Source organism: Treponema berlinense, from assembly GCF_900167025.1.
GTDB classification, from domain to species: Bacteria; Spirochaetota; Spirochaetia; order Treponematales; family Treponemataceae; genus Treponema_D; species Treponema_D berlinense.
The window spans coordinates 114908-172578 of the sequence record NZ_FUXC01000002.1; the positions used below are offsets into that span (position 1 = coordinate 114908).

48 protein-coding genes (2 of these 48 running past the window's edge) are annotated in these 57671 nt (G+C 39.8%); 36 read left to right on the top strand and 12 right to left on the bottom strand.

Translation table 11 applies throughout. The features are described 5' to 3' along the window. The 8 genes from ftsZ to hslU all read left to right on the top strand — a co-directional run. Positions 1-788, top strand: partial view of a cell division protein FtsZ gene (gene ftsZ / locus B5D47_RS02405; protein ID WP_078930443.1) — the 3' portion only. It extends 589 nt beyond the left edge of the window; 788 of the gene's 1377 nt are visible here — the last part of the coding sequence; its start codon lies beyond the left edge, outside the window; its stop codon occupies positions 786-788. 3 nt (positions 789-791) lie between these two features. Further along, positions 792-1697, top strand: coding sequence for a tyrosine recombinase (locus B5D47_RS02410; RefSeq protein ID WP_078930233.1), 906 nt, complete (start codon positions 792-794; stop codon positions 1695-1697). Between the two features lie 4 nt (positions 1698-1701). Continuing rightward, entirely contained in the window at positions 1702-2466 is a 765-nt protein-coding gene (locus B5D47_RS02415) for a tetratricopeptide repeat protein (RefSeq protein ID WP_143592585.1), read from the top strand. Beyond that, positions 2456-3484: a DNA-processing protein DprA gene (gene dprA, locus B5D47_RS02420; RefSeq protein ID WP_159443471.1), complete on the top strand. Its 1029-nt coding sequence runs from the start codon at positions 2456-2458 to the stop codon at positions 3482-3484. The genes B5D47_RS02415 and dprA overlap by 11 nt, the downstream gene beginning before the upstream one ends. Positions 3485-3498: 14 nt before the next feature. Then, a complete protein-coding gene (topA, locus tag B5D47_RS02425) occupies positions 3499-5634 on the top strand; it encodes a type I DNA topoisomerase (RefSeq protein WP_078930235.1) in 2136 nt (711 codons plus the stop codon). An 11-nt stretch (positions 5635-5645) separates the two neighbouring features. Continuing rightward, entirely contained in the window at positions 5646-6563 is a 918-nt protein-coding gene (locus B5D47_RS02430; protein ID WP_078930236.1) for a tyrosine-type recombinase/integrase, read from the top strand. 79 nt (positions 6564-6642) lie between these two features. Next, a complete protein-coding gene (hslV, locus tag B5D47_RS02435; protein ID WP_078930237.1) occupies positions 6643-7185 on the top strand; it encodes an ATP-dependent protease subunit HslV in 543 nt (180 codons plus the stop codon). A 54-nt stretch (positions 7186-7239) separates the two neighbouring features. Further along, positions 7240-8649 (top strand): ATP-dependent protease ATPase subunit HslU, encoded by a 1410-nt coding sequence (gene hslU, locus B5D47_RS02440; RefSeq protein WP_078930238.1) that lies wholly within the window; start codon positions 7240-7242, stop codon positions 8647-8649. 257 nt (positions 8650-8906) lie between these two features. Here the strand turns inward: hslU and ilvB are convergent, their stop codons facing one another. From ilvB to B5D47_RS02460, 4 genes are all read right to left on the bottom strand, one after another. Then, positions 8907-10673: a biosynthetic-type acetolactate synthase large subunit gene (ilvB, locus tag B5D47_RS02445; RefSeq protein ID WP_078930239.1), complete on the bottom strand. Its 1767-nt coding sequence runs from the start codon at positions 10671-10673 to the stop codon at positions 8907-8909. A gap of 318 nt (positions 10674-10991) precedes the next feature. Then, the gene (locus B5D47_RS02450; protein ID WP_078930240.1) at positions 10992-12938 is read right to left on the bottom strand and encodes a hypothetical protein; all 1947 of its coding nucleotides are present in this window, start codon (positions 12936-12938) and stop codon (positions 10992-10994) included. A 186-nt stretch (positions 12939-13124) separates the two neighbouring features. Further along, positions 13125-13688, bottom strand: coding sequence for a hypothetical protein (locus B5D47_RS02455; RefSeq protein ID WP_078930241.1), 564 nt, complete (start codon positions 13686-13688; stop codon positions 13125-13127). Further along, complete coding sequence (locus tag B5D47_RS02460) at positions 13685-15256, bottom strand: WD40 repeat domain-containing protein (RefSeq protein ID WP_143592586.1); 1572 nt, start codon at positions 15254-15256, stop codon at positions 13685-13687. Before B5D47_RS02460 ends, B5D47_RS02455 begins: the two co-directional genes overlap by 4 nt. Positions 15257-15474: 218 nt before the next feature. Between B5D47_RS02460 and purN the strand changes: the two genes are divergently transcribed. Beyond that, positions 15475-16113, top strand: coding sequence for a phosphoribosylglycinamide formyltransferase (purN, locus tag B5D47_RS02465; protein ID WP_078930243.1), 639 nt, complete (start codon positions 15475-15477; stop codon positions 16111-16113). A gap of 20 nt (positions 16114-16133) precedes the next feature. Here the strand turns inward: purN and B5D47_RS02470 are convergent, their stop codons facing one another. The 3 genes from B5D47_RS02470 to B5D47_RS02480 form a co-directional block, all read right to left on the bottom strand. Beyond that, the gene (locus B5D47_RS02470; protein WP_159443472.1) at positions 16134-17459 is read right to left on the bottom strand and encodes an OmpA family protein; all 1326 of its coding nucleotides are present in this window, start codon (positions 17457-17459) and stop codon (positions 16134-16136) included. A gap of 160 nt (positions 17460-17619) precedes the next feature. Next, the gene (locus tag B5D47_RS02475) at positions 17620-18756 is read right to left on the bottom strand and encodes a lytic transglycosylase domain-containing protein (RefSeq protein ID WP_078930245.1); all 1137 of its coding nucleotides are present in this window, start codon (positions 18754-18756) and stop codon (positions 17620-17622) included. Beyond that, positions 18740-19777 carry a tetratricopeptide repeat protein gene (locus tag B5D47_RS02480; RefSeq protein WP_143592587.1) on the bottom strand — a complete coding sequence of 346 codons (1038 nt, stop codon included), beginning with the start codon at positions 19775-19777 and terminating at the stop codon, positions 18740-18742. Before B5D47_RS02480 ends, B5D47_RS02475 begins: the two co-directional genes overlap by 17 nt. Before the next feature lie 93 nt (positions 19778-19870). Between B5D47_RS02480 and B5D47_RS02485 the strand changes: the two genes are divergently transcribed. The 20 genes from B5D47_RS02485 to B5D47_RS02580 all read left to right on the top strand — a co-directional run bounded on the left by B5D47_RS02485 (position 19871) and on the right by B5D47_RS02580 (position 43213). Continuing rightward, positions 19871-20467 (top strand): hypothetical protein, encoded by a 597-nt coding sequence (locus B5D47_RS02485; RefSeq protein WP_078930246.1) that lies wholly within the window; start codon positions 19871-19873, stop codon positions 20465-20467. Next, positions 20464-22206, top strand: a complete 1743-nt coding sequence (locus tag B5D47_RS02490) for a tetratricopeptide repeat protein (RefSeq protein WP_078930247.1) — start codon at positions 20464-20466, stop codon at positions 22204-22206. The genes B5D47_RS02485 and B5D47_RS02490 overlap by 4 nt, the downstream gene beginning before the upstream one ends. Positions 22207-22290: 84 nt before the next feature. After that, complete coding sequence (gene yajC / locus B5D47_RS02495) at positions 22291-22734, top strand: preprotein translocase subunit YajC (RefSeq protein ID WP_078930248.1); 444 nt, start codon at positions 22291-22293, stop codon at positions 22732-22734. Positions 22735-22755: 21 nt separating this feature from the next. Next, on the top strand, positions 22756-24504 hold the full coding sequence (gene secD, locus B5D47_RS02500; RefSeq protein WP_078930249.1) for a protein translocase subunit SecD: 1749 nt from the start codon (positions 22756-22758) through the stop codon (positions 24502-24504). Continuing rightward, positions 24504-25415, top strand: a complete 912-nt coding sequence (secF, locus tag B5D47_RS02505) for a protein translocase subunit SecF (RefSeq protein ID WP_078930250.1) — start codon at positions 24504-24506, stop codon at positions 25413-25415. The genes secD and secF overlap by 1 nt, the downstream gene beginning before the upstream one ends. 104 nt (positions 25416-25519) lie before the next feature. Continuing rightward, positions 25520-26413, top strand: coding sequence for a 4-hydroxy-3-methylbut-2-enyl diphosphate reductase (ispH, locus tag B5D47_RS02510; protein ID WP_078930446.1), 894 nt, complete (start codon positions 25520-25522; stop codon positions 26411-26413). A gap of 90 nt (positions 26414-26503) precedes the next feature. Next, complete coding sequence (locus B5D47_RS02515) at positions 26504-27997, top strand: COG3014 family protein (RefSeq protein ID WP_078930251.1); 1494 nt, start codon at positions 26504-26506, stop codon at positions 27995-27997. Positions 27998-28019: 22 nt separating this feature from the next. Next, positions 28020-28628: a penicillin-binding protein activator LpoB gene (locus B5D47_RS02520; RefSeq protein ID WP_078930252.1), complete on the top strand. Its 609-nt coding sequence runs from the start codon at positions 28020-28022 to the stop codon at positions 28626-28628. 43 nt (positions 28629-28671) lie between these two features. Beyond that, positions 28672-29697 (top strand): LPP20 family lipoprotein, encoded by a 1026-nt coding sequence (locus tag B5D47_RS02525; RefSeq protein WP_078930253.1) that lies wholly within the window; start codon positions 28672-28674, stop codon positions 29695-29697. Between the two features lie 82 nt (positions 29698-29779). Continuing rightward, the gene (locus tag B5D47_RS02530) at positions 29780-30535 is read left to right on the top strand and encodes a hypothetical protein (RefSeq protein ID WP_078930254.1); all 756 of its coding nucleotides are present in this window, start codon (positions 29780-29782) and stop codon (positions 30533-30535) included. Positions 30536-30669: 134 nt separating this feature from the next. After that, on the top strand, positions 30670-31737 hold the full coding sequence (locus B5D47_RS02535) for a C40 family peptidase (RefSeq protein ID WP_078930255.1): 1068 nt from the start codon (positions 30670-30672) through the stop codon (positions 31735-31737). Positions 31738-31966: 229 nt separating this feature from the next. Beyond that, positions 31967-33028 carry an NAD(P)H-dependent glycerol-3-phosphate dehydrogenase gene (locus B5D47_RS02540; protein WP_078930256.1) on the top strand — a complete coding sequence of 354 codons (1062 nt, stop codon included), beginning with the start codon at positions 31967-31969 and terminating at the stop codon, positions 33026-33028. 37 nt (positions 33029-33065) lie between these two features. Further along, entirely contained in the window at positions 33066-34439 is a 1374-nt protein-coding gene (ffh, locus tag B5D47_RS02545) for a signal recognition particle protein (protein ID WP_078930257.1), read from the top strand. Positions 34440-34477: 38 nt separating this feature from the next. Next, entirely contained in the window at positions 34478-35428 is a 951-nt protein-coding gene (locus B5D47_RS02550) for a YdcF family protein (RefSeq protein WP_143592588.1), read from the top strand. A 31-nt stretch (positions 35429-35459) separates the two neighbouring features. Beyond that, complete coding sequence (locus B5D47_RS02555; RefSeq protein ID WP_078930259.1) at positions 35460-36515, top strand: HD domain-containing protein; 1056 nt, start codon at positions 35460-35462, stop codon at positions 36513-36515. A 71-nt stretch (positions 36516-36586) separates the two neighbouring features. After that, a complete protein-coding gene (locus B5D47_RS02560; protein ID WP_078930260.1) occupies positions 36587-38725 on the top strand; it encodes a toprim domain-containing protein in 2139 nt (712 codons plus the stop codon). An 8-nt stretch (positions 38726-38733) separates the two neighbouring features. Next, entirely contained in the window at positions 38734-40674 is a 1941-nt protein-coding gene (locus B5D47_RS02565; RefSeq protein ID WP_078930261.1) for a DNA topoisomerase IV subunit A, read from the top strand. Beyond that, complete coding sequence (locus tag B5D47_RS02570) at positions 40675-41583, top strand: hypothetical protein (protein ID WP_078930262.1); 909 nt, start codon at positions 40675-40677, stop codon at positions 41581-41583. Further along, a complete protein-coding gene (locus B5D47_RS02575) occupies positions 41584-42177 on the top strand; it encodes an IMPACT family protein (protein WP_078930263.1) in 594 nt (197 codons plus the stop codon). 79 nt (positions 42178-42256) lie between these two features. After that, positions 42257-43213 carry an ABC transporter substrate-binding protein gene (locus B5D47_RS02580; protein ID WP_078930264.1) on the top strand — a complete coding sequence of 319 codons (957 nt, stop codon included), beginning with the start codon at positions 42257-42259 and terminating at the stop codon, positions 43211-43213. Positions 43214-43338: 125 nt separating this feature from the next. On the opposite strand, the gene B5D47_RS02585 is transcribed toward B5D47_RS02580, so the two are convergent. Genes B5D47_RS02585 through B5D47_RS02595 form a run of 3 tightly spaced genes read right to left on the bottom strand, consistent with a single transcriptional unit; the run spans position 43339 to position 46776 of the window. Beyond that, a complete protein-coding gene (locus B5D47_RS02585) occupies positions 43339-44706 on the bottom strand; it encodes a sensor histidine kinase (RefSeq protein ID WP_078930265.1) in 1368 nt (455 codons plus the stop codon). Between the two features lie 3 nt (positions 44707-44709). After that, positions 44710-45390, bottom strand: a complete 681-nt coding sequence (locus B5D47_RS02590) for a response regulator (RefSeq protein WP_078930266.1) — start codon at positions 45388-45390, stop codon at positions 44710-44712. A 33-nt stretch (positions 45391-45423) separates the two neighbouring features. Beyond that, positions 45424-46776 (bottom strand): sensor domain-containing diguanylate cyclase, encoded by a 1353-nt coding sequence (locus tag B5D47_RS02595; protein WP_078930267.1) that lies wholly within the window; start codon positions 46774-46776, stop codon positions 45424-45426. 104 nt (positions 46777-46880) lie between these two features. On the opposite strand from B5D47_RS02595, the gene B5D47_RS02600 reads away from it, so the two are divergent. Together B5D47_RS02600 and B5D47_RS02605 are read left to right on the top strand one after the other, a co-directional pair. Next, positions 46881-47813 (top strand): ABC transporter permease, encoded by a 933-nt coding sequence (locus B5D47_RS02600; RefSeq protein ID WP_234969878.1) that lies wholly within the window; start codon positions 46881-46883, stop codon positions 47811-47813. Between the two features lies 1 nt (position 47814). Continuing rightward, on the top strand, positions 47815-48612 hold the full coding sequence (locus tag B5D47_RS02605; protein WP_078930268.1) for an ABC transporter ATP-binding protein: 798 nt from the start codon (positions 47815-47817) through the stop codon (positions 48610-48612). 58 nt (positions 48613-48670) lie between these two features. Here B5D47_RS02605 and B5D47_RS02610 read toward each other — a convergent pair whose 3' ends face one another. Then, positions 48671-49639 carry an alpha/beta hydrolase gene (locus B5D47_RS02610; protein WP_078930269.1) on the bottom strand — a complete coding sequence of 323 codons (969 nt, stop codon included), beginning with the start codon at positions 49637-49639 and terminating at the stop codon, positions 48671-48673. 182 nt (positions 49640-49821) lie between these two features. Here B5D47_RS02610 and B5D47_RS02615 point away from each other — a divergent pair, with 182 nt between their 5' ends. The 3 genes from B5D47_RS02615 (at position 49822) to gltX (ending at position 53465) form a co-directional block, all read left to right on the top strand. After that, positions 49822-50382, top strand: coding sequence for a hypothetical protein (locus B5D47_RS02615; RefSeq protein WP_078930270.1), 561 nt, complete (start codon positions 49822-49824; stop codon positions 50380-50382). A gap of 10 nt (positions 50383-50392) precedes the next feature. Beyond that, positions 50393-51739, top strand: coding sequence for an MATE family efflux transporter (locus tag B5D47_RS02620; protein ID WP_078930271.1), 1347 nt, complete (start codon positions 50393-50395; stop codon positions 51737-51739). A 145-nt stretch (positions 51740-51884) separates the two neighbouring features. After that, positions 51885-53465: a glutamate--tRNA ligase gene (gene gltX / locus B5D47_RS02625; protein ID WP_078930272.1), complete on the top strand. Its 1581-nt coding sequence runs from the start codon at positions 51885-51887 to the stop codon at positions 53463-53465. 142 nt (positions 53466-53607) lie between these two features. Here gltX and adhE read toward each other — a convergent pair whose 3' ends face one another. Then, positions 53608-56223: a bifunctional acetaldehyde-CoA/alcohol dehydrogenase gene (adhE, locus tag B5D47_RS02630; protein ID WP_078930273.1), complete on the bottom strand. Its 2616-nt coding sequence runs from the start codon at positions 56221-56223 to the stop codon at positions 53608-53610. Positions 56224-56676: 453 nt separating this feature from the next. On the opposite strand from adhE, the gene B5D47_RS02635 reads away from it, so the two are divergent. Together B5D47_RS02635 and B5D47_RS02640 are read left to right on the top strand one after the other, a co-directional pair. Next, the gene (locus B5D47_RS02635; protein WP_078930448.1) at positions 56677-57498 is read left to right on the top strand and encodes a sigma-70 family RNA polymerase sigma factor; all 822 of its coding nucleotides are present in this window, start codon (positions 56677-56679) and stop codon (positions 57496-57498) included. Between the two features lie 63 nt (positions 57499-57561). Continuing rightward, positions 57562-57671, top strand: partial view of a divergent polysaccharide deacetylase family protein gene (locus B5D47_RS02640; protein ID WP_078930274.1) — the start only. 1132 nt of this gene lie beyond the right edge of the window; 110 of the gene's 1242 nt are visible here — the first part of the coding sequence; its start codon is at positions 57562-57564; its stop codon lies off the right edge, out of view.

Sequence of the window (57671 nt, forward strand, 5' to 3'; positions counted from 1 at the left end):
TGCAGGGATTTAAGATTATTGATGATATTTTGCGTCAAGGTGTACAGGGAATTTCTGATATAATTACAAAAACTGGCGTTGTAAACCGCGACTTTAACGATGTAAATACCGTAATGAAAGGTCAGGGAGATGCTATTTTGGGAATTGGCGTTGCAGAAGGCGAAAATCGTGCTGTCGATGCTGCTTCTATGGCTATTAACAACAAGCTTCTTTCTGATACTCACATTGACGGAGCAAAAAATGTTCTTGTAAAAATCAGTGGCGACGAAAGCGTTGGTATTGATGAATGTGATGAAATCGTAAAAGGAATTACGGCTAGCGCGTCTAAAGATGTAAAGGTTTTGTGGGGACTTTACACAGAACCGGAACTTGGCGATAAAATCAGCGTAACTGTCGTTGCAACAGGTTTTAATTCTCCAGAAGTTTTTGAAGAAAGCCAGGAAGAATCTGTAGCCGAAGATGATGTGCAGACGTCGGCAAAACAAAAAAACGACAAAAACACAATCGGTCTTGGCGATTTTATAAACGTTTTGAACGGCGGTTCTTTTGAAGATGTTTCGACATTTTCCGAAAAGAAAAAAGAAATTCCTGTTGTTGAACAGAGCACCGCTTCAAAAATTGCAGGCGGCGCAAAACCGGCAAATACTCTTGCAGAAAGAAGGGAAAATGTTTCCAGCCGCATGCAGTCTGGTCTTGTTCCTCCGCCGAATTTTGATATAAACGATATAAATCAGCCTACATATTTGAGAAAAAAATATTCAAAACTCATTGATCTTTCAAAAAAATAAAAAATGACGGTAAAAATGCTTGTTCAACAGTTTTATACTGATGTAAGGACTGTTGAACGGCTTAGCGAAAATACAGCAAAAACTTACGCGGAATGTGTTATTCTTTTTTTCAGGTGGCTGGCAAAAGAAAAAATAAAGCTTTCTTCTGTAACCACAAAAAATTTGGTTTATTATCTTGTCTGGAGAAAAACTGAAGGAACGGACGAACTTACAATTGCGAAAGATATTTCGGCGCTACGGCTCTTTGGTTCTTTTTTAAAAAGAAAAAACTATTGGAAAGAGAATTTTGCGCTTCCTTTGGATAGACCAAAACCGAGCCGCTCTCTGCCAAAAGTTTTGAGCGTTGAGCAGGTTGATGCTTTTTTGAATGCAATCGACCTTTCTAAACCGCTTGGAATCCGCGACAGAGCCTTGTTTGAGCTTATTTACAGTTGCGGACTTCGGATTAGCGAAGCAGCCGGACTAAAAATACAGAATCTTCATCTAAAAGAGAGAGTTTTGATTGTTCAGGGAAAAGGTGATAAAGAGCGGATGGTGCCGTTTGGAGAAACTGCAAAAATTCGCCTTGAAGCATATTTGAATGAAGTTCGGCCACAGCTGGTCGGTACTAGAGTAATTGATGAAGTTTTTGTAAATTATCAAGGTAAGCCTTTGAGCAGAAAAGGAATTTGGAAGAATTTTCAAATTTATGAAGCAAAAAGCGGGATAAATGCAAAAGTTCATACTTTGCGCCACAGTTTTGCAACCCATTTGCTCGCCGGCGGAATGGATTTGCGTTCTGTGCAGGAATTGCTCGGTCACTCGGATCTTGCAACGACTACAATTTACACGCATATTGAAAATTCTCAATTGAGAGAAGCTCATAAAAAGTTTTTTCCGGGACATAGAACGGAAGATCAGGAGAATTAAGAAAATGATAAAAATCGTCTTAAAAAAATCTTCACAAAAAAATTTAAGGAATTCAATTTCCGCCTTTTTTTTAGCCGCCTTTCTTCTTTGCGGCTGTTCCGGAAAATCAAGCAAGACAATAATTCGTCTTCAAAAAATGGAAGAAAATGTTGGTTCTCCTACGACCGAGGCTGAATTAAAAGACGCCATAAAAAAATATCAAGACCGCGTAACCGATATTCAGCTTGCAAATTCTCAAATAGGAATCTGGTACAAAATGCTTGCAACCCGTTATCTTGATGCAAAAATGTATGGAGAAGCCTTAAAAACTTTTCAAACTGCAATTCAGTATTATCCTGCAAACCAAAATCTTTTTTATTATGTCGGGGTTTGCGCCGGTTATATGGCAAAAGCTTCTCTGGATTTTAATGCGAGCGGCGGAACTTCTGCTGAAAAATTCAATTATTTAAAACTTGCGGAAAGCGCCTATTTAAGGGCGATTGAACTTGAGCCGCGTTATGTCCGTTCACTTTACGGTCTTGGCGTTCTCTATGTTTTTGAACTTGATCAGTGCGAAAAAGCGATTCCTTATCTTGAAACTGCTCTCAGCGTTGAAACAAAAAACACAGACATTATGTTTGTTCTTGCCAGGGCATATTATGTGGAAGGCCAGTACGATAATGCTGTTTCTCTTTATGATAAGATAATTTCTGTAACAAAGTCTGAGCAGAAAAAAAAGAGCGCAGAAGCAAATAAAAAAATTGCACTTGATGCTTACTATGCAAATTAGCGAAAACGAAATCATAAAGAGGCTGATTATTTCCGAGGCCTCTTTTTTAACGCTCAAAGAAAAGACTCTTTTGCAAAAAAAACTTGACAGTTTTAATGACATTGCGTTAATGTCAAATAAAGAACTTTCTTCTATTATAAACAGGAGTTTAATAAAAACTGCCTGGGATGGAAAAAAAGTTCTAAAAAAAGCGCAAACCGCAAATTTCCTTATGCAGAAATTTGGCATAAGATGGAGTTTTTTCGGAGATTCGGATTATCCGGCATTGCTGACCGAAATGAAAGATTCTCCTTATGTTATTTTTTATCGTGGAAATTTGGATTGTTTGAAGGCGAATTGTGTTTCGATGGTAGGAACTCGAAGAGCGACTTTTACTGGAAAAAATGCTGCTTTTGATTTTGCAAGAGAGGCGTCAGATAATGGCGAAACTGTAATTTCTGGTCTTGCCTATGGAATTGACATTGCAAGTCATCGCGGAGCATTGGCTGGAAAATCTGCAAAAACAGCGGCTGTTTTACCCGGTGGAATTGATTCAATTGTTCCTGCCGGACACTCAAAAACTGCAGTTCAAATTGTCGAAAACGGCGGATTGATTTTGAGCGAATATACGCCCGGAACTCCTGCCCAACCTTTCCGTTTTGTGCAACGCAACAGAATTATTGCCGCTTTGAGCCCGGCTACTGTGGTAGTTCAGGCGCCTGCTGGAAGCGGAGCTATGATTACGGCAGGACTTGCGCTTGATTACAATAGATACGTGTTTTTTCACGAAGCGTGTTTTAATCAGGAAGCAAAGGCTTTGGACGCAATAAACGCTCAAAAACTTTCGGCAATGGCTTTAAGAGAAAAAAACGGACAAAAAAAGGCTTATGCAAAAAGCCTGAATTCTCCGGAAAGATACGTTTCTGAAGGGGCGCCTGTTGTAAAAAACTACGCAGAATATTGTGCATTAAAAAACGAAGATTTCTGCGGAATAAACTTAAAAAAAGACAACGGACAGTTAAATCTGTTCATTGATTGAATTTGGAGTAAAAAATGGCAGCTAAGAAAAAAGAGAGTGCAGAAAAAACTCTGGTAATTGTAGAGTCTCCTGCAAAAGCAAAAACAATTGAAAAATATCTTGGGCCAGGCTATACGGTAAAAGCGAGCATGGGGCATCTTATCGATCTCCCGAAAAGCCGGATGGCAATCCAAATTGATAATAATTTTGAACCTGAATATATAACAGTTCGTGGACGTGCAAAACTTTTAAAGGAATTGCAAAAAGATGCAAAAAACAGCAGCCACGTTTTCCTGGCATCCGATCCTGACCGCGAAGGAGAGGCGATTGCCTGGCATTTGAACAATGCAATCAAAGAAAAAACATCTGCGGATATAAAGCGCGTTGTTTTTAACGAAATTACTCCAAATGCGATTCGCGAAGCGGTAAAAAATCCCCGCGGTATTTACGAAAGCCTTGTAAACGCGCAAAAAGCCCGCCGTGTTCTTGACCGCCTTGTAGGCTACAATTTGAGTCCGCTTTTGTGGGAAAAAGTAAAAAACGGTCTTTCTGCAGGTCGCGTTCAGTCGGTTGCATTGCGCCTTATTTGCGAACGCGAAAAAGAAGTGGAAGATTTTATTCCTGAAGAATATTGGACTTTGGAAGCGGATTTTATAAAAGGTAAAACCCAGTTTACGGCTCAGCTCGTAAAATATAAGGGAGCAAAACCTGAATTAAAAAACGAAGCTGAAGTCAATAAAATCATCGAAGAAATAAAAAATTCCGAATGTAAAGTAAAGGAAATAAAAAGCACTGACAAAACAGTCCGCCCAAAAGCGCCTTATACGACAAGTAAACTTCAGCAGGATGCTGCAAACAGACTTGGTTTTACTTCAAGAAAGACAATGCAGGTTGCACAGCAGCTTTACGAGGGAATTCAGATTGGAAGCAGCCGTGTCGGTCTTATTACTTATATGCGTACAGATTCTGTCAGAATTGCTCAGAGCGCCCTCGATGATGTCCGCAAATGGATTGGCAAAAATTTCCCTGACCAGCTTCCTGCCGAGCCGATTCATTATGCAGTTGGAAAAAGTGCTCAGGATGCGCATGAATGTATTCGCCCGACTTATATTGATTACACTCCTGACAGCGTAAAAGAATATCTTACCCGCGACCAGTTGAGGCTTTATTCAATTATTTGGGAAAGATTTTTTTCAAGCCAGATGAACAATGCAAAAACCCGGACGACAAGCGTTGATATTGAGGCTGGAGACGCTCTTTTCCGCGTAAGCGCTTCAAAACTTATTGAAAAAGGTTTTTACAGCGTAATGAAAGTTCTTTCTTCAAAAGAAGAAGTTACAGGAAATATTCCGGCTTTAAAAGAGGGCGAGATTCTGGATAGCGCTCACAAGTTCTATCCTGAACAGCACTTTACTTCTGGACCTGCACGCTATACCGACGCTTCAATCGTAAAAATGCTCGAAGAGAAGGGAATTGGACGTCCTTCAACTTATGCGCCGATTATTTCGGTTTTGCTTGATCGTTATTATGTAACAAGAAATAACAGACAGCTTATGCCGACGGTTCTTGGAAAAATGATTTCAAAAATTCTTGTAGAATCGTTTCCTGACGTTATAAACGAAAAATTTACGGCGGAAGTTGAAAACGAGCTCGATGCAGTTGAACAGGACAAGGTCGTATGGAACGATATGATTCGCGACTTTTATGGTCCTTTTAAAAAACGTGTTGAAGAAGTTGAACATAATACAGAAAGTATAAAGGGTTTTTTGGACGAAAAGACCGATTTGATCTGCGAAAAATGCGGCAAGCCGATGGTAAAAAAACTCGGTAGATTTGGCTTTTTCCTTGCATGTTCAGGATTCCCGGAATGTCACAATACAAAGTCTATTCCGCTTGCAAAATGTCCGATAAAAGGCTGCAACGGCGACATCGTTGAACGAAAATCAAAGGGAAGGGGAAAATCTTTCTACGGATGTACAAATTATCCAAAATGCTCATTTATCAGTCATTTTAAACCTATCGACGCAACTTGCCCTAAGTGCGGATGGTTTATGGTTGAAAAATTTGACAAAAAGAACGGAACTTACAAATCGTGCATAAATCCAGATTGTGATTATCTGCACTCCGCCGGAGAAGAAGAAATGCCGGCTCCTGTTCCTTCTGAAGATTGAGGTAAGTTTTTTTGACAATAAAAGAGGCTTGTGAAGAATTTTTGCTTTATCTTGGTTCTGTAAAGGGAATGTCGCAAAATACTGTAACGGCATATAAAAACGACCTTGGACAGCTTTGTTTAATGCAAAATATTGGTCTTGAACGGCAGATAGAAACTGTGACAACAGAAGACTTGAGGCTCTGTGTTGGAAATATGTCTTTAATGCATAGAAAAAACACTTCGATAAACAGGTTTATTTCGTCGTTTAGAAGCCTTTTTGCTTATTGCTGGAAATTCGGATATTTAAAAACGAATCCTGCGCTTGAAATAAAAACCGTAAAAACTTCAAAAAACTTGCCGAATTTTTTGACAGGCGCAGAAGTTGATAAAATTTGCTCCGAACCAGATAAAAATCCTCTTTTATGGAAAAGCCGCGACAAAGCCCTTTTTGAGGTGATGTATTCAAGCGGTTGCCGTCTTTCTGAAGTTGTCGGCCTGAAAATTTCAGATTTTTCGTACGGTTTTTCGAGTGCGGTTGTAAAAGGAAAGGGGAATAAAGACCGGATTGTTTATTTTGAGAAAGATGCCCAAAACGCAATAAAAACTTATCTTGCAGAAAGAAATTCGCGGTTTACGGATTTAAAGATTAAAAACCCGAAAGATTTTCTGTTTGTAAACCAAAATGGAAAACCTTTGGGACGTGGAGGCGTCGGCTTTATTCTTTCGAAATATTCTGGAGCGGAAGGAACCAACCGTCATGTAAATCCTCACGCGTTCAGACACACTTTTGCCACTGCCCTTATAACTCAGGGGGCGGACGTCCGGCTTGTTCAGGAAATGCTTGGCCATTCTTCGATAAGTACAACTCAACGATATACGCACGTTTCTACAGATAAAATGATTGCAATGTACAATAAGGCGCATCCTCACGGCGGAAACAAACAATAAAAGAATTGAACCATCGGCAGAAGCATTTTCTTTTTGTTTTTTTCTTGCCCGATTATTTTTTTTTGAATATATTTAAAATATGGAAAAGGCTAAAATTAGAAGTACGACAGTTATTGCTGTAAAAAAAGACGGTAAAGTTGCAATGGCCGGAGACGGACAGGTAACTCTTGGAGACACGGTTTGCAAAGGCAATGCGCGTAAAGTTCGAAAAATTTACAATGGAAAAATTTTGACAGGTTTTGCCGGAAGTGTGGCAGACGCTTTTACTTTGCTTGATAAATTTGAAGAAAAAATAAAAGAATTTAACGGTGATTTGACCCGTTCAGCTGTTGAACTTGCAAAAATGTGGCGTACAGAACGCTCTTTGCAGAAACTCGAAGCAATGCTGATTGTTGCGGATAAGTCAAAAATTCTTTTGATAAGCGGCGATGGAAACGTAATTGAACCGGAAAATGATGTTCTTGCAATCGGTTCTGGCGGAAATTACGCTTATTCTGCGGCTCTTGCCTATTTGGAATGCAGCAATTACAGTGCAAAAGAAATTGCTGAAAAATCATTGAGTATTGCAGGAAATATTTGTATTTATACAAACCACAACGTGACTGCAGAAGTTCTTGAATAGAAAAAACTTCAAACTTACATTTTAACGTTATTGCAAAATAAAAAAGGAAAAACTATGGCTATTGAAGGACTTACACCTAAACAGATAGTAGAAAAACTCGACCAGTACATAATTGGCCAGGAAAAAGCAAAAAGGGCGGTTGCTGTTGCTTTGCGTAACCGTTTGCGCCGTATTCATCTTTCTGAAGATATCCGGGACGAAGTTGCGCCAAAAAATATTCTTATGATTGGACCTACAGGTTCTGGAAAAACAGAAATTGCGCGCCGGCTTGCAAAACTCGTAAATGCGCCTTTTATAAAGGTTGAAGCGACAAAATACACAGAAGTTGGCTACGTTGGACGCGATGTTGAATCAATGATTCGTGATCTTATGGCAGTAGGTTTTAACAACGTAAAGGCAGAAATGGAAGAACAGATGAAAGAATCAAGTCTTCCGAAAGTTGAAGAAAAAATTCTTGATCTTTTGCTGCCTGGAACAGAAAAAAAACAGAAACAGTCGAAGAATTCCGAATCTATGCAGATGCCGGAAAATGCGTTTATTTTGCCAGAGCAGGTTTCTAGCGAAAAAACAGAATCTTCTCAGGATTCGACCCGCGAAAAATTCCGCCAGATGCTTCGTGAAGGCAAACTCGAAGACCGCGAGGTTGAAGTTACAATAAGAAGACAGCCACGCGGACCGAGCATGGAAATTATTGCCGGTGGAAGCCTTGATGATTTGCAGAGTGGAATGCAGGATTTGCAGAATATTTTGACAGGCCGGAATTTGAAGAAGAAAATGGTTACTGTCCGCGAAGCGCGCAAGATTTTACAGGCAGAAACATTGGATTCAATGATTGATCCTGACAAAGTTGCTGATATTGCAAAGCAGCGTGTGGAACAGAGCGGAATTGTGTTTATTGATGAAATCGACAAAATCGCGACAAAAAATCAGAATTCTTCTGGACAGGTAAGCCGCGAAGGCGTTCAGAGAGACATTCTTCCGATTGTTGAAGGCTCAAAAGTGAATACAAAATGGGGCGTTGTAGATACAACTCATATTTTGTTTATTGCCGCAGGAGCCTTTAGCATGAGCGCACCGAGCGATTTGATTCCTGAATTGCAGGGACGTTTTCCTCTCCGCGTTGAACTTGAAAGCCTTACGAAAAATGAATTTAAGCGTATTTTGCTTGAACCAAAAAATGCCCTTACAAAGCAGTATACGGCGCTTTTGGAAACTGAAGGCTTAAAAATTGAATTTAGCGATGATGCAATCGACAGAATGAGTTTCCTTGCAGAAGATGTAAACAGCCGGAGCGAAAATATCGGTGCACGCCGTTTGCATACGATTATGGAAAAAGTTCTGGAAGATGCAAGTTTTTCCGCAGACGAACATTCTGGCGAAACACTTACAATCGATGCAAAATTTGTTGATGAAAAACTCCGTGGCGTTGTTACGGATGTTGATTTGTCGCGCTATATTCTGTAGAAAATTTAATTGTGTGCTTACATGCGCACGGCCTGCCACTTGTGTGGCAGGGATATTGCGTGCAAGCACGCTGCGACTTTTGCTGGCGCAAAACTCGTTGATTATACTGTGCTGCTTACGCGCACGGCCTGCACTTCGTGGCAGGGATAGTAGGGGCGGCGGAGCCGTTGGCGGTTGCTTGCAACCGCCAATGTAGCGCGGTTAGCGCGGAACCCCGAATAGCCTGATTTTTGCGCTGGCAAAAAGCCACCCGAATTTTATCTTATCGAATCAATATTTGCTTTTCCGCCAGGAACAAAAGGCAGTACATTTTCTTCCGGATCAACTTTTACAGTGACAATGTACGGTTTGTTTTTTCTGTTTTGGTCAAAGGCTTTTTTGAACCATTCGCTGTCCGTGTTGGCATTTGTTCCTTCGATTCCAAATCCCTTTGCAATTTGAAGAAAATCTGGTTGTGCTGAAAAGGTGCTTGCTGAATAATTTTTGTCAAAAAGAAACTTTTGCTGCTGGTAAACCATGCCGAGCGTGTGATTTACAAAAATTATTACCGTAACGGCAAGATTGTTTTCTGCCAGAGTTGCAAGTTCCTGAACGTTCATCAAGATTGAACCGTCGCCGCTTATGCAGATAACTCTTTTTTGCGGATTTTGAAGCGACGCTCCGATTGCCGCCGGAAGTCCAAAACCCATTGTTCCGAGGCTTCCTGAGGTTAAAAATGTCCGCGGCTCGTTTACAGGATAGTATTGGGCGGCAAACATTTGGTGCTGTCCAACGTCTGTCGTAACGAGTATGTCTTTTTCGTTGAGTCCGGCTTTTTGTGCAAGAGATGGAAGCTCTGAAATGAATTTTCTCGGGTTTGCAGAATCTTCAAATCCCTCTCTTTTTTGATTTTTGTCCGGGGAACCGCAGTTGAGGGAAAAATTTTCTTTTGAAAGGTTTGCAATTTTTTCTGCCCAAAGCCCGCGTTCCTGTGCAAATTCTTTGCTGTCCTGATTTTTTAAAATATTTTTGAGCGAATCTGTAATGAGAGGAACTGCAGTTTCTGCTTTGCAGACAAGGCTGAGTGTTGTCGGGAGAATTTTGTTTATTTCCGCAGCATCAATGTCGATATGAAGAATTTTTGCAGAAGGACAGAATTTTTTTACGATTCCTGTTGCGCGGTCGTCAAAGCGCACTCCTGCCGCAAAAACCAGATCGCTTTCGTACATTGCAACATTTGCCGGGTAAGAGCCGTGCATGCCGACCATTCCGGCATTGTCCGAATCTGTTTTTGGAATTGCTCCCAAGGCCATGAGCGAAGTTACAACGGGCAAGCGGTAATTTTTTTTGAATTCCCTCAATGCTTTTGCTGCTGCCGGAGAATTGCAGCCACCGCCAATGTACAAAACCGGTTTTTTTGCTTGTGCAAGCTCTAATGCCATTTTTTCTACGATATTTTGAATTTCTTCTTTTTTTGTGTGGAAGCGCACATTTTCTTCTTTGACGCAAAAATCTTCGTAATCTGGAAAATTTTCTACTTCGCACTGTGCGAGCTGAACGTCTCGTGGAATGTCAATTAAAACAGGACCCGGACGGCCTTCCTGGGCAATTGCAAAGGCCTGGGGAATTGCCGTCAAAAGTTCTTCCGGCTTTTTTACTGCAATCGAATGTTTTGTGATTGGGAACGAAAGACCGAAAGTGTCGGCTTCCTGAAACGCATCTGTTCCGATAAGATATGTGTTTACCTGACCGGTTATGGCAACCAGAGGAATCGAGTCGCTTCTTGCGTCTGCAATTGCCGTCAAAAGGTTCATTGCTCCTGGACCGCTTGTTGCCAGACAGACTGCCGCTTTTCCGGATGTGCGTGCCATTCCTTGTGCTATAAAGCCTGCCGCCTGTTCCTGACGCACAAGAATATGACGGATTGAACTTTTATTGAGTTCATCGTACAAAGGCAGAATTGAACCCCCGGGGATTCCCGAAACAGTTTTAATGCCCTGTTTTTCGAGCATTTTTACAACGATTTGTGCACCAGTCAACTTCATATTATTCTCCAAAAAATAAAAAGGCTCTCAGGAAACTAGTTCCGGAGAGCCTGTAATTTACGCTTTAAATTTATCAAACAAAAATAAAAGCAACGACTTTCCGGCTAGATGGAAACCACCACGAGAAGGACGCTGACTTTTACAAGGTTTGAATTAAACATATTTTAAATTATGTAACCACAAAAACGTTTTGTCAAGAATATAATTTGTAAGAAAAATATGTTTTTAAGAAAAAAACTGTCAAAAATAAACTTTTGAGGACAATTTATAAAAAAAAGCCCGGCTAAAAACCTAGCCGGGCCGGAATAAACTAAAATCCTATCTTGTAATATTTGCTGCTATTGGATAAGAAACATAAATGTTTGTTGAATAGCTAGCGCTAACAGTAACCAGATAAGTTCCAATATTGAGTTTTGAAAGCGGAATTACAAAATCCGTTCCGGCAGTTCCAACATCATATACTGTTTTAGACCAATATGTCTGAGCGCCTTTTGTAAGGGCAATTGTTACAGAATCATATTTGAACTCGGCTGTGATTTTATTGCCGTCAGCAACTGGCTTGAAGTTCCATTTGGAAGAAGTTTTTTTAGAAGCGTCAATGCTCAGGGCATTTTGTCTGTCTGTAAACGCTTTTTCGTCAACAGTAAGCCAAGTGCCTTTGATAAAGTAATCTTCTTTCTTCAGGAATTCCACATCCTGTGTGCCGCTTGAGTATTTTGCGAAAAGCTCAAGGTTTGCAGAACCTGTGTACGCAGTTTCGGTAAACTTAGTGCCGTCGCCGGTTACCCACTCGCCCCAGGCGGCAGAGTTCGCGTCAGCTGTGGCATTCAGAAGTCCGTCGGCTCCCTTTCCATCCGGCTGCAATATCGCATTGCCGCCTGTTGTTTTTTCACAGAAATATTCCACGATATTTACAGCTGAGCCGGTTTTTGAAGTGTCTCCGTCTGAATAATAAACACCGCCGTTAAGATTATATGTGATTCTGTAGCGGCTGATTACCGCGCTTGTGAACGCAGTTCCCTTTGTTCCGTCTACAGTAACGTACGCCCAGACTGATTTTCCGGCATCATTTACAGCGCGAAGTCTTGCGGCATAGCGCACGCCAAGCTCAAGATAAGCGGCGGCGGCAGTGTTTCCTGTCAAAAGAGAACCTGAGCTATAAAAATCGGATGAAGAGAATTTCGCATCAAAAGGAAGGGCTTTAGTTCCAGTAGCCGCAGTATTCCATTCATCATCGCTTGATGGAAGAGTTGTAGCGGCCGCAAGAGGGAGAACTTCAAGCTCGTAAGAAAGCTCGTTGTTAGAGCCGCGGCTCCATTCAAAATCAACTGTATAATAACCGATTCTTTCATCTTCACTGCCCGCTTCATAGCTTGCCTTGAAAACTGTCGGAACAGAAGGCTTTTCGCCGATTACATTTGGAATTGCAATTGAGCTGTCAACGGTCTTTCCCGGAAGAACGATAAGAGTGTCGCTCCAGACAAAGCTTTTCTTTGTGGCATCGCTTGTGTAGATTACCTTGAAAAGATAAGTTCCTGGAGTCATCGAAGGAAGTGTATAGTTTGCAGTCGCAGGTTCTGAAGTATCAAGAGAGGCAAAGTCTTTGGCAGTCGCGTCTCCGCTTCCGTCGCCTTTTGTTGTAGCGTCAGCTCCGTCGGTAAGCTTGTAAATGCCGGCCGTTATTTTGTAGCCGTCTGGAGTTGTCCAGCCGTCATTATAAAGCTTCATTGCGATTTGTGCTTCTTTTGTAAGGCCGTCAGGAGAAAGCGTGAATTTTGCGGTGTCGCCGTAAGTCATATCAAGTGAAGCGTAGCCTATGAGAACCGCCTTTGTTTTCATTTCATCAGGTGTTGCCGGCACATCGCCCTTTGCTACTGCGGCAAGGGTAAATTCCCAGACTTCAGCCTCAGCGTCTATCTTGATTTTTCCGACAGTCTTTGAAGTATTGACTCCTGCAGCATCTGTATTTCCCTCAAATTCCACTTTCACAGGAGCAGTAAACTTATCGCCGGTTGTAGCCACACCGTAGATATAAAGGTCTACTCCGTCAGAATCAAAAGAATCCGGGATAATTGTACGGCTTGCGCGGTTTGCGCTTTTAGAAGCCTGAGTTACGACTTCGTCGTAGTTTGTTACTTCAATGTTCAGAGTGTTTTTGTCTTCTGAACTTGAACTTACGTTTGCATCGGTGAGATTTGAGCACGAGGCAAAAATCATTGCGGCAGTGATTGCAAAGAATGCAAAAATGCTTTTTCTGTTTTTCATAACATCCTCCTATAAAAGAACAGTTAATTTTTTTAGTTTTAATTGTGCGCAAGGCGCACAAACCGCCTGTCTTGCGGCAGGGGTAGTAGGGGCGGCGGAGCCGTTCGCTTGCGAATGAAACCCCGGATAACCCGGTTTTTGCCATGCAAAAAGCCGCCCGATAAACTTTGCTCCGTTTTCTGGGGGCTAGTTCATAAAGTAAATGATCACTATGCAGTCGTCTGTGTAGCTGTTTCCCTCCTTGTCTGTTACTGTAAGCGCAAGTTTATAAGTGCCGGTCTTTAAGCCCGAAGACGGCACATACAGCGAAAAAGCCCGCGTTGCCATTGATGAGCCGTTCGCAAGATTGCAGATTATGTTTTTTTCAATGGTTGTCTTTACGACTGTTCCCATCTGGCCTGTTGTCGTCACTTCCTCGACTTTTGTGATTTTCCATTGATACGAGGCGCATCTCGGCGGCGCATAAAGGCTTAGTGTTCCGTCGCAGCGCAGAAAATATTTTGGAGAAAGCATATTTTTTTCGTTAAAACCCGGTTCTCCCGGCGCGATTCCTGATTTTTTTTCTGAAGGTGAATCCGTGCTTGTAAAATTTGTGTTGTAATTGTCTACAACGTCGTCAATCGAAGTTTTGCAGCTGTTTAAAACGCCCAGCAAAAAAATTGTAACAAAGGTGAATAAAATTTTTTTGAGAAAATCAAATTGTTCAGAAAAGGCAGAATGTGTCTTTAAGACAGGATTTTTCCGGTTCATTTTTTTTCTCCGATTTTAAAATTTGCGCCAAGTTCTGTGCTTATCATAATTTTTTGGACAGAATTCCATTGAGCCGCGACATTTAGCAAAAAATATTTCCAGTTTATTCCGAGCTTTGTTCCAAAATTGAACGAAATGAACGGTTTTGAGGCTGCGGATTCCGCGCCAAAATTTCTGTTCCAAAGAAGGCAGACTCCTGTTCCTGCGAAAATCTCCGCGCTAAATCCAATCTCGTTGTTTACAAAAGGCATTATAAAAATTCCGAACGGCGCGCACAAATCAAGCCCTGCAAGAAGAGGTGTTTCCAGGCTGGTGCTGTTCTTTGTGTATTTGTAAGGATAGTTTGATTCTGGAAAACCGATGTACGGGCTTACGCAAATTCCTGTGTAAAAAGGCGGCAAAAGGTCGTATGTTAAAAATTCTGTCGAAAATCCCGCTGACAGATTGTATGGAGAAGGCGCGGAACGCAGGTTTAAAGAAATGCAAAGATATTTTCCGTGGCGGGTTTTAAAAGTGCCGTTTGTAATTCCCCAGCCGCGTGAAGAAGAGCCGGTTCCGCCCTTGGAGTTTAATTCGCCGTAATTTTCCGCGCTTCTAAACTTTTTTGGAGGTTTTTGTCCTGGAGATAAAAGCACGTCTTTTACAAAAAATTCAAAAATAGAGCCGCTTTCGTAGCCGATAAGAATCCGTGAATTGTCCGGATTAAATTCAAAATCTGTAAGTGGCGAAAAATCGTAGGAAGGAATGTAGCCGAGCCATTTTTCTTTTGACAGATCATAGAGTTCTATTTCGTCATTTTCTGTCACGATTGCAATTTTGTTTTCTTTGTTGAGAGGTTTTATTCCTTTTATTTTGTGGAGAGTGTCGATTGAAAGGAGCTTTTCTCCTTCGAGGTTGTAAATGCAAAAACTTGTTTCGTTTTCCGGTGCGATTATTGAACTGTTGTCTGCCAAAAATTGAACTGGAATTTCTGTCTGCGTGTAAATTTCGCTCAATTTTAGAATTTCCGACAGGGAATTGCAGTTCCAGATTATCGCCGTTCCGTCCTTTGCTGTGCTTGCAAGAAAATTTTCGTTTTTGCTAAAATTCAGGCTGTAGATTTCTGAATCGTGGCCTTTTAGTTCCTTAAAAATAGCGTCTTTTGTAAAACGCAGCTTAAAAAACAGCTTGATTGAATTGTCGTCGGACGCAACCGCCACATAGTCCGAATTTTTGCTGAATGTGACGGCTTTAATTTCGCTTTCGTTTTTGCAATCAAGCTTAAAATAAGGCTCTTTATTGAATTTGAGAAATCCGTCTTCGGCACTGTCTATATTCCAGACAGAAAAATAGCCGTCTTTTGTAATTGCCAGAAGAATTTGGTGTTTTCCCTCAGTCGAAAACATTATTTTGTCGATATTTTTAATGCCTAGGGTGTCAGAAAGTTCGTAGTTTGAGCAGCTGCGCAAAAAAACGGTATTTTCTTCGGTAAAGGCGAAAAATTCATCGTTCTTGCTCCAGGCAAGGTTTGTTACCGGGAAAGGAGTCTTTACGACTTGAGAAAAAACTGGAAATGTAAAAAACAACAAAAATAACAGAAATAAAACGTTAATTTTTGCTAAAGAATGTAACTCTCTCAAAAAAAAACTACTCCCGCCATCTGCCTCCGATGTTGTTTTTTTTAAATTTCGGGGGAGGGGGTGGACTATTCCTTAAATTCAGTTTCGGCAGGTTTTGCAAAAAACTTTAATATTTTTTTGTTCTTTTTTGTCTGTCAAACAAATTTTATTTATGGTATATTTTTTTTATGAAAGAAAAAATAAAAATTGCAGTTCTTGTAAGCGGAGGCGGAACAAACCTTCAGGCTTTGATTGATTACGAAAAAAACACAGAAAATTGTCCTTATCAGATTGAAATTGTAATTGCGGACACAAAAAAAGCTTATGCGCTCGAAAGGGCTCAGAACGCAGGAATAAAGACAAAAATCGTTTCTCCATTTGCTGTTTTGGGTGAGCAAAAGGCAAAAAACGTAAGCAAGGAAGAAAAACGCATTGCTGTTTCTGACGCCGCGCTAAATGCCGCAAAAGAGTCTGGTTGCGACGCCATCGTTCTTGCAGGCTGGCTCACAGTTTTGAGCGGAAAAATTATTCAGGAATATTCAGGAAAAATAGTGAACTTGCATCCGGCTCTTCTTCCAAAATTTGGCGGAGTAGGAATGTGGGGACACAACGTCCACGAAGCGGTTCTTGCCGCTGGCGAAAAAGAATCCGGCTGTACTGTGCATCTCGTAGACAGCGGTTGCGATACTGGAAAAATCCTTGTTCAGAAAAAAGTGCCTGTCATGCCAGGCGACACTCCGGAAACACTTTACGCGCGCATTGCCCCTCAGGAGCACAAGGCAATGGTCGAAGGCGTTTGTCAGCTGGCAAAAATGCTTTCAAAATAGAGCGCCTTGCCCGGCGAATTTTAATTTCGCTGGATATAAGTTGCTTTTGGCCTTGCAGTAATTATTACGCGGCGGTTTTGCGCCCTGCCTTCTGCGGTTTCGTTTGAAGCGACAGGCTGAGTGCCGCCGTATCCTCTGTAAGAGAAAATTGAACGGTCCAGACCGTTTTTTACGAGTTCGTCGATTATGGTCTGGGTTCGTTCAATGCTCAGTTTCATCTGACCCTGCGGCTTGTTTACGTCGGCAGTGTGTCCTTCAATCAAAATTGTGTAGGCGTTATCAGAATTCAATTTTTTAAGGCTTTCGGCAAGTTTCTTAACTTTCTGCACTTCGCCGTCCAGAAGTTTTGGACTGTCGGCGACAAATTTCAAATCATAAAGAATCTGAATTCCTCGCGCTGTGTCCTGAATTACATCCGTTTCTTCTTCGTTAAACAGGCGCTGTTTAATTTCGCGGAGGTCGGCATAGTATTGTTCAGTTTTTTGCGGAACCGCAATGTCTGTAACAAGATTTTTTTTGTCCAAAAGAATTACGATTTTTCCCTGCTTTAAAAGTTCAACATTTTCCGGAATACAAAGAATTTTTAAGGCGTCCCTTTTAGAAATAACAGGATCCGTGCGGAATCTTCCAAAAACTTTTCTTGCATTTATGTAAAGCGGATCAAGCCCAATTCTCTGGGCGTAGACAGATTCGTTTTCCGTCCAGTCGTAGTGAACAAGTCCTTCTTTTTTTCCAATTTCCGGATCTTGAGTGTTGCGCTCATAAATCAAGTTCATATCCTCGTCCCAAATTTTAGGGAAAAAACACGGCATAATTTCGTCTTTCGTAAATTCACCCTGAACGTCCAGTTCACCGCGGGCGTCGATTATAATTCCCGTATAAACCCGGCTTGGAATATTTTGCAATGGAGGCAGCGGTTTGTAGGCGGTTTTGTGCCGGATTAAAAGCGAGGAAATGTCGAGAGTGCTCAGGCTGCTGTCAATTTTTAAAACCGAGGCAGAATTTACAAAAATGCCCGGACTTTTTTTAGAACCGCCTACAATATTTCCAACTTGTTCGAGAGTAATTGTGTTGTCAAAAATAAGGTCTGCAAGCTGGGTTTCGTTGTCGACCAAAAGCGAAAGAAGCGGATCTTTTACCAAATCCGGCAGTTCTGTTTTTATCCTGTTTACCGCGCTCATTTTTCCGGAAGGCATTGCAATATTGCTTTTTTCCAAATCAAGATAAACCGAAGAACTAAAATTGTTTTTTGTCCAGTCAATTCTGCTTTTGCTTTCGAGGTCGCCGTTTTGTGCAAAAATCATGCAGGCGCTAAAAAAAAACGTGAATAAAAAAACTTTTTTCAATTTAATCTCCAAAAGACTGTCCTTTTTTTTGTACGGGGCCATTTTTGCTTCGCAAAAACCGGGCTATCCAGGGCTACGGCATTCGCCTCCGACCAAACGCAGGCGTTTGTTTTCGCTGCGCTCACCCTTACTATCCCTTGTCCTCATTTTCGGCATTTTTTTATCTTATATAAAGAATTTTACCTTCAGAAAGAATATCTCCGTCTTTTAATCCGTTTATTTTCTGGAGAGTTAAAACGCTCGTTCCGTATTTTTTAGAAATAGACCAGAGAGTTTCTCCTTTTTTTACAATATGCCTTGTCGGATAATTGTTTTCGTTATTTTCCGCAAAGATTTCATTCAAGGCGATTTTTGCGCTTTCTTTCATTCCTGCAGGAAGCCGAAGCTGATATTTCTGGTCTGGCGGAGTGCAGTTTTGGAGAAGGGCAGGATTCAGTTTTTTTAAAATCGAAGGTTCCATCTTTAATTCGGAAGAAAGCCTGTCCAGATTTATCTGTTTTTCTGTGGTTAAAAAGTCAAATTCTGCGTATCGTTTAGAAGCTGTAATTTCCGGCAAAGACATTCCGTATTTTTTTTCGTTTGTCGCAAGAATGCAGATTGCAAGGAGTTTTGGCACATATTGAACGCTTTGGTCGCGCAGAAGCCCTTTTTCCGAAATATACCAGAAATCTTTTTTTTCGCTTTTGCTCAAAATTTTCTTCATTGCGCCGGCTCCGCAGTTGTAAGCGGCAATTGCAAGCGGCCAGTCCTTAAACTGCCTGTAATTTTCTTCGAGTTTTTTTAAGGCGGCGTCTGTGCTCAGCCAAGGGTCGTAACGCTCGTCAATGTATTCATTTTTTTTTAAAAGTCCTGCAATCGAGTTGTCCATAAACTGCCAGAGCCCGCGTGCTCCGCTTTTGCTCACGGCAAGAGGTTTGTATTCGCTTTCTACAACCGGAAGATATTCCAGGGCAGCAGGCAGGTTCTTTTTTTTTAGTTCCTGACGCACGTAAAGACGGTAAAGTTCACCGTTGTCTAAAATCTCAGAAAGCTGTCGTTTTCCAAAAGGTCTTGTGTATTGCTCAATGTATTTTTTTATCTGTTTTTTTGCATAAGGCGAATCAGGAATTTGTATTCCGCCGGCCTGTTTTTCGTCAAATAAAAATTCCTCTGGCTCTTGTGTCTTTAAAATCTCTAAAAATTCTTCTGGAGTAATTTTTTCAAGAAAATCACCGGCCTTTACAGAATTTTGGGTTTTTAAAAAGACAAAAAAAGGCAGGATTGCAAAAATGAGTTTTATTCTACAGTTTTTCACCATAGTAAATTCCGGCCCATTCCCATCGTCCGTGAATTTCCGGGTCTACAGGAAAATTCACCTTTCTAAAATACAGGTACCAGACAGGCATGTAAGGGCTCCAGCCTGTTGTTCTCAAATAAGCTTCGTTTGGATTTGAAGATTCGTCGAGTTTTTCGTTGTAGCGGATTCTTTGTCCGACCATAAAACCTTTCATAGAGAAGTTTTCAAGAGCGTTTGCATCTGTTTCGCTTGATTTCCAGGACATTGCAAAGAAATTTACTTTTGAGCGGTATTTGTCGAGAGAACGCCAGTCGTAGCGTCTTATTGCAGTTTTTACAGCTTTTTCCAGAGCATCGAGGGATTCAAATGTCCAGTCCTTTGTCGAATTGGAAAAATCGACCATTTTTCTGGCATTTGAATAAGCATCCGGAATTCCCGGAATCTGGATTGTCGAGGCGTCAGGCTGTTTTAAAAAAAGCGAGTAGGATTTTAGCGCCTGGTTGTATTCGCCTTCTTTTTCGTATTCGAGTGCAAGGCGGACGTACATTTCTGTAATGCTCACAAGCGAAGGAAAACGGTTTACGAGCTGGTTAAAATACGAAATTTTATTTGTGGAATCTGTGCTGATTTGAATTAAATGCTGAAGGCAGATAAAGTGAACCGACTTTCCCTGAACGAGAAGATCCGGATAATTTTTAAGTATCCGGTTAAAGTAATATTCTGCGACAGGTTCTGCTCCGTTTTCAAGGTAGCTTGAAGCAACCATCAAAAGCCAGTACGCGTTGTAAATGTCTTTCGGATTTTTTTCTACCCAGTCCGTCAAAAACAGAATCATTTCACTTGAATTTTTTGAAGAATAAAGCGAATTTGCAATTCTGTTTATTACCGCATATCTGGTTTGCGCCGAAAGATTTTTTTCGTTTAGAAGAAGGTTTAGCTGGACAAGATTTTCATTATTTTTTTTAGCTGAACATGAAAAATTAGAAAAAAGCAAAGGTGCTGTAAGACACAAAAAAGCAAAAAATCTCAAATTTATCTTCATATTTAAAGATTAACAAAGTGCTTTCTTATTGGCAAGAGGGCGAAACTTGTTGTATTCTATTAGTTAGAGTTAATATCTGAATTTGAGGCAAAAATGAAAAAACTGGCAGCGACAACATTGAATATTATTCTGGCTCTCGGCGTTGTTTGTATTTTGGCAGGAATTCTTCTGTTTCCGCGTCTTGCGAGTCATTTTAACGCTCATGTCGAAACCTGGACTGTTATTCTTACGGTTGTCGGAGCGCTCGTTTTTTATTTTTCTCTCGTAAAATATAGTTCTGCCTTAGTTTTTTTTCTTGGCCTTTACGCTCTTCTTACTGGTTTTCTGTTTATGATTATTGGTTCTGGACTTGTTCCGTTTGGAATCGAAGGTCTTTGGCCAGTTTCAATTATTCTTGCAGGTTTTAGCGTTCTTTTTACAGGAATTACAAAAGACCGGCGCATTCGTGTTTCTTACCTTTTTCCGTCTGTTTTTTTAATCGGAATGGGTTTTTACTTTTTGCTTTTTTCTCTCAATTTGATTTCGATGGGTTTTAGAAAGTGGATTTCGATTTTCTGGCCGCTGTTTCCGGTTTTACTTGGAATCTGCCTCATAATTCTGTTTTTAATTCAACAGAATCCGGCCGCGCACTTTCCTTACGACAAAAGCGAAAGCCTTGAAAATGATTTTGAAGAGGATGCAAGGGAATGAAGCCGGTTTTTTACGTAACCTTTGCTTTTTCTTTTTCTCTTGTATTTTTTTCCTGCGGTTCAACTCCAAAAAGTGAATTGCAGGCGGAAAGTCATTTGGAAGGACAGTACAGCGCACAGCCCTCGGAAGCAGTTTCGATAGCGCTTCCTCCAAAAAAAGAGAAAAATTTTTTTTCAGGAATTCCAGAAGAAGCGGTCAATGCCGTTGAGAACGGCTCTCCAGAATCTATAAACCTTGCGTATTCGATTTTGCGGAAAAATGCAGAATTCTATACCGAAAACGAAAAAATTCTCTTAAATACAGCATATTCTTTTATGACGATTTTGTGGCAGCAGGAAAAAGTGAGCTTTCAGTCGTTTGAAGGCTTGCCGCCAAATCCTTATACAGGCGCAATTGAATCTGCAAAGCGCGGAATTTACGACGAAAGCACTGGAAGTTCCGATTTTTTAACCCTCGTCCTTCCTTCCTTGGTTCTTGTAACTTCAGAAACCAGAAAAGATTATTATGCTCTTGCACAGGAATCTCTTTCTTTGGCATTAAAAACAAATCCGGAAAGCGTCGTCGCCAATTTTTTGCAGGGCGTGCTTTTGCGTAGACAGAACGATTTTGAAAACGCCTTGCCTTTTTTTAAGAAAGCCTTTGATTCTTCTCCACAGACCGTAGAAACTTGCTATACTCTGGCAGACTGCAACTTTAAGTTAAAGAATTATTCAAAATCTTACGAACTTGCAAAATCAATTCTCGAAAAAAATCAGTTTTATTCTCCGGCCTTAAAACTTTGCGCAGAAAATGCATTTGCTCTTGGCGCCCTTGAAGAAAGCGAGCTTTATGTTGGAAGGGTTTTGCAGCAGGAGCCGGAAAATTCTTATTTTGTTTTGTTCAGGGCAAAAATTCTTGCGGAAAAAGGTGATTATATTCGCTCTGCTTCCTTGCTTGACGTCTATGCGCTTACAAATTCCGACAGCCGTGAATATCTTGTTTTGCGCACAAAAGTTCAAAAAGACTGGAATAAAAATATGACGGCGGCCTGCGCTACAATTGAAAAGGCTCTTTCCCTTTATCCTGACGACACAGAAATTCTTCTTACTGCGGCAAGCCTTGCCGGGGAGACTGGTTCAAAAATAAATGGAAAAACCGCCGGCGAACTTGCAGAAAAGGTTCTTTTGACGGACAGCACGAACGTCGAGGCTATGAAAATTCAGGTGAATGATTTTGTAAGCCGGAAAAAATGGAGCGAAGCTTACAAGGCAAGTTCTGCTCTTGTAAAGATTAAAGATATTCCTGCAGAATGTATTTTTACTCACATCGATGTTTGTCTTGCGTCTGGCAAAAACAGCGAAGCGTGGGATATTGTTTCTTCACTTTACGAAAAAAATCCAAAAAACGAAGCGGTTTTGCAAAATTATATAAAAGTTCTTGTTGCTACCGACAGACGTTCCGAGGCTTCCCAGCTTATTGAACAGAATCTTTCCGGGGCATCTTCAAAAATGAAAAGTTTCTTCTATTATGAGCGAAGTTTTTTGCAGAAAAACGAAAATGCGGTTATGGTGGATTTACGTTCGAGTCTTACAGCAAACCCTCGCAACAAGGATGCTCTTTTTCGCCTGTATCAAATTTATTTTAATAAAAAAGAATATCGCAAGGCTCAGTATTATTTAAAACAGGTAGTTGCGATTTCTCCGGCAGATGAGAGCCTTTTGCTGCTAAATGCTGAGCTAGAAACGCTTCTGTCCAAATAGACATCTTTATTCTTGCCTTGCCACAATATTATCAAAATGTTATTCTTTTAAGGCTAAAAATTCAATAAAAAAGGAAGGGAAAAAATGTCTTTTATACCTTTATTGCAGAATGGTGCTCAGGGACAGGGCAACATGCTTATGTCTGTAGTTCCGTTTATCTTAATCATTGCAATTTTCTATTTCTTCATTATTCGTCCGCAGAATAAAAAGCAGAAAGAAACTGAAAAAATGATTAACGCCCTTAAAAAAGGCGACAAAGTTGTTACAATCGGTGGAATCCACGGAACTGTAAGCTCTACAAAAGAAAAATCAGTTGTTGTAAAAGTTGATTCAAACACTCAGATTGAATTTTCTCGCTCTGCAATTTCTGCAGTTGTTACAGAAAAACCTGTTGCAAAAGCTTCTTCTAAAAAAGCAAAGAAAGCTGAAGAAGTAAAAGCAGAAGAGCCAACTGTTGAAGTAAAAGCAGAAGCTCCTGCAGAAGAAAAAACAGCAGAAGAAAAAACAGCAGAAGAAGAAAATAAATAGTTTTCAGGGTGGAATTATTAAATGAATAAACGCAGTCGTTTTATTCTTATTCTGGTTGTACTTGCCGTTTGCGCTCTTTTTTTAAGACCGTCGGTAAAATGGTATTTTGGCACACCAGATGAGATTCAGAAAGTAGCTTTGAGTTCACTTGAAAAAATCAAGGATGAATCAGAGAAAAAAGCAAGAGAAGAAGTTGCCCTTGTTAAAGAAATGGCAAACAAAGATGCAAATGCTTCTTTGGATAAATCTTACTCTTACGTTGTAAAAGCAGCAAAAAAAGCATATAAAGCTGCTAAAAAAGATGTTCCTTCGGACATGAACCTTGCGGCAGTTCTCTCTGCATTTTCAAGTTCATCGGAATTGCAGTCGGTATTTGAAAATTATTACCGCTCGCTCTATTTAAAAGCAAAACACAATTACAATTCGTCTGTAAAACTTGGTCTTGACCTTTCTGGCGGTATGAACATTATCGTAAAGGCGGATTTGGATGCGGCGCTTGCTAAACAGAAAGAAAATTCTGAAGTTGCAAATCCAGATGCTTTTAAAGAACAGGCAATGACACAGGCTTTGGAGACTCTTACATCTTCAATCGATAAATTCGGTCTTACTTCTCCGGTTATCCGTCAGCAGGGTGAAGACAGAATTTACATCGAAATTCCAGGCCAGGCAGATGGTGAAAGTGTAAATTCTATTATTCAGGGTAAAGGAAGCTTGAATTTCCGCCTTGTTGACGAAAACGCAACAAACGCCTTTGCCGCTTACTATGCTTCTGTTGGACCTGATGCATTCAAGGCAGACGGCTCTCTTGCAGACCCATCGGTAATTTCTCCAGACACTGAGGTTTTCGGTTATTATACAAAAGATTCTTATGGTCTTGACCAGAGAATTGGATATATTGCAGTTAAAAAACAGGTTGCCCTCGATGGAAACCACGTAAAATCAGCTCAGGTAAGCCGCGACCAGACAACAGGACAGACAGAAGTAAACTTCTCTCTCGATTCTGCTGGAGCGACAATTTTTGCTGATTTTACAGGCGCTCACGTAGGCGAACGTCTTGCAATCGTAAACGACAACAAAGTAAAATCTGCTGCTACAATTCGCCAGGCTATTACTGGTGGAAACGTAAGCCTTTCTGGTGGTTTTAGTGTAGAAGAAGCCCAGAATATTCAGAAAGTTCTCCAGACTTCTTATCTTGAAGTTCCGTTAAAGATTGAAAGCCAGCAGGTTGTCGGCGCATCTCTCGGAAAACAGGCGATTCATCAGGGAATGATGGCTTTGGCTCTCGGTCTTGGCCTTGTATTCATCTTTATGATTGCTTATTACATTGGTGCTGGTTTTTATGCAGTTATTGCACAGATTCTCAACATGTACATCATGTTCTCTGTGCTTTCGGCATTCAACCTTACGCTTACACTTTCTTCTGTTGCCGGTATGATTCTTACAGTTGGTATGTCTGTTGACGCCAACGTAATTATTTTTGAACGCATTAAAGAAGAGCTTGCGCTTGGAAAGAGCCGTGCAGCCGCAATTGCTTCCGGTTTTGACAACGCATTCTGGGCGATTATGGACTCTAACATTACTACATTTATCGCCGCCCTGTTCTTGAGCCAGCTTGGTACAGGTTCAATCCAGGGATTTGCAGTTTCTCTTGCAATCGGTGTATGTTCATCAGTATTTACAGCACTGGTAATTTCCCGCCTTATGTTTGACTTTAACACAGATGTAATCGGACAGAAAAAAATCAGTATCGGCTGGGGAGTTAAACAGTAATGAAAAAAGTAATTCATTTTAGTAAATTTTTCCCTGCAGCAGTTGTTTTGAGCGCAGTTCTTATCGTTTCTGGAATCGTAAGCCTTTGTGTTCGCGGAATGAACTGGGGTCTTGAATTTAAACCTGGCCAGAACATTCAGGTTAGTGTTGCGGCAGAAACAGATTCTGACAAAATCGCAGAACTTCTTACTTCTAATAAAATCAACGCTTCTGTAAAGTCTGCCGGAGATGAAAATACTTATCAGGTTCGCACTGAATCTGGCGAAAGTGTAGAAAATGCAGTTAAGTCTGTTCTTGCAGAAAAATATGGCAACGAAAATGTTGTGATTGAACAGAGCCAGTCAATCAGCGCACAGTTTTCAAAATCTTTGATTCGTGATTCTATCGTCCTGGTTTTGGCAACTTTGGTTTTGATTTTTGCATACACATTGTTCCGCTTTAAGTGGGATGCAGCCCTTGGTTCTGTAATTGCCGTTATCCACGACGCTTTGATTATGATTTCATTCTTTACCTGGTCACAGCTTGAATTTACAACAACTTCAATCGCTGCAATCCTTACGATTATCGGTTACTCAATTAACGCAACAGTCGTAATTCTTGACCGTGTTCGTTCTGATATGAAGATTGTGGAAGCAAAATCTTTCAAAGATATTCTTGACAGTTCTCTTACTGCAACTTTGAGCCGTTCTGTAATTACGACAATAACAACACTTTTTGCTGTTCTTGCCCTCGTTGTATTTACAACTGGCGACATCAAGAATTTTGCAATTGCGCTCGTAGTTGGTCTTATTTCCGGATGTTATTCATCATTGTTTATTGCAGGCGCATTCATCGCAACTGTAAGAAAACATTGGAAGCCAGTTGCAGTTTTGCCAAAAGCGAATGTTCGTTCAGAAGAAGAAAGCGAATAGTTTTTGACTTTTAATGAATGATTAAGCCGTGGATTTTTATCTGCGGCTTTTTTTTATGCTCTTTTGCTTGTAATGAATTTTATAAAATGCGATATTTAAATTCTATGAAAATTATTCGTGCAGAAAAAATGGGGTTTTGCGCCGGTGTGCGGCATGCCGTAAAAACTGCGGACAATGCCCTTGAAGAAAATAAAAACGGACAGGTTTATTCATTTGGACCTCTTATTCACAATCCTTTGGCCCTAAAAACTTTTGAAAACCGCGGACTGAAAATTCTTGATGAAGAAAAAATTTCCTGTGTAAAAAAAGAAGATACGGTTGTAATTCGGGCGCATGGAGTTCCTCCGGAAATAAAAGAAGAACTCGAAAAAACCGGTGCTAAAGTTTTGGATGGAACTTGCCCAATCGTTCAGGCCAACCAAAAAAAATGCGCGGATTTTGCAAAAAACGGCTGGATTATTTTTTTTACGGGAGATGCAAATCACGGAGAGGTGATTGGAATTGAAGGCGCGGCCAGGCGTGGTGCGGAAGATGCCGGAAAAAAACTGGATTTTGTTCTTGTAAAATCTGTCGAAGAAGCTGTTTTTGAATATAAAAAACTTTTTTCAGAAAATGTACCGGAAAACTGTGTCTTGATAAGCCAGACGACTTTTAGTGTAAAACTGTTTGATGAAATTGCCGCTGTTTTAAAAGAAAAAATTCCTGAGTTAAAGGTTTTGCGCACTATTTGCCCTGCAACCTACGACCGGCAGGACAGTTTGACAGATTTGTGCAAAAAAGTAGATGGAGTTCTTGTAATCGGCGGAAAAAACAGCGCGAATACAAACCGGCTTTACGGAAAAGCAAAGTCGCTTTGCAATCACGCCGCCCTGATTGAAAAAGCGGATGAAATTCCCGAAAAATTTTTCTCTCTTGAAAAAGTCGGGCTTACGGCAGGAGCAAGCACTCCGGACGATGTTATTGATGAAGTTGAGAAAACTCTGACAAAAAGTTTTTAGTTTTTTTTTAGATTTTACAACTATCATACTCTATAATATTTCTAAGAAATTAAAAAAGTTTTGAAAATTATTCACGATTGTGAGCTTAAAATGAAAAAAATTATCAAAGTTTTTATACTTTTGTTGGCATGTTTTTTTGTTTCATGTTCTTCCTCAAATATTGAAGATTCAGAATCAGAGAATATTGTTGCGACTGAAAAAAAACAGCGCTCTAAAAAAATAAAGCCGATTAAATACAACGAAGAAGAGTATGAAAAAGCCTACAATCAGCGAAATTATTCTACTTGTCTTGGAATGATGCTGTACAAGACAAGAAAAAAAGCGGATATAAGGGACAATCTTGACCTTGCCATGCTTTATTTTATTACCGGCGAATATGCCCAGGCTTCAGCTGTCTTTGAGAAGACCGACGCGCAGATGTTCGATGCGCTTACAAAAAGCATTACGAAATCGATCGGAAAAGCGATTGTCAACGAAAATTTAAAAGAATATACTGGCAATGTTTACGAGTATCTTCTTGTAAACACGATGAATTCCCTTTGTTATTATTTGCAGGGAGATTTAAATAGCGCTGTAAACCAGCTCACAAAACTTTCTGACGTAAAACTTCCTGAATACAGACGTCTTTACGGTGAGGTTTCGGTAAAAAACGGTCTGGATCCTTCTGCACGCGAAAAACTTGATGAGGACGCAAAATCTCTGAGCGCTTACAATATTGACTCTTCTGTTTTTACGGCCGATTTGCCTAAAAAGCCGACCGAAAAAGACGTTTATAAAGAATCTTCTCTTGCCAGATATTTAAGTTTAATTTTAAGACAGGCAGATGGCGATAAAAGCCAGATTGATTCTGATTCTATTGTCTTAAAGTCGCTCGTAAAAGATTTTGATTCTGTTGATTCTGCAATTCCTTCCGGTAAAGGCCGCGTTAACGTTCTTGCTCTTGCAGGTCTTATTGGAAAACAGACTGCAAAAGAGGTTTATTTTCCTTCAAAGTCTACATATTTTTATGTTCCGACTGGAAATTCTTCTTATCGACTTCTTCCTGTTCAGTTTAAATTTGTCTATCCGTCTTATGCAGGAAAATCTACTGTAAGCGGAGTTGACGTTGTGCTGAATAATGTGGGAACCAAAAGCGCCGTTATAATAGAAAATTTTAATGCAAATCTGGAAAAATCTGTTAAACTTAGAGCTAGAAAAGAATACGCTGCAAGCATGAACCGCAGTATTACAAAAAAAGTCAGTGGAATTGTGGCTGGAATTGCAAGTATAAACGCCAGTTACGAAGGCTTAAAAATGCTTTCGGGAAGAAGTATTGCTTATACTTTGGCTTCGATTGCTTTTGACGCGCTTTGTTCTTCAACGGCAGCAGGACTTTCGGCTATCGATTTGACAGAAACCGCTGATATTCGTCAGGGCGAATTTTTCCCAGAAACCGTAAATGCCGCAGGTTTTACTGTTCCAGCCGGCTTGTACAAGGGAAAGGTGGTTTATCGCTTTTCAGACGGAAGTGTAGTCGAAAAACCGTTTGAAACGGAAGTAAAAGAAGGAAAGCCTTCATTGGTTGTTTCTTCTTGCATAAAATAGATTTATTATTGAGAGGTAATTTATGAAAGTAAAAGTAGTATTGGCAAATTTATTGGTTGTTTCTTCATTGTTTTTCTTTTCTTGCGGATCAACTTCTGTAAAAAGATATGGCGCGGAAGAAAGCGTAAAAGATTTGAGCGGATATTGGAACGATAACGATGTTAATCAGGTTTGCACAACTTTGATTGATTCGTGTATAAAGTCAAAACGTGTTGCAAATTTTAAGAGCACAAAAGGAAGAACTCCTGTTGTAATTATTGGAACTATCAAAAACAAGAGCGTTGAACACATTGACACTTCAATTCTTTCAAAAAGATTTCAGAACGTAATTATCAATGACGGAACTTTGGAATTTGTTGCAGATGCAAATCAGAGAGAAGAGCTCCGTGCAGAAAAATATGATCAGGCGGAAAATGCTTACGAAACTGCAAAATCTATCGGAAACGAAACTGCCGCAGACTTTATGCTTCAGGGAACTGTTACAACAATTGTAGATACTGACGGAAGACAGCAGGTAAGAACTTATCAGGTTGATATGCAGTTGATTGATTTGGAAACAAACAGAATTATTTGGTCTGATCAGAACAACGATATTAAAAAATACATAAAAAAATCTGCTGTAAAATTCTAACAATTTACAAAACTTGATAACGTAAGAAAGATTAAGGATTTTTATGAAAAAAAGTATTTTTGTTTTTTCCTTTATATTCTCTGCCTGTTTGATTTTTGGCGCAAAAAAGAAGATGCCAGAATGGATAACTCTTCCGGCAAGTGTTTATCCTTCGGAAACTTATATGAACGGAACTGGCTCTGGAGAAAATCGGGAAAGTGCAGAACTTGAAGCTGTAAAAAACCTTTCTTCTATTTTTGGGCAGACAGTAAAGTCGAACAGTCTCGCATCAAAAAAAATGGAGCAGGCGCTTTCTGACGGAAAAGTTTCTTTTTCTTCGTCTGGAAATTTGCAGCAGAATATAACAAGCCAAATCGAAGCAGAAAATCTGATTGGAATCGAAATTGCAGAATATTTTTACAATTCGTCCGAAAAAAAATGGTATGCAATTGCAATTCTCGACAGAAAAAAGACGGCCGCTGTTTATCTGGATCTTATACAGAAAAACGATGCTGTTGTCAGACAGTCTGTAGCAGAGTCTGAAAAAAATCCGCATTCTTTTTACGGTTATAGTGAAATTTGTTTTGCAACTGACATTGCTTCCGAAAACGACAGGCTGCTTAAAAACCTTACAGTGATTGATTTTGAGCAGGGAAATGCGATCAGTAAAGAAATTGTTTCGCTTCAAAGCATGCAGGCTGCTCAAAAAAAGTTTGCAGAAGGAATTACGATTTATATAAGGATTGGTGGCGACAGGGAAAATAAGATAAAATCTGCTTTTCAAAACATTTTTTCAAAATACGGATTTAAAACATCTTCGTCTAAAAAAGAAAAATATGGGCTTGAAGGCAGTTATTCTTCCGAAATTTCAAAAAGAGGAAAAATCACCTACTGCGTTTATACATTGAACTTGGATTTTTCTGATAATTTGAAGTCGGAGTCGCTGTTTGCAATAAATTTAAAAGGAAGAGAAGGCGCTCCTTCAGAATCCGATGCAAAAAACAGAACTTACCGGGTTTTGGAAAAAAACATTGGAACAGAATTCAGTAAAAATTTTGATTCTTATATGAATAATCTTTCTTTTAAGTAACTTTTTGTTTAGGATTAGTCCGTCTTTTTGGCGGTTTGTTAAAAAATAAAATTTGCTCTGCAAATTTAGTAGGAGAAATAAAATGAAAAAGAGTATTTTTATTCTTTCTGTTGTAGCTGCTGCTCTGTTCAGTAGCTGTGGAACTACAAAGGTTTCTGGTTCTGGAATCAAAGGCAATGCCGCTAAAGTTCAGAAGAATTACGTAACAATTCTTGACTATCAGGGAGCATCGTTTGGTTCAGAAATTCCTCAGTGGGTTGTTGAAATTGGAAACGGAAATTATTCTGCAGAATATCTTTCTCCAATCATGCCAGGAATTGCCGGCAAAAAACCATTTGTTGTAGTTTCTCGTGGTGACAACCTTGAATTTACAAAGCAGTGGGCTGACTTGGTTGATGTAGAAGTTCAGGTTGGCGATGAAATGCAGAGAATTGTTGGAAAAGCTGTTTCTGCTGCTCAGAAAGGACGCTCAAAACAGTCTGGCGATGTAAAAGATCCAACTACTTTGGAACAGGAATTGAATATGTACAAGCAGGCTGTTTCTGCCGTTGAGCTTAACGGTCTTGAAAAAATTGCTTCATATTGGATTCAGAAAGAAGTAAAGCCTTCAAAAAAAGCAAAGGAATCAAAAGTTTATTATGAATACTATGCTGTTTGGGGCATGACTAAAAAACTTTACGATGCTCAGATTCAGAGCGCTATGAGTTCTATCGAAGACAATACTGACGAAGGAAAGGCATTGAAAGAAGCTCTTTCTCTTAAACTTCAGAATATGATGATTACTTCAAACAACGAAGAAGTCAATACTGAAGCTGAAGAGACACTCGAGGCTAAATAATTTAACGTAAGATTGAATTATTTAGTTTATGTGATTTGATTTTCTGATAAAAACTTTGTCTCTTTTGCAGGCAAAGTTTTTATTTTTTTAGAAGAAAATCCGATGAATTCGATTTTTTTGTTCAGGCTGGTTATATGAAAAATTTTCAAAGAAAAGCATTTGTTTTAAGTTTAGTTCTTTTTGTCTTATCTTTTGCAGTTTATGCGGCAGATAACAAGGGCGATGATATTTTTGAAAGCCAAAAAGTTGAAGAGGGCGATTTTTATAAAATTGTCGTTGAACCTTCAAAAAAAGAAATAGAAACTGAAAATTCTAAATTTTTTGAAAGCGTAAAGCAAAAAAAACTCGATATTCTAAAAAAAATTGAAAATGAACGCCAGAAAGTTGCTTCTTCAAAAAGCCAGATTTCTTCGGCAAAAGAGAGGGCAAGGGCGGAACTTGAAAAAAACAAGGCGAATTTGAAAAATAAGCCTGCAAAAAATACAGCGAAGACAAAAACTGAAAATAATTCAACAGCTTCTACGGCGCAGGCAAAAAAAGAAGATGTTTCTGTAAGCCAGACACCAAGGACAGATCCTAAGAAAAAAACTGCCGAAAAAGAAATTTTTGAAAAACAAAACAAAACTGCAAAAAAGCCGGAGTCAGATTCAAAAAGAAAAACTTCGGTAAATAAGCCTGGTATAAAAGAGAATGAACAGAAAAAACTGCGGGAACAGCAGAATGAAAATAATAAAACTATGACGATTGAAGAATCCGAGCAAAAAATGGATTCTGTTATAGATATGCGTAAAAAATTTATTGATTTTGGAATGGGATATAAAGGCATAAACTATGTTTGGGGCGGAAAAACTCCAAGACCGGGTTTTGACTGTTCCGGACTTGTATCTTATACGGCAAAACAGAGCCTTGGTATAGATGTAAGGGGAAACGCCCAGGATATTTACAATCAGACATCTCCTGTTTCGTTGGGAGAGGCTCTTCCAGGCGATTTAATCTTTTTTAAGGGCGCTTCTGATTCAAGAATTACGCATGTTGGTATTTATTTAGGAAAAAATCCTGGACAAAATGACTTTGGAAAACAGAACTTGTTTTTAAATGCGGCAAGCGGCGGTCCAAGAACTGGTGTGATTATCAGCGGTTTGAATGAAAATTACTGGAAAAAAACATTTTATGGTTGTGGAAGGCTTATTCCTGAAATTTAATGAATAATTGTAAATGCGTTACGGATTGTAAGGGCGCCGGAGGTGTTGTTTTCTGGAATGTAATGGAAGAAAACAATGAAACCCTGAAAAGCCGGACGGCAACTTGTTGCCGGAACGCCCATAATCAGAAAATCGCGTGTAATTGCCCCTATTAAAATTAGTTGCTATAATTAAAATACTATCTCTGTGGTTTATTGGCTTTATTAGAGAAAAAATTACGAGGTCTTAAATGGTATCTAAAAGTGTTGGTGTTATTGGTGCTGGTGCGTGGGGCTCTGGTCTTGCACAGGCAATTGCCCGTGGTGGACACAAGGTTCAGATGTGGGCGCGCGAACAGGATGTTGTTGACGGCATAAATAACAATCATGAAAATAAGCGCTATCTTCCGGGTTATCCGCTTTCTGAAAATATGACTGCTTCTTCTGATATAAAAGAAGTTGCCAGCGGAAAAGAATTTTTGATTCTTGCTTCTCCTTCGCTTTATCTTGCTTCTACTGCTAAGCAGCTGCTTGAAGTTGATGATATTAAACAGGGAAATGTTACTATCGGCGTAATTACAAAGGGATTTATTTCTTCTGCCGAAGGACCAAAACTTGTCCTTGAAACTTTGGAAAACGTTTTGCCTCCATGCTATAAAGGCCAGCTTGTTTATATTGCAGGACCTTCTCATGCGGAGGAAGTTGCAATGGGAAAACTTACAGGTTTGATTGCCGCTTCTGAAAATGCAAAAAATTCTATCCGTTTCCGCGAGCTTATGCATGTTCCTGGACTTATGGTTTATTCTTCGCTTGATGTTATTGGTGTTCAGATTTGTGCTGCCGCTAAGAACGTAATTGCGATTGTTTTTGGCGCATTGGATGCTATTGCTGAGCATTCGGATCAGTTTGGCGATAATACAGAATCTTTGCTTCTTGCTGCCGGACTTAACGAAATTCAGACTCTCGGCATGGCTATGGGAGCAACTCATCCAGAAACATTTACTTCTATTGCCGGTGTAGGCGACCTTGATGTAACTTGCCGCTCAAAATATGGACGCAACCGCCGCTTTGGTCAGGATATGATTAAAACAGACATGCTTGAAAAATTCAAAAATCTTGATGACCTTATTGCGCGCATTGGCGAAATCGGCTATTTGTCGGAAGGTGCTGTTGCCTGCAAATATGTGCACGAAATTGCTGCTAAGCTTGGCATTAAACTTTTGATTTGTGAGGGTCTTTATAAAATCCTCAATAAAGAAATTAAACCTGCTGACTTGATTAACAACCTTTTGACAACAGGAAAAATTGACTAAAATTTAAAAATTAGCAGATTGTTTACGGGAATAAAAAATGCTTGAAAAAATTACAAACACTTTCAGTAATATTGTCCGCACTGTGAGCGGAAAATCTACAATTACAGAAAAAAACATTGAAGACACAGTTGAACAGATTAAGATGGCTCTTCTTGAAGCCGATGTGAATCTTCGTGTTGTGCGTCGCTTTGTTAATGCAACGATTGAAGAGGCTAAAGGCGAAAAAGTTCTGCGCGCTGTAGATCCTGGACAGCAGTTTGTAAAAATTATATATGACCGCATTGTAAAAATGCTTGGCGACCAGAAAGTTGACTTGCAGTTAAAAGGTCCTGATACACAGTCTGTAATTCTTTTGCTTGGTCTTCAGGGTGCTGGTAAAACGACTGCGGCCCATAAACTTGCAGCCAGGCTTTTAAAAGAAGGCAGAAAGCCTGTTCTTGTAGCCTGTGACCTTGTTCGTCCTGCTGCTGTTGAACAGTTAAAGACTCTTGGCGAAAAGATTGGCGTAAGTGTTTATTTTGAGGATGGCGAAAAAAATGCCGTAAAAGTTGCAAAAAACGGTCTTTCGTTTGCAAAAAAGAATGGTTTTGATACGGTGATTGTCGATACTGCCGGTCGTCTTCAGATTGACGAAAGCATGATGGAGGAACTTGTTTCTGTAAAAAAAGCAGTTGACCCTCAGGAAGTGCTTTTGGTTGCAGATGCAATGACCGGTCAGAACGCAGTTGACATTGCCAAGAGTTTTGATGAGCAGCTTGGACTTACAGGCGTAATTCTTACAAAATTTGATTCCGACGCCCGTGGTGGTGCGGCTCTTTCTTTAAAAACAATCACTGGAAAACCGATTTTGTTTATCGGTACAGGCGAAAAAACTGATGATTTTGAACCTTTCCATCCGGACAGAATTGCAAGCCGTATTCTTGGCATGGGCGACATTGTAAGTCTGGTTGAAAAAGCCCAACAGACGGTTGATGAAGAGGAAGCAAAAAAACTTCAGGCAAAGCTTGCCCGCAATGAATTTACTTTGAATGATATGCTTGCCCAGTTTGAAAATGTCGGAAAAATGGGAAGCGTAAGTTCTCTGCTCGATATGATTCCTGGACTTGCTGGACAAATTGATGAAAGCAAGATTGATCTTTCTGGAATGAAAAAACAGAAGGCGATTATTCAGGCGATGACTCAAAAAGAGCGCAATAATCATTTGATTATTGGTCCGAGCCGCCGCAAGAGAATTGCTAAAGGAAGCGGAACAAGCGTGGCCGAAGTAAACAAACTCATAAAGCAGTTTGAAAAAACTAAGCTTACAATGAAAAAACTTACAAAAAACCGCGGAATGCAGGCAAAACTTATGCAGGGAATGGCTGGAATGGGCGGCGGTTTTCCTGGCGGATTTCCGGGATTTGGCCGTTAACCGGTGACTGAATATTCTGGGATAAATCCTAGCCTGGATTGAAGCCCCGAAGTTGCATTCTAGCGATTGAGCTTTGCGAAATTGCCGGAATGCAATGGAGCGAAGGCGGAAGGGCGGAAAGCCACTCGACTGTAAAAGTTTGCTCCATTTGTTTATTAAAATTTATGATTTTTATAATTTTTGTTTTAATTTCTGCCTTGTCTTTTTTTTATTTTGTTGCAATGCAGATTGCGTCTCCTGGAACTTTTTTGGGAACTTTTTTTAGTTTTTCTGTTGTCTGGCTTTTGTGCGCCGTTTTTTTTGCAGTTCTTGCTGTTTTGCAGAAAAAAAAGCTTTTAAGAACGATTTTTTTTAAGATAAAACGCAGCATAAAAATATTTTTGGGCATTTTTGTTTTTTTATGCGCCGTAATTTGCGGTGTAAACTTGTTTTTTATCTGTAATCCGAGGCTTTCTGATGGAAAAGAAAAAGTTCAGTACGTGATTTTGCTTGGCGGCGGAATTACAAAAGACGCAGAATTGACATTGTCCGTTCAAAACCGTGTGCGTGTGGCAGGTGAATACTTAAAAACCCAGCCTCAGGCGATTTCTGTTGTGACAGGCGGAAAAGGAAGATTTGCTCCCTGTCCGGAATCTGACGTTTTAAAACCTGCGCTTGAATCTTATGGAATTGAAGGAAAAAGGGTTCTGGCGGAAAATATGGCAAAAGATACGATTGAAAATTTTTTGTTTAGCGTAAAAATTCTTTCAGAACATGAAAATAAAACTGTTCAGGAAATTTTAAATGCGCCGGTTGCTGTTGTGACGAGCGATTTTCACCTTGCGAGGGCGGAACGGCTTGCAAAGAGAATCGGTTTTACGGATGTTTACGGAGTTGCTTCAAAGACGCCGGCACTTTTTGTTTTGAATTCTTATTCGCGTGAAATTTGTTCTTACATAAAATTGAATTTGCGGATTTTGTTTACAGGAAAACCTTCGCTTTTAAAATAAAATTCTGAAATATTTAAAATATAAAATATATATGGAAGATTTTGCTTTAAAATACCATAAAATCCTCTGCAAAGAGTTTCCTTCCTGGCTTTGTGGCTATGTTTGCCTACCGGTTTTGCAAAGACTAAAAGGCATTGGACTTTTGTGCGGAACTGACTGGACTGCGCTTTACAGAAATAGATTTTTTTACAGCCGTTTTGATCACAGTGTCGGAACAGCCCTTGTTGCCTGGAATTTTTCGCAGGATAAGAAGCAGACACTTGCGGCTCTTTTTCATGACATTGCGACAGGCGTTTTTAGCCACGTAAACGATTTTAGGAAGGGCGACGCCTTAAAACAGGAATTGAGTGAAAACGAAACTTTTAATATTCTTGCTGGCGACGAAAAACTTGCCGGGCTTTTAAAAAAAGACAGGATTGAACTTGAGGAAATTGCCGATTATCACATTTATCCTTTGTGCGACAACGAAATTCCGCGTTTGAGCGCAGACAGACTGGAGTATATGTTTCCTAGCAATATGGCCCTCGCGTTTTTGAACAACGGACACGTCTGGACTTTTGAAGAAACTGAAGAAATTTATAAAAATATCTGTGTGTTAAAAAACGAGAGCGGAAAAGATGAACTTGGATTTTCGGATTTAAAACTTGCGGAACTTTACACCGAAGGTTTTTGCGACTGCTCTTTGATTTTGCAGCACAACGAAAATAAGCTCGCGCTAAATATGCTTGGAAAAATCGTAAATCTTGCGATTGAAAAAAAACTGATAACTGAAAAAGATTGCATGTCTTTGAGCGAAAAAAAAGTGATTGAAATTTTTGATGAATATGCGGTTTTGAACGACGATTATCTTTCTTCGCTTATAAAAAAATGGCGGACAATGACGCAGATTGAACGGTTTTGTCAGGAGCCTGGACAAAATTATTACAGCGTAAATCTTGAAGTAAAAAAAAGATATATAGACCCTCTTGTAAAGCAATTTTCTGGAAAGGTTGAGCGGGTTTCGGAGGCAAGTTTTAGGGCGCAGAAAATGATTCAAAGCCTCTTGTGTTTTAAGGATAGCGAATACGGCGCTGTAAAACTGCTGTAAACGCAAGTCTACCGGCACAAGTGGTGATACTTGTGTTGAGGAGTTTGAAAATTTCCGCTAAACTAAAATGTATGGGTGGAAAAACTGAAACTTCTAAAATTGCAGAAAAAAAAGAAAAAAAAGAAAAAACTTCTGCTGTAGACAAAAAAACAGAAAAAACGACGGCTGTAAAGAAAACAGCTGCAAAAACTTCTGTAAAAGCAAAAAAGCCTGTTGCCGGAATTGACGAAAACGGAACTTTCAGAGCGTGGGACAACGCAAAAACAAAGGCTAAGCCTAAAAAAACTGAAGAAAAAACTCCTGCAAAACGTGGAATTAGTGCAGAACAGACAGCAAAAGCCCTTGCCGCTGCAAAGGCAATCGATCCGTCTTTAAAAACTAAAGGAAAAAAACTCGCGGCTTACGACGATTCGCAGATTAAGCACCTTGATGCTCTGGAGCATATTCGCCTGCGTTCAGGAATGTATATTGGACGGCTTGGCGATGGTTCAAACCAGAATGACGGAATTTACGTTCTCTTAAAAGAAGTTATCGATAACTCAATTGATGAATTTATTGTCGGTTTTGGAAATAGAATCGATATTCAAATTGTTGAAAACCGCGTAAAAGTCCGGGATTACGGACGTGGAATTCCTCTTGGAAAGGTTGTTGAATGTGTAAGCCAGATAAATACCGGTGCAAAGTACAATGACGATGTTTTTCAGTTTTCTGTCGGAATGAACGGCGTCGGCACAAAGGCTGTAAACGCTCTTTCTTCGTATTTTAAGGTAATTGCAATTCGCGACGGTTATGCTACAGAAGCTGTTTTTGAGCGCGGAAAGCTTGTTGCAGAAAAAAATACTGTAAAACTTTCAAAACCTGCAAAAAACGGAACTTATTTTGAATTTGTTCCAGATGAAGAAATTTTCGGCAAGTACAGCTTTAATATGGAATTTGTCGAAAAACGGCTCTGGAATTACGCTTATTTAAATACCGGTCTTACAATCAACTTTAATGGACAGGTTTTTACAAGCCAAAACGGACTTTTGGACCTTTTGCAGAAAGAACTCGAAGCCGATACGATTTATCCAATTGGTTCGTATACTGGCGCCCACCTTCAGTTTGCATTTACCCACACAAATGCTTATGGAGAAAATTATTTTTCTTTTGTAAACGGACAGTTTACGAGCGACGGTGGAACCCATCTGAGTGCATTTAAGGAAGGCTTTATAAAAGGAGTGAATGAGTTTTTCCAGGAAAATTACAAGTCTGAAGACATTCGCGAAGGAATTACGGCCGCCGTTCTTGTAAAAGTAAAGGATCCGATTTTTGAAAGTCAGACAAAAAATAAACTCGGAAATACTGACATAAGACAGTGGATTGTGAGCGAAGTTCAGTCTGGACTTGATGACTGGCTTCATAAAAATCCAAAGGCTGCGGAAATGCTTCAGAAAAAAATTGAAGCGAACGAAAAACTTCGTACAGAATTGAGCGCTGTAAAAAAAGAAGCGAAGGAAGCTGCCAAAAAGGTGAGCATTCGAATTCCTAAACTTGATGACTGCCGTTTTCATCTTGAAGATGGAACAAAAGGCGAAAATTCGATGATTTTTATTACCGAAGGAAATTCTGCTTCCGGCGTCATGACGCACAGCCGCGATGCAAATTCTCAGGCGATTTTTTCCCTGCGCGGAAAACCAGAAAATATGTACGGCAAAAAGCAGACTGATATTTACAAAAATGATGAGCTTTTTCAGCTTATGCGCGCTCTTGGAATCGAAAATTCTGTTGAAGATCTCCGTTATTCAAAAATCGTAATTGCAACCGATGCCGATAACGACGGATTTCATATCAGAAACCTTGTCCTTACTTTTTTCCTTGGTTATTTTGAAGAACTCGTTACAAGCGGCAGAGTTTGGATTTTGGAAACTCCTCTTTTCCGTGTCCGCACAAAAAAAGAAAATATTTATTGCTATAGCGAAGATGAACGCGACAAGGCTCAGAAAAAGCTTGGAAAAAATTGCGAAACCAGCCGTTTTAAGGGATTGGGAGAAATCAACCCGAGCGAATTCAGGCAGTTTATTGACCCTCAGACAATGCATTTGACGCCGGTCGAAGTTAGCCAGCTTAAGGTAATTCCTCAGTTGCTTGCTTTTTACATGGGCAAAAACACTCCCGAGCGCCGTTCTTTTATTGAACAGCACTTGCTTAGCAACGCCGAAATTGATGTATAGGAAAGAAAATGGCATTTGTAAAAAATCTATTCGACAAAAATTTTATTGAATATGCTTCGTATGTAATCCGTGACCGCGCGATTCCTGACCTTGAGGACGGATTAAAGCCTGTTCAGCGCAGAATTATGCACACTCTTTTTGAAGTTGATGACGGATATTTTCAAAAAGTAAGTTTTGTTGTTGGGCGAACGATGAAATATCATCCTCATGGCGATGCTTCAATTTACGGAGCGCTTGTAAATCTTGCAAATAAAGAAATTTTCATAGAAAAACAGGGAAACTTCGGAAATAAATTTACTGGCGACGGACCTTCTGCCGGCCGTTACATTGAATGCCGGATTCATCCTCTTGCAAAAGATTTTTTAGTCACAAACCCAAAAATTACTCACTATGTTCCAAATTACGATGGCCGCGACACCGAGCCGGAAGTTTATCGGGCAAAAATCCCTCTTACGCTGATAATGGGAGCGGAGGGAATTGCGGTCGGAATGAGCACAAAAATTCTGCCTTACAACCTGAAAGAAGTTTTAGATGCAGAAATTAAATGCTTAAAAGGTGAAAAATTCAAGATTTATCCAGACGCCGCAACAGGCGGTTTAATCGATGTTTCAAATTACAACGACGGAAACGGAAAAATTGTTACTCGTGCAAAGTTTGATACTAGCGATGACAAAAAAATCGTAATTACAGAGCTTCCAGTTGATACAAATGCAAAGGATTTGCTCCAGTCGATTGATAATGCATATCGTGCCGGAAAAATAAAAATCAGTTCGGTTGACAATTTTACGACCGACCATTGCTGTATTGAAATAAAACTTCCGCGTGGCGTTTATACAAAAGATGTAATCGACAGTCTTTACGCCTATACCGATTGCGAAAAAACAATTGCCTGTCAAATGCTCGTCATAAAGGACAACATGCCGGTTGCAATGACGGCAACACAGATAATTGAGTTTTATTCACAAAAACTTACGGGAATTATAAAGGACGAGCTTGAATTTGAACGCGGAACTTTAATGGACAAACTCCATATCCGCACTTTGGAGAGAATCTTTATTGAAGAAAGAATTTATAAAGCGATTGAAACAAAAAAAACTCAGGAAGATGTCGTAAAAGCGGTTTATAAAGGTTTTGAGCCGTTTAAGGCTGAGCTTGTGCGCGAAATCAGCGATGAGGATGTTGAACATTTGCTTCAAATTCCAATCAGAAGAATTTCGCTCTACGATATAAACAAAAACCGCGAAGAAGTTGCCGCAATCAATGCAAGGCTTAAAGAAATTGCAAAACTCTTAAAAAATCTTGTTGGCTGCGCAATCGATTATCTTGGTTCAATGCTTGAAAAGTTTAAAAAGCTTTCTCCTCAGATGTTGCACCGCAAAACGACAGTCACGAGTTTTTCTGCTGTTGACGTTAAGTCTGTCGCAAAGTCTGACCAGAGCTTGCGCTATGACGAAAAAGGCTATCTTGGAATCAATGTTTCCGGTGGCCAGGAAATTAAAAAAGTCTCGCCTTATGACCGAATTCTTGTAATGCGTAAAACAGGAATGTATTCGGTTTGCGACGTTCCTCAAAAAATGTTTGTTGACAGGGGAATGTGGTTTTGCGAAATTGCGGAAAAAGAAATCATAAACAAGGTTCTTTTTACGGTAATTTTCCGTGATCCAAAGACAAAATACTGTTTTATAAAAAGAACGAGAATTCCAAGCTGGATTTTAAACCGCGATTATTTTATCGCACCTGACGGAATGGAAGTTTTGCATGTTGATACCCGCGAAAAATTTACTTTTACACTGCATTACGAAAAAAAACCGCGTGTAAAAGTTTTGGAAGAAAGTTTTAAGGCACAAAATTTTGAAGAAAAAGGACTCAAAACCCTTGGCATTCGATTGTGTACAAAAGAAGTTGAATCCGTTAAAGTTGACGGTACGCAGATGGAGCTGTTTAAATAATTGAAAAACAAAGAACTTATTGTAAAATTCGCACCTGTTGCAAGAAAAAATTTAAATAAGACATTTTTTACGCTTTTTATAATCGTAATTCTCGAATCCTTGTGTTCGGCGCTTTTTGTCGGAACTTCGCTCCTGTTAAATTCAATGCAGAACTCCTTTGCCGTAACTTTTTTTAGTTACGCGCTTATGTTTTGCGGAGTTTTTTTCTGGTTTTTGATTTTAAGTGGTTTTGCCACAATGCTTCTGCGCATGGCAAGAGATGAATTTGTGACAATCGGTTTTTTGTTTTACGGATTCAGGCGATTTAAGCAGTTTGCTCCAGCAGCGTTTTTATATACTCTGCTTACGGGAATTTCTGCGGCTGTCGTTGCCGGAACTATGTATTTTATAACAAAGTCAAATCCAGATTTTATAGTAAATTTGCAGTCAAAATTTGGAGAAAACGCTTTTCTCTATCTTCTGATAGTTTTTTCATTTATATTGGTTTTTCTGTTGATCTTTCCTCAGGTTTTTCTTTTTTTCTTAAAATATGATAATCCGAACCGTTCTGTTTTTTCGCTCGCTTTTTTGAGTTCAAAACTTCTGTTTAAAAATATTTTTAAGTTTATCGGTTTTGTCTTTATTGCAGGCGGAAGAAATTTGATTCTTGCGGCATTTTATTTTGGAATAACCTTGTCTTTTTCCGCGGCACAGAAGGGCGGTGTAATTCAGTTTTTTTCACTGATTTTTGATTTTTTGTATTTTATAAATTTTTATAAGGCGCTTTCCTTAATGAGCCTTGCTGTTCCGTTTTTTTACGAAAATTTGCGTCAGCCGGCTGTGGAAATTCTTGTAAGCCTTAAAAAAAATGATGATGAAATTTTGCTGGAAAATAAAAATCCTGACAAAAATAATCCGGACGGCCAATAATTGAAAATTCCTGTAAAAACTTCGTCTGCCCAGCTTTTGATAAAAGGTTCCCGTTTTTTAGGAGAGACTTTTATTCTTGAAGAGCAGGGACAGGTTCGTTCAATTTTAAAATCTCAAAAACAAAAATATTCGGATTCGACACACGTTTGTCATGCTTTTGTTTTTGGAAAAAATGCGGAAATTATGGGAATGAGCGATGACGGAGAACCTGGAGGAACTGCCGGAAGACCTATGCTCGATGTTTTAAAAGGCAGCGGCTCGACAAATATTTTGGTAACTGTAACCAGATGGTTTGGCGGAACTTTGCTTGGAACGGGCGGTCTTGTTCATGCCTACAAAGATTGCACAAAGGCGGCTCTTGAAACTACTGTTTTTGAAGAACTTATTGAAAAGTCTGAATTTAGTTTTAGCGCGGATTATCAGTCTTATCAGGTTGTTAAGAAAATTCTGGAAGAATGGACTCTTTTTGATGTTGAAGAAAAGTTTGCAGAAGGCGTATCTGTAAATGGAAAAATTTCAAAAGCTGACGCAGAAAAACTAAAAAACAAACTTTTTGATGCAACAAACGGAAAAGTAAACGTGATTATTGTTTGACGCAATGCCGTTACAATTTTATAATAAGCGTTATATTTTTTTGTTTGCATTGCAAACTTTTTAAAAGGAGTGAAAAAAAATGAAAAAAGTTGCTTGTATAATGGCTGCAATTGCTGTTGCAGGACTTGCACTTACAGGTTGTTCAAAGAAGGCTGATTCTTCGGACAAGGTTATTAAAATCGGTATTATTCAGTTGGTTGAGCATCCTGCTCTCGACAAAGCATGCAAAGGTTTTGTTGATGCCCTTGCCGAAGCCGGATATGTAGATGGAAAAAACATTTCTATTGATATGCACAACGCACAGGGCGATCAGGGAAACTGCGTAACAATTGCAAATAAACTTGTAAACGATAAAGATGATTTGATTTTTGCAATTGCAACTCCAGCAGCTCAGGCTGTTGCTAATCTTACAAAAAATATTCCAATCCTTATTTCTGCTGTAACAGATCCAGAATCTGCTAAACTTGTAAAATCTAACGAAAAACCTGAAACAAACGTAACAGGTACTTCTGACCTTACACCAGTTGCTCAGCAGATTAAACTTCTTAAAAAAATTGTTCCGTCTGCAAAAAAAGTTGGACTTATGTACTGTTCAAGCGAGCAGAATTCAATTTTCCAGATTAACCTTGCAAAAGAAGCTTGCAAAGCTGAAGGACTTGAATTTGTTGAAGGTTCTGTTTCTAACTCGAACGAAATTCAGCAGGTTACACAGAGCCTTGTTGGAAAAGTTGATGCAATCTACGTTCCGACAGACAATATGCTTGCCGCAGGTATGGCAAACGTTGTAATGGTGGCAAATCAGGCAAAAATTCCGACAATCGTTGGAGAGGACGGAATGGTTCAGTCTGGCGGACTTTGTACTTACGGTGTAAACTACTACGAACTTGGAAAGCAGACTGGCGCAATGGCTGTTGAAATTCTTAAGAACGGCGCAAATCCTGCCGACATGCCAATTCAGTACCTTGAAAAATGCGACTTTTCTAAAAACGCAAATACTGAAAAAGCACTTGGACTTACTCTTCCAGAAAATCTGTAAAATATAGTTCCGGAATTGTTGTTTTTGGGCAATTCCCGGAAAACTTACGCCGGACACGCCGGGCTTTAGTCGTCTGCCTTGCAGACGATGAGCGCATAGCGAACCCAGAGTGGCCGGTTTTTACGTTATGTAAAATTTTTTAGAGTGATTGTAATCAATGCTCCGCCGTTCTTGCCGTTCGAGGCTATGATTTTTCCATTTAAACTTTTTATAATTGCCTGAGCAATGCTCAGTCCTAAGCCGCTTCCTCCTGCAGACCGGTTGTGGCTCGAATCTCCGCGGTAAAAGCGTTCAAACACGTGGGGAAGTACGTTTTCTTCAAAACCCGGGCCGTTGTCAAGAATCCCGATTGTTGTTTGATTTTCGGTTTGTGTGCATTTTAGTTCAATTAGCGGATTTTGCTTTATGAATTTATTGCTGTTTGAAATTATTGCGACAAAAACCTGATGTAAAAGCTCGCTGTCAGTGTATATTTCTTGAAGAGGTTTTTCTTCAAATTGAATTGTCATATCTTTGTTTATAGCCTTGAATTCTTCTTTTAAACGAAGAAACATTTTTTGAATGCTGACTTTTTCGGTTGCAGGTATAATTTTTCCGCTTTCAATCCTGCTCAGCTGCAAAAGATTTGAAATTATAGAATCCATTGAATGGGTTTCCTGAAGAATCGTGTTTAGGCTTTTTTCAAGCTGTTCGCTGTCGTTTTTTCCCCAGCGTCTTAGAAGATTTGCCTGTCCTAAAATTACGGCGACTGGAGTTTTTAGTTCGTGGCTTACGTTGCTTGTAAAACTGCGTTCGCGGTCAAAATCCGCCTTTAGCCGTTCAAAAAGGCTGTTGAATGTTTTTGCGAGGTTGTCGAGCTCATCTTTTTTTCCTGTTTCTGGAAGCCGCTGATTTAAATTTGTTGAACTGATTGTCGCCGCGGTTTTTGTTATTTTTACAACCGGATGCATTGTCTGCCGTATAAAAAATCTTGAAATGAAGAACGAGATTATTAAAAGCGGAATTGTTGCAACTGCGATTAAAGAAAACATTTCCCGGAAAAACCTGTGTCCTGCGCCGCCGTTTGTTTTTTGCGCGATTTGAACGGTAAATGTCGGACCGCCGGAAAATTTATATCTGGTTGTCATATAGATTATGCTTATCGGTTCAAAACCGGCCGCTTTTTTTGTTGAAAAACGTACGGGTTTTCCTTTTGTTTCCGGGAGTTTTCCGAAGATGCTGTTTTTTTGACGGAAAATTTCTCCTGATTCTGTGTCGTAAATCATGTATGAAACAAAAAATGGCAGTTCAGAAAGCTTGTGGTCTAAAAATTTAAAATTTCCGGTCGAAAGTGCCTGAACTATGTTTTCGCTCGTTCTCGTAAAACCTTTGTATTCTTGCTGGTGCGAAAACTGCCTTAAAAGCATAAAGAACAATAAAATTATTATAAAGACGGTTGCCGTTAAAATTGCAGAGAATTTAAGCGAGAGCCGGAAAACAACGGAATTTTTCATTTTTTATTCCACTTTGAGCATTTTATAGCCAATTCCGCGTATTGTTTTTATGTATTCTGCGCCGGCTGTCTGGTCGATTTTTGAGCGGAGATAGCCCACGTAAACATCGACTGTATTTTCGTCAATAAAATGTCCTTCGCCCCAAACCGAATCAAGAATTTGAGGGCGGGTCAGAACTTTTTCCTGATTTTCCATAAAAAATTTGAGCATTAAATATTCGGTTTTTGAAAGATTTAAGTCTGTGTCCGAAAGAGTTACTTTCATGCTGTCAGGAACGAGAATTAGCTTTCCGTTTTTTAGCTTGGAATTTTTTGAATTTGGAGCAATTGAACGGCGTAAAACCGCACTCATTCTTGCAAGAAGCTCTTCAATTTCAAAAGGCTTTGCAATGTAGTCGTCGGCTCCTGCGTTTAGACCGTTTACTTTGTCGTAAGTTTCTCCGCGGGCTGTTAAAATTATGACTGGAATGTTTGAACTTTTTCTGATTCGCCTTAAAACTTCAAGTCCGCTCAATTGAGGAAGCATAATGTCTAAAAGAATAAGATCCGGTTTTTCTTTTTCAAAATTTTCGAGTGCTGTGCGTCCGTCAAGTGCTGTGCAGGTAGTGTAACCTTCGTGTTTGAGCTCTGCGTTTACAAAGTCAGAAATCCCTGCATCATCTTCTACGATTAGAATTTTTTCCATAATTAAAAAAATAACCCTTTTTTTAGAAAACCGTTACAACTTTTCTTTTGAATGTGCAAGCCTTTTATCTTTGTACATATGTTTGTCTGCAATTTTTACGACTTCTTCATAGTCGCTGCTGTCTTGAGGACATCTTGCAAAACCTAAGCTTGCCGTAACCTGCATTCTTGCTGTTTCCAGGACAGTTTCGCGCTTTATGGATTCTTTCAGGCGCTCTATAACTGTTTTTACAAAATTTTCATCATGTTCGCCTGGCAAAATAATTGTAAACTCATCGCCTCCGAGCCTGAACGCGAGGTCGCCTTCTCGAATACAGTTTGAAATTTTTCGTGCGACGATTGTAAGAATTTTGTCTCCAGTGTCGTGTCCCAAATTGTCGTTTATCATCTTAAAATTGTTTAAATCAAGGTAGATAATCGTGTATGGCAATGCCAATTTTTGATATTGCTTTAAAAGTAAAGTAAATTTGCGGGCATTGTAGAGATCTGTAAGAGGATCCATAAATGTCAGTTTTTCAAGGTTTTCGTTTCTGTCTTTTGTTGTGACTAAGAATCCAATTAAAATCGAAATGATTACGCAGGTAAAAAAGAGTATTATGCTGATTATAAAGAGTCTTGAATGTGAATACCATCCGTTTTTTGGAACTACATAAAGCGCCCAGGAAGATTCTTTTACGTTGAATCTTGTTATTACAGGTTCGATTAACTCTTCGTCTGTGTTTGAAGAAAGTAAAACTTCTTTATCGTCATAAGGATCAAATTTGTAGAGTTTATAGCTGCAAGGCGGACTTGAATAGTTTAAGTAATTTAGCGTGTCCTGATCAAACAGGTCGTTTATTTTTATGTAAGCTGTACAAAAACCCCAGAATTCTCCCTGGATTTTTTTTGTTCTAAGAAAGACTGGATCTTGAAGAATGAGAATGGGTTCGTTCTTGTCGAAAAAGTAAGGCCCTGACAAATAGGATTTTCGGTTAATTTCTGCAAAATAGGAAAATTTTTTTGTGTACGGAGAATTGTATAAATCAGGAATAATCTTGTCTTCTGGCATTTGCGGAAAAAACTGGCTTTGTTTTCCTTTTGGCGCCAGTTGAATGCATATTATAGAAGGGGTTTGAGGAATAAAGGCTGGAATAATATTTTCAAAACCGTTTACGTCTCCGTTGGTTGCCATTATCATTCCTTCGATATTTTCGTTTATGGGAAGAGCCTTGTCCAGTGAGAAAGTGAATAATGTCGCGGCGGTTTTACTTATTAGTTCACACTGCTGGTGCAGGTGAGTGATTTTTGTATTATGAGCGTATGAAACTATAAAAAATGCAGAAACCACTAAGAGAGTAAATGTTACTTTTACCGGAAAAATTATTTTTCCTTCCTTAATCAGAAACATACAATGTTATTTTAAAACGAAAATGGTGTTTTTTCCATTGTTTTTACTAAAATTATTGTTTTTTTGCCTTGCAAGGCTTTGTTTAAAAGTTATAATGAATAATTATGAATATTATAAGCATCTTTATGGCTATGCAGGGTGCCGTTGCCCAGGGCGTTTTATGGGGCGTTATGACTTTGGGTGTTTACCTTACTTTTAGGGTTTTAAACATTGCAGATATGACATGTGATGGTACTTTTGCTCTTGGCGGTTCAGTATGTGCCGTTATGGTAATGAATAATTTTAATCCGTATTTTGCACTTTTGGTCGCATTTTTTCTTGGACTTTTGGCTGGCGGTATAACAGGTTTTCTTCACACAAAATTGAAAATCCAGGAACTCCTTGCAGGAATTCTCTCAATGACAGCTTTGTATTCTGTTAATATCAGAATTATGGGACGTTCAAATACACCTTTGCTCGGCGCAGAAACTGTAATGAGCCGTATTCAAAATTTCTTTAACGGAATGACGCCAAATATGGCTTCTCTTCTTTCTGGTCTTTTGTTCTGTACTGTACTGATTCTTGTTCTTTACTGGTTCTGTGGAACGGAAATAGGTTCTGCTCTTCGTGCTACCGGAAATAACGGCAACATGGTTCGTGCCATGGGCGTTGATACCGACAAGATGAAGATTTTGGGACTTATGCTTTCTAACGGACTTATTGCCTTGAGCGGCGGTCTTGTTGCCCAGTCTCAGGGGTACGGTGATGTTGGAATGGGAACAGGAACTTTGGTTATCGGTCTTGCTTCTATCGTCCTTGGAGAAGCGATTTTTGGCTGGTTTTCTAAAAAATTGCCGTTCTGGTTTACTCTTATCTCTGTAGTTTTGGGTTCAATTGTCTACAGAATTGTAATTGCTGTTGTTCTTCAGCTTGGATTAAAATCGAGCGATTTAAAACTTTTGACTTCCATCATCATCACGATTGCGCTTGCAATTCCAATCATAAAGCAGCAGAGTGTAAAATTTTCTGGAAGATTGCATAACAGGCAGGGAGCATAAAATGCTTAAAATTACAAATGTAACAAAAACTTTTAACCCGGGCACAATTACAGAAAAAAAAGCTCTTCTGGGAATTGACCTTACGCTTGAAGACGGCGATTTTGTGACTGTAATCGGTGGAAATGGAGCAGGAAAATCAACTCTCTTAAACCTGATTGCCGGAGTTCATTCTTGCGATACAGGAAAGATCGAACTGAATGGAATTAACATGACAAATATGCCTGAATACCGCCGCGCAAAATATCTGGGACGCGTTTTTCAGGATCCGATGCTTGGCACTGCCGCAAATATGGAAATTGAAGAAAACCTTGCAATGGCTTTTAGACGTGGAAAGACACGTTCTCTTGCATGGGGAATTAAAAATTCTGAACGCAACCTTTATTACGAAAAACTTGAGCTTTTAGGACTTGGTCTTGAAAAACGTATGCACAGCAAGGTCGGCCTTCTTTCCGGCGGTCAAAGACAGGCTCTTACTCTCTTGATGTCAACTTTGCAAAAGCCGGATTTGCTCCTTTTGGACGAGCATACTGCTGCTCTTGATCCAAAAACTGCTTCCCGCGTTCTTGAACTGACTAAAAAATTTATCGAAGAAGATCATTTGACTGCGTTTATGGTTACACACAACATGATGCATGCGATTGAATACGGAAACCGCCTCATTATGATGATGAACGGAAAAATTGTTTACGACGTTCGTGGTGAAGAAAAAAAGAACCTTAAGGTTGACGACCTGCTTGCAAAATTCGGTGCTGCCGGAGAAATGAACGACAGGATGATGCTTGAAAGCAAAGCCTTCTAAAATTTAATGCGGACAAAATTGAAGTCAATTTTTGGCTGTCAATTCTGTCCGTTTTTTTTTATTTTACATTAGGTGTCGATACATAAGTGTCGAGCCATTCAATTGAAATAGCCTGCCACTTTTTTGCCGTTCCTGACGCTCCCATAATTCCAAAACCATGTCCGCTCGCCGGAAATACGTGAAGTTCTGTGCGGACTCCTGCTTTGCGAAGAGCGGTCCAGTAAGGAATGATGTTGGTTTCTGGATTTACTGATTTATCGTTTATGGCACAGCAAAGCCAGGCAATAGGATTGTCCTTGCTGACGTTTTTTTCGCAGGAAGCCGCGTCTTTTTGAGCTTGAGTTGCCGATTCTCCAAGCAGATTTTTTTGACTTCCGGAATGGGTAAGACCGTCCTGCATTGTAATTACCGGATACATAAGCATTTGAAATGCCGGTTTTGCATTTGTCCATGAACCGTCCGCCAGTTTATCTGCCTTGTCCTGCATTTTGTAAACTTCGTCGTTATAGCGTTCTGCCAGGCTTCCTGCGACGTGTCCGCCTGCTGAAGAGCCCATTACTCCGAGTTTGTCAGGATTTATGCCGAATTCTTGAGCACGGGAGCGGATTACGCGCATTGCTCTTTGTGCGTCGGCAAGTGAGACTGTGGAATTGTCTTTGTGCGGATCGTTTGGCGTGCGGTAGACAAGAACGAAACAAGTGTATCCAGCGTCGTTGTATGCTTTTACATAGTGAACGCCTTCTTTGTCGTAAACTACGCGCTGATACGAGCCTCCCGGAATAATTAAAATCCCAGTTTTTTTGTTCTGAGAATCTTTTGACGGCTTGTAGACTTCAAAATAAGGCTGGGTTACGCCGGAAATTATTCTGTCGTGAGTATTTCCACCTCCGCGCTCTTCGACAGTTTGTTCGATTTTTAGTTTTTCTGAACCCGGGCCTGTTTTTTTAGGCCAAAGCCAGACTTTTTCCTGGGCAAAAATTGAACTGCAAAGAAAAATTGCAGTTACAGCAGCAAGTGTTTTTTTCATTTGTTCCTCCAAGACAAATATTGTGTTATATTTATAATATAAGATTATAGCCCCGATTGGAATGGCGCCGCAGGCGTTCGGCTTTGCCGAATGAGCGTGAGCGCAACCATGAAAAGCGGGTTTGACCGAAATTTATGCTCCAAATTTGCATAAATTTATCTTTTAAATTCGGGTGGATTTTTATGACGGAAAAAATTCAGGATGCGATTTCGGCTTTTTCGGACAAATTAAAGAGAATTTCGGGCTTTTCGGATGCCGTGCTAAAAAAAGATGTTTCGGAAGATGAGATTCTTGAAGAAAAAATCCGGCATAGTGCGCAGGCGTTGCGGTCGAACGTTGTAAATACTTATAGAATTTATAAATCGCCTTTTGCAGCCCTCGGTAAAAATTCCAGCCGGGCGGCTTCGATTGAAGAGGACGAGCAGGCGCTTTTTGAAGCTTATTCGCTTTTTGCCGGCGCAATGGAACTCAATAAAAAAAACGAAGGAAAAAACGCCGCGACTTATATTTCGAGAGTTGAAATTGCTTCTCCTTTAGCCAAGAAAGCCTGTTATACGGTCGGCGGACAGTTTATCTGGCTTTTTTTGTGGTTGTATTTTGAGAAAAATTGCCGTGATTATTTTCCTTATTTTTGTGAACGGGAAAAAAGCTGGGAGCTGTGTTTTAAAAAGTCTGCTAATTTTTTGTTTGAAGGGCACGAAAAAGAAGTGTTTGAGATTGTAAAACGCGAATTTTATTCATAATATTGCTGTTATGACAAAGGATTTGACGGTTGGAAGACCGCTAAAAGTTATTTTTGATTTTGCGGTTCCTGTTTTTTTTGGATATTTGTTTCAGCAGTTTTATAACCTTGTAGATACGATTATTGTCGGTCAGTTTTTGGGAGTTTCGGCTCTGGCTGCTGTTGGTTCTACAGGTTCGCTCAATTTTATGATTATTGGTTTTTGCATGGGGCTTTGCTCGGGTTTTGCAATTCCTGTTGCCCAAAAGTTTGGTGCAAAAGATTTTTGCGGAATGAGGCAGTTTGTCTTTAATTCTGCCGTTTTGGGCGGAATTTTTGCAATTGTCCTGACTGCGGTTACTGTGATTTTTTGCAGACCTCTTCTGTTGCTCTTAAAAACTCCTGCTGACGTTATTGATGGCGCTTATGACTATTTTGTGGTTATTCTGGCTGGAATTCCCGTCGTAATTCTCTACGATCTTCTTTCCGGAATAATCCGCTCTGTTGGCGACAGCAAGACCCCTCTCTATTTTTTGATTTTTTCTGCGATTTTAAATATTATTCTCGATTTGATTTTTATTGCCTGCTTTGACTGGGGAATTCCCGGTGCTGCATATGCGACCGTAATAAGCCAGGGAGTTGCCGGAATAATCTGTTTTTTTTATATGCACAGAAAATTTGAAATTTTGAGATTAAATAAGGAAGACAGGATTTTTAGTTCAAAGAGGAGCCTTAGTCTTCTTGGAACTGGTGTTCCGATGGGGCTTCAATATTCAATTACTGCAATCGGCTCTGTAATTTTGCAGGCTGCTGTCAATGTTCTTGGATCGGTTTATGTTGCTTCGATTGCAACTGGAGCTAAAATAAATATTTTTTTTGCGACACCTTTTGACGCCTTGGGAACAACAATGGCCACTTATGGCGGACAGAATGTCGGGGCTGGAAGAACTGAGCGTTTGAATATCGGGCTTTTTAGCGCCTGCCTTATCGGTTTTATTTATTCTGCCTTTGCATTTGTCGTAATGTTTTTTGGAAGCGAGGCATTGACCAATCTTTTTATGAGCAAAAATGAAGCGCCTGAAGTTATTGCTCTTGTCTGCAAAAATGTGCGCTTGTTTTTGCTTGTAAACAGCGCCTGTTACGTTCTTTTGGTTCTTGTGAATGTCGTCAGGTTTATGATTCAAGGAATGGGATTTTCGACGGTTGCTGTATTTGCAGGAGCATTTGAGCTTGTTGGGCGGGGCGTAATTGGAATTGTTTTTATTCCTATGTTTGGTTTTGCCGCTGCCTGCGCTGCAAGTCCGTTGGCCTGGCTTTTGGCGGACAGTTTTTTGATTCCTGTTTTTTTCTGGTGCTGCAAAAAATTAAAGAAAAAGTAGATTTTTTTGTTGTGGTTGCCCAGAAGTTCTTATTTTCAGTATAATAGAAAGATAAAATTGTTTTTTTTAACAGCCTGAATGCTGGATTTTGAATTTGGAATTCAGGCGATTATAAAATTCGTTTATTGAATTTAAGAGGAATAACATGGAAAACATTAAAGAAGTTCGTGTTCGCTACGCTCCGTCTCCGACTGGAATGCAGCATATCGGTGGTGTAAGGACTGCGCTGTTCAATTATCTTTTTGCACGTTCAAAGGGCGGAAAATTTATTTTGCGTCTTGAAGACACTGACCGCACACGTTACGACGAAAAATACGTAAAAAATCTTTATGATACTCTTGCCTGGCTTGGAATTGACTGGGACGAAGGTGGCGATAAGGGCGGTGAATACGGTCCTTATGTTCAGAGCGAACGTTTTGAGCTTTACAAAAAATATGCAAATGAACTGATTGAAAAAGGCGAGGCTTATTATTGTTTCTGCGACGCTGAGCGCCTTGAAAGAATCCGCAAAATCCAGACTGAAAACAAAATGGCTCCTGGCTATGACAGAAACTGCCGCCATTTGACAGAAGAAGAAGTTAAAGAAAAACTTGCTTCTGGAGTTCCTCATGTAATCCGCTTAAAGGTTCCGATGGAAGGCGAGACAAAATTCCACGACCATATTTTGGGCGACATTGTATGGAAGAACGAGGATATTTCTCCTGACCCGATTTTGCTCAAGTCAGACGGTTTTCCGACTTACCACCTTGCAAATATTGTCGATGACCATTTGATGCAGATTTCGCATGTAATGCGCGCACAGGAATGGATTCCTTCAACTCCTCTCCATGTTCAGATGTACAAGGCTTTTGGCTGGGAACACCCTGAATTTTGCCATCTTCCAATGGTAAACGGTTCTGACGGAAAAAAACTTTCTAAACGCCACGGTTCAACTTCTCTCAACGAATTCCGCGCACGCGGTTATCTGCCTCAGGCAATTATAAACTACGTTGCGCTTTTGGGATGTTCTTACGAAGAAGGAAAAGAGTTTTACACTCTAAAAGAACTTGCGGAAAAATTTAGCCTTGAACACTTGAATAAGGCTCCTGCTGTTTTTGATTACAAAAAACTCGAATTCTACAATGCAAACTACATCCGCCAGCTTTCGACAGAAGACCTTTACAAATGGACATTGCCGTTTATTACTGGAACAGGAGATGCAACTCTCGAAATCAATCCGGAAAATCCGCAGCCAAAACCTAATGTTGGTCCTCAATTCTCTGGTGTTGCGCTTGGAGAAGACGGCGAGCCTTACTGCGTTGACAAGTCGATGAATATGACGAGCGCAGACGTAAAAGAAACCTTGATGGGACTTATGCCGCTTATTCAGGAAAGATTGAAATTCTTGACCGAAGCTGCTGAAATGGTTCATTTTATGTTTACTGAACCGGCAGTTCCTCCAGCAGATCAGATTATTCCAAAAAGAATCGATGCTGCAAAAACTAAGGAAGTTTTGGAAGCTGCTAAAGAATTTGTTGCGGCAGTTTTTGAAACAGACCACGAAGGCGCAGAAAATTTTGCAAAGGCGAAGGCAGAAGAGCTTGGAATTAAACTTGGCGACTTTATGATGCCGATTCGTATGGCAGTTACAGGAAGCCGTGTTTCTCCGCCTCTTATTGGTTCAATCCACGTTCTTGGAAAAGAGCGCAGCCTTAAGAGAATCGAAAGAACTATTGCAACGCTGTAGTTTTTGAAAATATTCTAAAACAAAAAATGGTCATTAAATCTGGATAAACAACAGACAAATGGCCATTTTTTGGAAGAAAAAGAGTTTGAAAGAGGAAAAGAAACCTTTTGAAAAAAGGTGTCGTTTCCTCTTTTTTTATTTTTTATTTTTCCAGAAATTCTGTCGTAGAATATGCTTCTGTCAGAATTTTTTTCATATCTTCTACCATTGGAACGCGTGGATTTGCTGGTGAGCACTGGTCTTCGTAGGCAAGATAAGCGAGTTTTTCAACTGCGTTCATCCATTCTTTTTCGTCGATTCCCTGACTCTTGAAGTTCATCTGGATTCCGAGCTTCATTCCCAGTTCTCCGCAGGCTTTTGCGTAAGATTCTACGCCTTCTGCCGTTGTTTTTGCCGGAAGACCGAGCAGTCGGGCAAGTTCAGCATAGCGTTCTGCGGCCTTGTAGTAGTTGTATTTTGGCCAGGTTGAAAGTTTTTCTGGCTGAGTTCCATTGTAGCGGATTGTAAATGGAAGCAGGATTGCATTTGCGCGTCCGTGCGGAACATGGAATTCGCCTCCGACTTTGTGGGCCATTGAGTGGTTCATTCCGAGGAATGCGTTTGCAAAGGCCATTCCTGCAAGACATGAAGCGTTGTGCATTTTTTCTTTTGCTTCTACGTCGTCTGCGCCGTTTTTGTAAGAGCGTTCAAGGTACTGGAATACCATTTTGATTGCCTGGATACAAAGTCCGTCCGTAAAGTCGTTTGCAAGCGTAGAAACATAAGCTTCTGTTGCGTGCGTCAGAACGTCCATTCCTGTGTCTGCAACGATTTTTGGCGGAAGTCCGTAAGTGAATGTTGGATCGATGATTGCAACGTTCGGAGTCAAAGAATAGTCGGTAAGAGGGTATTTTTTGTGCTCTTCTTTGTCGGTGATTACGGCAAATGGAGTTACTTCCGAGCCTGTTCCTGAAGTTGTTGGAATACATACGAGAAGCGCTTTTTTTCCGAGTGCCGGATAACGGAAGGCGCGTTTTCGGATGTCCATAAATTTCTGTTTGAGGTCGTTAAAGTCGACGTCTGGATTTTCGTAGAAGAGCCACATTCCTTTTGCGCAGTCCATTGAAGAGCCGCCACCCAAAGCAATAATCGTGTCTGGCTCAAACGAACGCATAAGCTCAACGCCCTTTCGAACTGTCTGGATTGAAGGATCCGGCTCAACATCGCAGAAAAGCTGATACTGAATTTCGTTGCGGTTAAGCTTGAGCTGGTCGGTGATTTTGTCAACATAGCCGAGCTGAACCATTGAGCGGTCAGTTACGATAATCGCCTTGTGAATCTCCTTCATCTGGTGGAGATATTCAATAGAGTCGCGTTCAAAGTATATTTTTGAAGGAATTTTAAACCATTGCATATTGTTTCTTCTCCGTCCAAGTTTTTTGATGTTCAAAAGGTTTACAGCGCTGATATTGTCGTCTGTAGAATTGTGTCCGTAAGAACCACAGCCCAAGGTCAAAGAAGGAATAAACGAGTTGTAAACGTTTCCGATTCCGCCAAATGTAGAAGGTGAATTCCAGATTATGCGGATTGCAGGAACCACATCGCCAAAATGTTCGGCAATTTTTTTGTCGGTTGTATGAATTGCGGCAGAATGTCCAAGTCCATTGAACCTTACCGAATTTTCCGCCTTTTTAATGCCATCTTCTGTCGAGTTAGATTTTACGATTGCAAGAACAGGAGAAAGTTTTTCGCGGGTAAGGCATTCTGCAACACCGATGTCTTTACATTCTGCAAGGATTATGCTCGTTTCGGCAGGAATTTCAAATCCGGCATTTTTTGCAAGAACTTTTGGATTCATACCTACAATGTCCGGATTGAGTTTTGCAACGCTAGGATCGCCGTCAACTCCGAACATGTATTTTTCGAGTTTCTTTTTTTCGTCGGCAGAACAAAGATAGGCCTTGTATTCCTTGAACAACTTGAGCGCATCTGAATAAATTTCTTTGTCGATGATTGCACTCTGCTCGGAAGCGCAAACCATTCCGTTGTCAAAAGCCTTTGACATTACAATATCGTTTACTGCCTGGCGAAGATTGCATGTTTTTTCAACATAAGCCGGAACGTTTCCTGCGCCAACGCCCAATGCCGGTTTTCCGCACGAATATGCAGCCTTAACCATTGCATTGCCACCGGTTGCAAGAATTGTTGCAACTCCAGGATGGTTCATTAAAAGCGAAGTTTTTTCCATTGAAGGCTCTTCAATCCACTGAATACAGTCTTTTGGAGCACCTGCGGCAACTGCTGCTTCGTAACAGATTTTTGCCGCTGCAATTGAACAGTTTATTGCGCTTGGATGAAACGAAAAAATAATTGGATTTCGTGTTTTAAGACAGATGAGCGACTTGAAAATCGCCGTAGAAGTAGGGTTTGTAACTGGTGTAAGACCTGCGACAACACCGACAGGCTCTGCGATTTTTACGATTCCTGTAACATCATCGTCTTCGACAATGCCGACTGTCTTCAGGTGACGCATATGGTTTACAACGTATTCGCAGGCAAACAGGTTTTTTGTTGCCTTATCTTCAAAAACGCCGCGCTTTGTTTCTTCAACGGCAAGTTTTGCAAGAGTTCCGTGGTGGTCAAGAGCCGCAACTGAAGCTTTTGCCACAATATAGTCAATTTTTTCCTGGTCAAAGTTTGCGTATTCTTCCAACGCTTTTTGTGCCCGTTCGACAAGAGAGTTGATTTCTTTCTGAGAAGCATTTAATTCTTCACTCATAAATTTTTCTCCTTTATTTTTTATTACAATCTAAAAATCTCTTTAATTATAAATCATATTTTCTGTTTTAGATAAAAAATTTATAAAAAAAATGTTAATTCCCTGCTGTATAAAAAAGTGTACGGTTTTGAAAAACTGTATAAAAAAATGAACGATTGTTAAATTTTTTGTAAAAAAGTGGACATTTCGATTTTTTGTGTTATAAGGGCAAAAAATAAAAAAAAACAAAATAATTACTTGTATTACAAATAAATATAAAAAACAGCTTTTGTTTTGAGAATTGGATTAAAAGTTGGCACGATTCTTGCATTATATAAAATGACGACATTTGTTTTAAAAGTTTGCGTTGCAAACTTTCTTATCATCTGTTGTTTCTCACTTCGTTGCGGAACAACTTAAAAAGTCAATCCTAAAACTGAAGTTTTAATCTTGACTTTTTATGGGAGGCAAAAAATGGAAATTCTTGAAACATATATAAAGCAGATAGGAAGATATCCTCTCTTAAATGCAGAGCAGGAGAAAAAACTTTCTGAACAGATTGAAAAAGGAAGTGCCCAGGCTGTAAATCAACTTGTAAATTCAAATTTGAGGCTTGTTATAAGCATTGCCAGAAAATTTTTATGCACTTCAAAAAATTCGATAATGGATTTGATTCAGGAGGGAAATTTGGGGCTTATGGCGGCGGCTTCAAAGTATCATTATTCTTTTAATACTAGATTTTCGACTTACGCATACAGTTGGATTTTGCAGTATATGCTTCGCTATGTTTACAACAAAACTTCAATGATTGCTCTTCCTCATCGAAAAGAAGAGCTTTTGCGTAAGATTGTTGCCGCAAAAAACGAATATAAGCAGAATTTGAACCGCGAGCTTTCTGTTCCAGAACTTGCCGAAATCTGCGGAACAACTCCTGAAGAGATAGAGTCAGTTCTTTCGTATTCTTATACAATTACAAGCATAGACATTGAAGCTTCTGAAGACGGAAATGTGACAATCGGAGATTTAATCGTGGACAACAGTTACAATCCTGAAATTGAATATCTGCGCGTTCATGAAAAAAATCAGATTAAAAAGATGGTTGATTCTCTTCCTGAGTTTGAACGCAAAGTTATTTATGGAAGATATAATTTTAAAAACGACCTGCATGTTCCGACTTTGCGCGAATTAAGCGCGGATTTGGGAGTGAGCGCGGAAACTGTCCGTCAGATGGAATTGAGGGCCATAAAGAAGATGAAAAAATATGCAGACTCGTTGAATGAATTCAGTTTTGCCTGAAGTATTCCATAAGACAGAAAAATTGCTTATTATGAACGAAGATATAAATTTATCCTTGTTCCAATGAAAACTCAAAAAAACTCAAATTCGCCGTCAAAAAAAACAAAAAGAACTTCTATGCGCCGCAGAAAAGTTAAAAAAGTTAAACTCGACAAAAACAAAGTGACGGTTTT

Coding starts and splice junctions, on each gene's coding strand:
- B5D47_RS02410 (WP_078930233.1), top strand. CDS start 792: ATGACGGTAAAAATGCTTGTTCAACAGTTTTATACTGATGTAAGGACT.
- B5D47_RS02415 (WP_143592585.1), top strand. CDS start 1,702: ATGATAAAAATCGTCTTAAAAAAATCTTCACAAAAAAATTTAAGGAAT.
- dprA (WP_159443471.1), top strand. CDS start 2,456: ATGCAAATTAGCGAAAACGAAATCATAAAGAGGCTGATTATTTCCGAG.
- topA (WP_078930235.1), top strand. CDS start 3,499: ATGGCAGCTAAGAAAAAAGAGAGTGCAGAAAAAACTCTGGTAATTGTA.
- hslV (WP_078930237.1), top strand. CDS start 6,643: ATGGAAAAGGCTAAAATTAGAAGTACGACAGTTATTGCTGTAAAAAAA.
- hslU (WP_078930238.1), top strand. CDS start 7,240: ATGGCTATTGAAGGACTTACACCTAAACAGATAGTAGAAAAACTCGAC.
- ilvB (WP_078930239.1), bottom strand. CDS start 10,673: ATGAAGTTGACTGGTGCACAAATCGTTGTAAAAATGCTCGAAAAACAG.
- B5D47_RS02450 (WP_078930240.1), bottom strand. CDS start 12,938: ATGAAAAACAGAAAAAGCATTTTTGCATTCTTTGCAATCACTGCCGCA.
- B5D47_RS02455 (WP_078930241.1), bottom strand. CDS start 13,688: ATGAACCGGAAAAATCCTGTCTTAAAGACACATTCTGCCTTTTCTGAA.
- purN (WP_078930243.1), top strand. CDS start 15,475: ATGAAAGAAAAAATAAAAATTGCAGTTCTTGTAAGCGGAGGCGGAACA.
- B5D47_RS02475 (WP_078930245.1), bottom strand. CDS start 18,756: ATGGTGAAAAACTGTAGAATAAAACTCATTTTTGCAATCCTGCCTTTT.
- B5D47_RS02480 (WP_143592587.1), bottom strand. CDS start 19,777: ATGAAGATAAATTTGAGATTTTTTGCTTTTTTGTGTCTTACAGCACCT.
- B5D47_RS02485 (WP_078930246.1), top strand. CDS start 19,871: ATGAAAAAACTGGCAGCGACAACATTGAATATTATTCTGGCTCTCGGC.
- B5D47_RS02490 (WP_078930247.1), top strand. CDS start 20,464: ATGAAGCCGGTTTTTTACGTAACCTTTGCTTTTTCTTTTTCTCTTGTA.
- yajC (WP_078930248.1), top strand. CDS start 22,291: ATGTCTTTTATACCTTTATTGCAGAATGGTGCTCAGGGACAGGGCAAC.
- secD (WP_078930249.1), top strand. CDS start 22,756: ATGAATAAACGCAGTCGTTTTATTCTTATTCTGGTTGTACTTGCCGTT.
- secF (WP_078930250.1), top strand. CDS start 24,504: ATGAAAAAAGTAATTCATTTTAGTAAATTTTTCCCTGCAGCAGTTGTT.
- ispH (WP_078930446.1), top strand. CDS start 25,520: ATGAAAATTATTCGTGCAGAAAAAATGGGGTTTTGCGCCGGTGTGCGG.
- B5D47_RS02515 (WP_078930251.1), top strand. CDS start 26,504: ATGAAAAAAATTATCAAAGTTTTTATACTTTTGTTGGCATGTTTTTTT.
- B5D47_RS02520 (WP_078930252.1), top strand. CDS start 28,020: ATGAAAGTAAAAGTAGTATTGGCAAATTTATTGGTTGTTTCTTCATTG.
- B5D47_RS02525 (WP_078930253.1), top strand. CDS start 28,672: ATGAAAAAAAGTATTTTTGTTTTTTCCTTTATATTCTCTGCCTGTTTG.
- B5D47_RS02530 (WP_078930254.1), top strand. CDS start 29,780: ATGAAAAAGAGTATTTTTATTCTTTCTGTTGTAGCTGCTGCTCTGTTC.
- B5D47_RS02535 (WP_078930255.1), top strand. CDS start 30,670: ATGAAAAATTTTCAAAGAAAAGCATTTGTTTTAAGTTTAGTTCTTTTT.
- B5D47_RS02540 (WP_078930256.1), top strand. CDS start 31,967: ATGGTATCTAAAAGTGTTGGTGTTATTGGTGCTGGTGCGTGGGGCTCT.
- ffh (WP_078930257.1), top strand. CDS start 33,066: ATGCTTGAAAAAATTACAAACACTTTCAGTAATATTGTCCGCACTGTG.
- B5D47_RS02555 (WP_078930259.1), top strand. CDS start 35,460: ATGGAAGATTTTGCTTTAAAATACCATAAAATCCTCTGCAAAGAGTTT.
- B5D47_RS02560 (WP_078930260.1), top strand. CDS start 36,587: ATGGGTGGAAAAACTGAAACTTCTAAAATTGCAGAAAAAAAAGAAAAA.
- B5D47_RS02565 (WP_078930261.1), top strand. CDS start 38,734: ATGGCATTTGTAAAAAATCTATTCGACAAAAATTTTATTGAATATGCT.
- B5D47_RS02580 (WP_078930264.1), top strand. CDS start 42,257: ATGAAAAAAGTTGCTTGTATAATGGCTGCAATTGCTGTTGCAGGACTT.
- B5D47_RS02585 (WP_078930265.1), bottom strand. CDS start 44,706: ATGAAAAATTCCGTTGTTTTCCGGCTCTCGCTTAAATTCTCTGCAATT.
- B5D47_RS02590 (WP_078930266.1), bottom strand. CDS start 45,390: ATGGAAAAAATTCTAATCGTAGAAGATGATGCAGGGATTTCTGACTTT.
- B5D47_RS02595 (WP_078930267.1), bottom strand. CDS start 46,776: ATGTTTCTGATTAAGGAAGGAAAAATAATTTTTCCGGTAAAAGTAACA.
- B5D47_RS02600 (WP_234969878.1), top strand. CDS start 46,881: ATGAATATTATAAGCATCTTTATGGCTATGCAGGGTGCCGTTGCCCAG.
- B5D47_RS02605 (WP_078930268.1), top strand. CDS start 47,815: ATGCTTAAAATTACAAATGTAACAAAAACTTTTAACCCGGGCACAATT.
- B5D47_RS02610 (WP_078930269.1), bottom strand. CDS start 49,639: ATGAAAAAAACACTTGCTGCTGTAACTGCAATTTTTCTTTGCAGTTCA.
- B5D47_RS02615 (WP_078930270.1), top strand. CDS start 49,822: ATGACGGAAAAAATTCAGGATGCGATTTCGGCTTTTTCGGACAAATTA.
- B5D47_RS02620 (WP_078930271.1), top strand. CDS start 50,393: ATGACAAAGGATTTGACGGTTGGAAGACCGCTAAAAGTTATTTTTGAT.
- gltX (WP_078930272.1), top strand. CDS start 51,885: ATGGAAAACATTAAAGAAGTTCGTGTTCGCTACGCTCCGTCTCCGACT.
- adhE (WP_078930273.1), bottom strand. CDS start 56,223: ATGAGTGAAGAATTAAATGCTTCTCAGAAAGAAATCAACTCTCTTGTC.
- B5D47_RS02635 (WP_078930448.1), top strand. CDS start 56,677: ATGGAAATTCTTGAAACATATATAAAGCAGATAGGAAGATATCCTCTC.